Origin of the sequence: Terribium retamae, from assembly GCF_022347545.1 — a bacterium.
Taxonomy (GTDB): Bacteria; Pseudomonadota; Alphaproteobacteria; order Rhizobiales; family Rhizobiaceae; genus Mesorhizobium; species Mesorhizobium retamae.
In genome coordinates, this window is the sequence record NZ_JAKREW010000039.1 from 1 (window position 1) to 41,467 (window position 41,467).

Consider the following 41,467-nt stretch of genomic DNA (forward strand, 5'->3'; position numbering starts at 1 on the left):
GCGCCCACCCCGGGGCGCTGTGCGGGGCCCACGTGCGCATCACGGCCCCCTAACGGCGGGGCGAGCTGCCCCACTTGGGGTGCTACCCCCTGGGCGCGCGCAAGCGCGACGCGCTGGCGCTGGCCACCGGAGAGCTGCGCCGGGTAACGCTTTTCCAGTCCAGAAAGCTGGACAAGATCGAGCAACTCCGAAGCGCGGCGGCGGATCTCTTCGTTCGATGGACGGGTGGCGCCGTGGCGTACCTTGAGCCCGAAGCCGATATTGTCGGCCACCGTCATATGTCGAAACAGCGCGTAATGCTGGAAGACGAAACCGACATTTCGCTCCTGGATGGTCTTGCTCGAGGCGTCCTCGTCTCCGAAGAAGATCTTGCCGGTGGTTGGCCGCTCCAGACCCGCGATCAGTCTGAGCAGAGTGGTCTTGCCGGAGCCGGACGGGCCCAAGAGCGCGATCAGCTCGCCCGAACGAATGTCGAGGGAGACATCCCGAAGCGCAGGAAACCGGTCGAATTCCTTGCGTACATTGGCAACGCGAACTTCCATTCAAATGTCCCTGTCAATGTCCGCGTGTCGCGGCGAGTTCGGCGCCGTAGCGCATCTCGAGAACGGTTTTCAAGATCAGAGTGACCAGCGCGAGGCCAGCCAGGAGCGAGGCGACGGCAAAGGCGCCGACGGCGTTGTATTCGTTGTAGAGGATCTCGACATGCAAAGGCATGGTGTTGGTCATGCCGCGGATGTGGCCGGACACGACCGACACCGCGCCGAATTCCCCCATGGCACGGGCGTTGCACAGAAGCACGCCGTAGAGCAGGCCCCATTTGATGTTGGGCAATGTGACATACCAGAAGACCTGCCAGCCATTGGCGCCAAGCGAAAGCGCGGCCTCTTCGTCGCCGGTTCCCTGTTCCTGCATCAGCGGGATCAACTCGCGCGCGACAAAGGGGAACGTGACGAAGACGGTGGCCAGTACGATGCCCGGCACTGCAAAGAGAATTTCGATGCCGTGCGACTTCAGCCATGGGCCGAGCATGGCCTGGGCTCCGAACAGGAGCACATAGACCAGACCGGAAATGACCGGCGAGACAGAGAAGGGCAGGTCGATCAAGGTGGTGAGGAATGCCTTGCCCTTGAATTCAAACTTGGCGATGGCCCAGGCTGCGGCGATGCCGAAGACGACATTGAGTGGCACGGCGATCACCGCGACCAGCAGCGTGAGGCGGATGGCCGACAGCGTGTCATGGTCGTTCAGGGAGGTGAAATAGGCGCCAACGCCTTTGGCGAAGGCCTCCTTGAAGACGATGACGAGCGGCAGAAGCAGGAAGACGCCAAGGAAAACGAAAGCGATCGTCATCAGCACGGTACGTGCGGAGCGGCTCTCGGTGACCGCCGCGGACGGGTTGTCGTGACCAGGCTCGTAAGATTTGATTTCTGGATCAGCCATAGCGCTTGCGGCTCCACGCCTGAAGCAGGTTGATGACGAGCAGCATGGCGAAGGATATAGCGAGCATCACCGCTGCGATGGCTGTCGCGGCGGCGTAGTTGAACTCCTCCAGCCGGATGACGATGAGCAGAGGGGCGATTTCCGTTACCTTGGGCAGGTTGCCGGCAATAAAGATGACCGAGCCGTATTCGCCGACACCACGTGCGAAGGCCAAAGCGAAGCCCGTAATAATCGCGGGCGCGAGGCCAGGGAAAAGCACGCGGGTGATGGTCTGGAAGCGGCTGGCGCCAAGCGTGGCAGCTGCTTCCTCGACCTCCTTGTCGATTTCCTCGATGATCGGTTCGACGGTCCGCACCACGAAGGGCAGGCTGACAAAAACCAGCGCGATGATGATGCCGAGGGGCGTGTAGGCCACCTTGATGCCAAGTGGCATCAGCAGGGAGCCCAGCCAGCCGTTCGGCGCATAGAGCGTGGTGAGTGCGATGCCGGCCACAGCCGTCGGCAGCGCGAAGGGGAGGTCGACCATGGCATCGACCACCCGTCTCCCCGGAAACTTGTAGCGCACCAGCACCCAGGCGACGATGGTACCGAAAACAACATTGACGGCAGCCGCGATCAACGCGGTGCCGAAGCTGATTTCCAGCGCTTTCAGGGTGCGGTCGGCGGTGACGATGCGCCAAAAGTCGACCCATCCGAGCGACGCGGACCGCCAGACCAGGCCGGCCAGCGGAATGAGGATGATAAGGGTGAGGTAGACAAGCGAGAAGCCGAGCGTCAATCCGAAACCCGGAATGACACTCGGCTGCTTGAACCGCCACCCCGCCTGCGCGGGTGCCGTAGTCATGTGATTGTTGGTCCGTCCCTTTTCGTTCCCTTAAAGCGGAATGCGATCGGCATTCTGCTTCTTTTTTGTCGCATGGTCCCTGCCCGAAAGGTCTGGAACTTTTTTCTTCGTCACTTTCGGCTTGGGGTCGCAGGACGTCTCGAAGAGGCTCAAGACGTCTCCGCAGACCTTACTGCGCCGGCTTGTAGACCTGGTCGAATATACCACCGTCTGCGAAATGATAAGGCTGCGCCTTTTTCCAGCCGCCGAATTGTGGATCATCGATTGTTACGAGCTTGATCTCGGGCAGCTTGGCGAGGTCCTCGGCCGGCACCAGTTCCGGCTTGGCCGGACGATAGTGGTGCTTGGCAATCAGCGTCTGCCCCTCCTTGGAATAGAGGAATTTGAGATACGCTTCGGCCACCTTGCGCGTGCCCTTGGCGTCGACATTGGCGTCGACGACAGCTACCGGCGGCTCAGCCAGGATCGAGGTCGGCGGGTAGACGATGTCGAATTTATCTGCGCCGAACTCGTCGAGCGCGAGATAGGCCTCGTTTTCCCATGCCAGCAGCACATCGCCAAGGTCCTTCTGGGCGAAGGTTACCGTCGAACCGCGGGCGCCCGTGTCGAGCACGGGAACATGCGAATAGAGGTTAGAAATGAATTCCTTGGTCTTGGTCTCGTCCCCGCCATTCTGCGCGTTGGCATAGGCCCAGGCGGCGAGATAGTTCCAGCGGGCGCCACCCGAAGTCTTCGGGTTCGGCGTGATGACCTGGACGCCGTCCTTCACGAGGTCGTTCCAGTCCTTGATGCCCTTGGGGTTGCCCTTGCGGACCAGGAAGATGATGGTGGACGTGTAGGGAGCCGAGTTGTGCTCGAACTTGGTGCGCCAGTCGGGATTGATCTTCTTCGAGTTCTCGACGATCGCATTGATGTCGCTTTCCAGCGCCAAGGTGACGACATCGGCTTCCAGCCCGTCGATGACTGCTCGTGCCTGCTTGCCCGAACCGCCGTGCGACTGCTGGACGGTCACGGTCTCGCCGCTCTCCTTTTTCCAGTAGGCAGAGAAGGCCTCGTCGAACTGCTTGTAGAGTTCGCGTGTGGGATCATAGGACACGTTGAGGATGGTCGTATCAGCGAACGCGAAACCGAGTGCACCGAACTGGACAGAACCGGCGATGAGGATGCCGAGCAGTTTCTTGAAATGAGGTTTGGTCATTTCCGCCTCCGTTGAACTGTATTCTACTCTATCGAAATTGTAGAATTTGGGTGCGGCGAAAGTTGCCTTTTTCGGGCCTCCGGAGAAAAGTTCCAGCGATTTGGCGGTCATGCAAGAAAATTCTACCTCACCGGAGAAGGTGGCTGATCACAAATGGAGTCACGGCCCAGAATCTGAATGACGCCGGTCATTTGGGGCCAGCGAGAGCCTATTCGACAAAGACCTTGACGCTGGTGGCACGGCCGGCAGCGTCAATAACAGTCAAGATCGAATAGCCGGCTCCATCGGGTAGCCAGGTGGCGGTGCGGCGGCGGTCGACTCCGGCCAGCGGCTTGCCGTTGGCGAGCCAGCGGAATGGTGCTCGACCGCCCTGCAGCTTCAGCACCAGCGGTGTGACCTCGGAGCCGGATGCGCCGAGATCAACACGGGCGCCATCGGGAGGGAATACGATACGCGGCGCTGGCTCGGCGGCAGCAATACCGGCTTGCGTCTCCGTGCCTGTTCCGAAGCGGATGAGTGTGATCGGCAAGTCCTCGCGCCGTGGCCGCAGCACGCCTGCAGGCTGACTGGGCAAGGCGACGGCGGCAAGGCCGGAACGCACAAACCCCTCGAACAGGATGGGTGCCGCCGAGACATAGCCGGACAGGCCGGGCACTGCGCTGGCGTCGGCACGACCGACCCAGACGCCCAGCACATAACGACCGTCGAAGCCGATGGCCCATGCATCGCGATAACCATAGGAGGTACCGGTCTTGTAGGCGATGCCGCGTTGCGGCGCACCTTCGGGCGGTCTCACACCGGCCAGGATATCGGTGATCTGCCAGTTGGCCCGCTCGTCAAGAATGGTGGTGGCACTGCCGGTCACAGGCACGGCCTCGGTACCGTCGCGCAGGGGATGCACCTTTCCGCCATTGGCAAGGCCTGTATACAACTGAACCAGATCGCGAAGGCTCGCGCCGACACCGCCAAGACCGATGGCGAGACCGGGCGGCTGGTTCAGCGGCAGTACCGGCGAGACGCCGGCCTGACGAAACCGAGCGGTCAGACGCGCCGGGCCGACTGCGTCAAGGATACGGATCGCAGGTACGTTCAACGAAAGCTGGAGGGCTTGGCGGATAGAAACGTCGCCCTGGTAACCCATGTCGAAGTTCTTCGGCCGGTAGCCCGAGAAATCGGCCGGGCTGTCCTCGATCATCGTTTCCTGCGCGACCATGCCTTGCTCGAAAGCCAATCCATAGATGAAGGGTTTCAAGGTGGAGCCTGGCGAGCGCAGGGTGCGGGTCATATCGATCCAGCCGGCACGGCTGGAATCGAAGAAGGATGCCGAGCCGACACTGCCCAAGATGTCGCCCGTGCGGGAATCGGCCATGACCATGGCGACTGACAATTTTGGCCCGAGCCGCTCGGCTGCTTCGCGCGCAACGGTCTCCAATCCCTCCTGTACACTCTTGCGTAAGGTGAGTTTGAGCGGTGCACCGGGCTCTGCCCTGCGCAGCAGCGTGTTGGCGGTATGCGCAGCGAAGGCGGGCAGGGGTCGCCGCAACCCCGCGACATCGTCCAGTGCTGCGCGACGCGCCTCACGTTCGCCGATCCGACCGGCTGTGACCATGCGATCGAGCACGCGGTCGCGCGCAGCCTGGGCAATCGCGGGGTTTTTGTCAGGCCGGCGACGCTCCGGCAATTGCGGCAAGGCGACCAGCAGGGCTGCTTCCGAAACCGTGAGACGGCGCGGTTCCTTACCGAAATAGGCGAGCGATGCGGCGCGGACACCTTCGATGTTGCCCCCATAAGGCGCAAGGGTCAGATATTGCTCCAGGATCTGACGTTTGGTCAGCCGCCGCTCGATCTGCAGCGCACGCAGCATCTGTTTCAGCTTGGAACCGACGGAACGGCTTTCGCGTGGTTCGAGCAGACGCGCCAACTGCATGGAAAGGGTGGAGCCACCGGAGACGATGCGGCGGTTGCTGGCAAATTGCGTCGCCGCACGTCCGAGCGCCAGCGGATCTATACCTTCATGGTCCCAAAAGCGCTTATCCTCATAGGCGACCAGCATGTCGACGAAATTCTTGTCGACCTGGTCAAGGCTCACCGGCAAACGCCAGTAGCCGTCCTTGGTTGCGAAGGCGCGCAACAACGCGCCGTCGCGGTCGAGGACTTCAGCCGATACCGCCAGCGAGTCCGGCAATGGCGGCGGAAAGGCGCGGTCGAGCCCCCACAGTCCACCGGCCGCGATCGCAGCAAAGCCGACCGCGGTGCCAGCGAATATCGCGAAGCGCCGCAGCCTCTTTCGAGCGGGGCGAGGGGAGACAGTGTCGATCATGACCGCCTCGTGGCGCCGGCCTTAGGGCGCCTTCACCTCCATCATGCCGGTGGCGGTACGCGCCGAATATTGCGGCCGGTACATGTCCTCGACGCTGGCTGCGGGGTGGGCATAGACCCCGGGCGTCACAGCTCTCACCACATAGGCCAGGGTCTTGGTGCGGTCTCCGTCTTCGGTCGCGGGGTCGAACGCGGCAACGAAACGGTCGTTCCGGAATTCGAGATGCGCGGCATTGGTCTGCGCCAGCCAGGAGAAATTGGAAAGCTGGGCCGAAGACACGAGACCGGGGTTGTCGATTTCGAAACCGGCCGGCAGCAGGTCGGTGATCAGCACGCGCTGCGGCCAGTCGTTCAGTTCCGTGACTTTCAGGACGACGACATAGCGCTCGTTCTGCTTGGCTTCGCTAACATTCGCCTCATTGCCGTCGAGCGTGTAGTAGGTGCGCTCGATGGTAAAGCCGTCGCCGCCAGCCGGCAGCGGCTGCGCAGGCGCGGCAACTGTGGTGACGACCGCCTGCAGGCCGTTCTTGCCGGCATTGGCGACAGTCAATGGGCTGTCCAGCAAAGCCTCTCCCGTCATTTCGGTCGAATAGGCACCGCTATGCGGTTGGCCGTTGATGGAGAGCTTGATGGTGTCGTTGCCGTTCTTCAGCGCACGAGCGGCCAGCAGCATCCAGGCATTGTCCTGGGTGCTCGTCCACCGCTGCGCGGCGCGCTGCCTCTCCACCTGCTTGACCAGTTCCGGCAGTACCGATGGTGCCGGCTTGGATTCGGCGGCGAGCGCCAGCATCGCCGCGGCGTCGCGGACCGCCGAGCCATAATCGGAGCGGTACCAGTCATAGTTCTTGGTGTTCCTTGCCAATGTCAGTGCTGCCTGGAACGTTGTTTCCGAACGCTGCGCGTCTCCATAGAGCGCCAGAGCTGCGGCCAGTTGCGCTACCGCCATCGGGCTGGAAAAGGCCTCCAGCTTGGTGTCGGCATAATAACGCAGGTCACCGACCGACGCCTTCTTGTTGCGAGCCAGAACGTAAAGCGCGTAGGCGATCTGAGAGCCGCGGTCCTGAACATCCTGATCGTAGCCGAGCGAGTTCTGCAGGTTAGCCAGCGCCTGCGAGATCGCTTGTGCGGGAACGTCGTACTTCGCTTCGCGTGCCCTCGTCAGGAAGTCGGTGACATAAGAATCCAGCCAAAGGTCGCCAGAGCCTGGACCCCACAGGCCGAAGCTGCCGCCGGAAGCCTGATAGCTCAGCACCCTGTAGATCGCTTCCTGCACCCGATCGTGCAGGCCGGGATCGTCAGGGATGCCGTAGCCCTTCGACATCTCGCTCATATAAAGCAGCGGCAAAGCGCGGCTGGTGGTCTGTTCGGCGCATCCATAAGGATAGCGGTCGAGCGACAGGATCAAAGACGGTACGTCGAGCGCAGCCGACTGCGAGACGCCGACGCTGACCGAGGAACCCTGCAATGTGCTCGCCGCCAGGAGTTCGCTGTCCACGCGCAGCGAAGCCCCGTTCTTCAGATCCACGATAAGACGGACCGGAACCGGAAGCTGGGCAGGACGAACCGGAAGGAACAAAGTCTGTTCCGCCGACGGTCCGCCGTCCCTGGCGAGCTTCACGGTGATGGTGGCATCGCTCGGCGACACCCCGATCAGGGGCACACTCAGCGTCTGTCGCTTGCCTTCAGCCAAAGTGAGCTTGGCCGGTACGGCCTCGCTGCCGATGGTGATGTCGCCGGTGGTTTCGATGGCAAGCGCATAGTCGCCGGCCGGCGCATCGGTGTTGGCGAAATCAAGCCGCATGGTCGCAGCGTCGCCGGGTGCCAGGAACCGCGGCAAGCCAGCGGTGATGACGATCGGATCGCGCACGATCACGTCGCTCACAGCATGGCCGACGGCTTCCTTGGTCCATGCCACGGCCATGACGCGCGCGGTGCCATTGAATTGCGGCAAGTCGAAATCGACGGTCGCCTTGCCTTCGGCATCCAGCTTGACGATGCCGGAGAAGAAGGCGACCAGCTTTTCGGTCGGGGGGCTGCCCTGGCTCTGCATGGCGTTGCCATCGCCGCCGGTGCGCAGCTTGCCGGTGGTGCCAAGCGATCCGTCGATGAGGCGACCGTACAGGTCGCGCAACTCAAGCCCCATCATGCGCTGGCCGAAGAACCAGTTTTCCGGATCCGGCGCCCTGTAGTTAGTGAGGTTGAGAATGCCGACATCGACGGCGGCCACCGTGACATACGCATCGCTGCCGGGTGCGACCCCGGTCACCGAAACAGGCACGGACAGGGTCTGTCGAGGCTCCATCTTGGAGGGCGGGCTAAGTGCTACGCCAAGCTTCCTGGCGCCCGGATCGATCTTCAGCCATTTCACACCAATGGCGCGCGCTGGCATGCGGCTTTGTTCCGCGTCACCCGGCCGGTAGAGGGTGGCCGTGACATAGGCGCCGGCGCCCCAGTCGTCGGTGACCGGGATGTCCACGGTGCCACCGTCCCGGGGAATGCTCACATTGAAGGTCTTCAGCAGGCGATCGGCGCCGATCGTCACGAGCAGCTCACCGGCATAGTGCGGCGACACTTTCAGCTTGGCAGTGTCGCCAACGGCATAATCGTCCTTGTCCAGGGCGATCTCGAGCCCGTCCGGTGTCTCGGTAGAGGTCGCGCTGACATACCAGCCGCCATCGAACTCGTAGGACGATGCGGGTCCGTCCGGATCGGCCGTTTCGACCTCCAGCCGGTAGCGTCCCCAATCGACCGGCAACGAAACGGATGCTTCGCCGTCGGCTGCGATATCGACCTTGCCATTGGCAACAGCCTTGGTGAGGTTTACCGCCTCATAGGCCCATGAGCCGCCATTGCGATACCATTGATAATTGCGCTCGACCTTGACCAGCGACCACTGCGCCCCGGCAAGGGCCTTGCGATTGCCGTCGCGATCCACCGCGATCAGGCTGAATTTGGCGGTGCCGCCCTGCGGCACCTCATCATTCTCGAAATCCGGTCGGATACCGATCAGGTCGCCTTGCGAGCGCACCGCGAGGTTGAGCGAACGCTCGACGGCGCGGCCACCGGTCTCACGCATGCGCACCGTCACCTTGGCGTTCACAAGTTTAGTGGTGGCCGGCAACTGGTCGATCGCGACCGGAAAGGTCGCCTTGCCATCGTCGCCCACCACCGGCAGGTCGGCCAGCGGTGTCACGGTCGGCTGTGCCGCCTGTTCGTCGGCGAGGCCGAAGGCAAAGCCCTTGAAGCGATCCCATTCGCGCGTCACCGATAGGGTCGTCTCGCCCTCGAGGGCCAGGCCGGCTGCCGGCGCGCCATAGAGGAAGCGGCCATCGACAGTGACGTTGGCGGTTTCGCCCTGACCGATCTCGGACTTGTCTGCGGTTAAGTCGAACTCGATACGATCGGGCACGAAGTCCTCGACCAGGAACATATGCGTGGCCACCGCAGCCTGCTTGGGATCGGTGTGGATCGACACCGTCCAGGTGCCGCGCATGGCATTGGGTTCCAGCGCCAGGTCGACGGCATGGCCGCCGGCCGAGGTGCCATCGCTGACTATGCGGCGCGCCTCGACGCCATCGGGACGCGTGAAGATAAAGGTCAAAGGCAGGTTCTCAACCGCCTTCGAGGCATCGTCGCGGGCGAGTGCCTGCACGTGCACGTCTTCGCCGACGCGGTAGATGCCGCGTTCGGTCCATGCATAGACGTCGAGCGCGCCCGGTGCCGCGCGACCGGCCACGCCACGGTCCGATAGATCGAAACCGGCCTTGGCCATGTCGAGGAACACGAAGTCCTGATCGCCTTGCTTTGCCATCAGCACCGCCGGCACCATACCGCCTTCGCCACGGGTGAGGCCCGGATTGAAGACGGCGCGGCCTTCGCCGTCCGTCGTGGCAGTGCCGAGGATTTCGTTGTTGCGGGCGAGCAAAGTAAGCTCCGCGCCCTGGATCGGCTTGGCGCTGCCCAGCGAGCGGGCGAAGACGTTGAGGCCGTCTTGGCCGGTGTAGGTCGAAAGGCCGATGTCGGAGACGACAAACCATTGCGTGGCACGCGAGTTGTATTCGTCGCTCTTGTCGTCCACCGGCTGCGCGGTGAGGATATAGACGCCGGGTTTGCGCTGCGGCAGCGCCTCATCAACCGGGAAGGACGTGGTCACTTCCTTGTTCAGGTCGCCGGTGATCTCCATGCGGCCTTCCCAGATCGGCTGACCCATCTGGTCCTTGATGTTGGAGAGGTCGTAGCCGTCGAGCTGTCGCAGGAACTGGTAGCCTGAGAGAAGCTGGGCCAGCGAGCGGTCGCCGACACGGAAGAGCTTCATTTCGGCGGCGTTCATGTTGACGGTGACGACCGGGATGCCGCGGCGCACGCCGGACGGCAGTACGAAACTGTCGCCGGTGAAGCGGGCGGACGGCGCGCGATCCTGCACATAGATCGACAGGGTCACGGGAGCTGCCGTCACTTCACCGATGGCGGCGGGAATGCCGGCGCGGAAGACGACATCATAATGCTGGCCGTGTTCGAGCCCTTCGGCGCAGATCTGCTTGTCCTTCGCCTCGACGGCCTTGGGCGCTTGCCCGCCGATGGTGACGAACTGCGCGTAATCGACGCCGGTCTTGACCAGTTCCTCGGAGAATTGCGCGCAGATGCGAGGGCTGGAAGTGTCGGCGTCGACGGTGTGTTCGACGACACGGAAACCCTTGCGGGCCTTCAGGTCTTCATATTCGGAACGCACCGCCGCTGAATTTTCGAGCGCAAGGCTAGCCTCATAGGCCTGCAATGCCGGGCGATATTGATCGCGGCGATCGAGCCCGCCAGCGAGCAGCGCCAGTGCTTCGGCGCGGGCACCCGCCGTGCGCGACAGCTTGTAGCCGAGATAGGCTGCCGAGGTGGCGTTGGATTGCAGCGTCGATTGATTGTCGCTGGAGACCTCCAGTGTTGCCAGGATCTCGCGCGCGAGTTTCGGCCACAGCGCTGCATCGTCCGGCATTACCGAAACCGCGGCTTCGTATTTCTGCATAGCGGTGCGATGATCGCCCGAGAGCGCCGACTGCTCGGCTTCCTGCTCTAAAGTGGTCAGGCCATCCGTGGGTTTGGTGTAACCCGGGCCGGTCAGGAAGTTGCGGTATTGCTGGGCTTGGTCGGCCATCCAGGCCGGAAAATAGCCGAGTTCCGCCGGGGCCCCGATGTCTGGAGCGGTGTCGATGGTGACAACCTTGCCGCCGACAGCACCGGCAAAGGGTTTCAGCGTGTTGAAGTCGGACTTGAGGAAGCACCATTTCGCCTTGATGTTGTAGGTGAAGGCGCGGCAGGCCGAATCGCCGAGGCAGGTCGTCTTGCACTGATCGAGGGTGATGTTCTGCTCGGAACGCAGGTCGAATCCGAAATAATCGGAATTATCCGTTGTCACGATGCGCTTTGTATCCGCCGCTAGCGCGGCGCCAAAAGAAGCAAACAGAAAAAAGAAAAGAATCGGCAGAAAACGAGCCCCGCGCAATGCCATCACACCCTCCTGGCACCTGATCGTCCCCGGCATGTTCAAGCTTCGGCAAGGCTTGTCAACGCTCCCAGCGGCGTGCAAACCGCTGGTTGCAGACATCTTTTTGCCGGCCACTCGCCGGGACATCCTATCTAGGGCACAGATCACACAATTTTGCGACTGCACAAAAGGTGTGTATTCCAAGCCCGTTACAATTCGGACAATTGAACTGTGGCCGCATTGTGAGTTTACGAGGACTTCACACGTTCATTCCAATTTTAGCATTTGGGCGCATTGGGAGGACAGAGTCTGGATTCGAGGGCAGGTTGAGTTGATGCCTGTTGTGGTGAGGCGTTGTTGGCAGGAGGGCACGTCGTGGCGTGCGCTTTCGCGCGCCCTGCTTTTGGCCACGATCGGCGCCTCCGCTATCATGATCGAGGGGCGAAGCGCCTCGGCTTTCGAATTGTTCGGAATCAAGCTCTGGGGTTCCGAAGAGGAAACGGACGAGGCGATCACCGACCCCTTGCGCTACACGGTGACAATCGAGGCGCCGGACGCTGACGACGATCTGAAGGAAAAACTGGAGAATGTCTCCAGCCTGAAGAATGACGAGGAACGCCCGGTTTCCGGCTCGCTCGGGCTGATGACCAAGGCGCGCGGTGACCGCGAGCAGCTGGTCGCTGCGCTTTACGAGGATGCCCACTATGAAGGCGTCGTCGATATCGCCATTGCCGGCCAGTCACTGGACGATCTGCCGCCAGATGCCGAGTTCAAGGGGCCGCGGCCTATCCCAGTGACGATCACCGTGAGGCCCGGCCAGAAGTTCACGCTCGGCGACATCCGTTTGAAGGGCGATGCCGCAGGCATGGCGAGCGCGGATTTTGGGCTGATCTCCGGTGGTGACGCGAGTTCCGGTGCCGTGCTGAAAGCCGAAGCGCGGCTTGTCAAGGCATTGAAAGATGAAGGCAGGCCACTTGCCAAGGTCACCGACCGCGAGGTCGTGGCCGACCACGACAATGGGCGGCTCGACGTGACGCTGACCGTCGAAGCCGGTCCGGTCGCGGGCATCGGCCAGACGACCGTCGAAGGCACCGAGGCGGTGGATCGCGAATTCACCGAATATATGACGGGGCTGAAGCGCGGCGAGCGCTATTCGCCAAAGCAGATCGAGGATGCTCGCGATCGTCTGCTCGGCCTTGAAGTCTTCAACAGTGTCTCGTTGAAGGAAGGCGACAAGCTCGATGCCGACGGCAATATCCCGATCGACGTCGAGGTGAGCGAACGCAAGCCGCGTTATCTGGGCGTCGGCGGTACCTTCTCCAACACCGATGGGCTCGGCCTGGAAGGCTATTGGGGCCACCGCAACCTGTTTGGCCGTGCAGAGAAACTGCGCATCGAGGGGGCGATCAGCGGCATCGGCGCCAACGCCCTGGGCGAATTGAACTACAATGCCGGTATCATGTTCGAGAAGCCGGGCGTGGTCGGGCCTGCCTCGAAGTTCTTCGCCAATCTGAAAACGGTCTACGAACACCCCGATGCCTATGACCGCTTCTCGACCAAGGGCGGCGTGGGACTATCCTATGAGCTCGACAAGCGGCAGACGGTGTCGGCTGAGGTCTCGCTCGATTATTCGAAGATCACCGACAGTTTCGGCAAGCATGACTACCTGATTGCCAGCGTGCCGCTGCAATACGTCTTTGACAATCGCGACAACAAACTGAACCCGAAGAGCGGTTTCAGGCTGCTTGCCTATGCCGAACCGAGCTATGACCTCCTGAACGGCGCCACGTTCGTGAAGCTGCGCGGCGAAGGCAGTGCCTATCAGGCCATCGACAGCGGTGGCCGTTTCGTGCTTGCCGGCCGCGCTGCAATCGGTTCGATTGTCGGTGCAGGCCTGCAGGACGTTCCGGCCGACCGGCGTTTCTACGCAGGCGGCGGTGGTTCGGTGCGTGGTTATGCCTATCAGGGCATTGGTCCGAAGGACATAAACGGCCAGCCAATCGGCGGTTTGTCTTATTTCGAAACCTCGGCCGAAATGCGCATCGGCATCACCGACACAATCGGCATTGTACCGTTTGTCGACGCCGGTACTGTTTCCACCAAGCAGTTCCCCGATTTCTCCAACGTGAAGGTCGGCGCCGGTGTCGGTCTGCGCTACATCACGCCGTTCGGACCGCTGCGCATCGACGGCGCGATACCATTGAACAGGGAACCGGGCGACCCTCGCTTCGGCATCTATGCCGGCATCGGCCAGGCGTTCTGACGGCATGGCGAAATTGTTCAAACGGGTATTGCGGATCTTCCTCTACGTGGCGGCGGTGGTCATCGCGGCAGCGCTAGGCGCCTTGATCGTGTTCACCACGACCGAGCGCGGCCGTGACAATCTCGCAGGCCTGATCTCGTCGATGGCCTCTTCACCTGAGAGCAAGGTGACGGTCGCCGGCATTGACGGCATCTGGTCGGGTGCGCTCAGGGTCGATCACGTTGTGCTGGAGGACAGCAAGGGTCCATGGCTGGTGCTGCGTCAGGTGGCGGTGGACTGGTCGCCGCTTGCATTGCTCACAAAGACATTCAGCGCAGACCGCGTCGCGGTCGGACGCATCGAGGCGGCACGGCTTCCGGTTTCCGAGGGCGAGCCGAAGCGCGATACCGAAGGTGGCGGTGGCCTGCCGGTGTCGCTCGACATCAAGGCGATCGATCTGCCCGACATCGCGCTTGGCGAAGCGCTGGCCGGCGCAGGAGTTGCGCAATTGGCTGCCAAAGGTTCTCTCAAGGCCGATGCTTCGCCGCTTGCGGTGGCGACCAAGTTCAATGTCGCGCGCAACGATGGCAAGCAAGGCACTGTGGATGCGACCGTCGATTTCGCACCGGCCGACAACAAACTGGATCTCGACGTGAGGGCGTCGGAACCTGCAGGCGGTATTCTCGCCAATCTGCTGCAGCTGCCAGGTGATCCGGCGGTCGACATCGCCCTTGCCGGAAAAGGTTCGCTGGCAGACTGGAACGGTACCGGCAGCTTCAGTGTCGACGGCCAGGTGGTCACGCAACTGACTGGCCGCAATCAGCAGACTGAAAAGGGCAATCGCATCCAGGCGAAAGGTGAAGGCGATTTCGCCCGTTTCCTGCCTGAACGCTTCAAGCCGCTGCTCGCCGGCCAGACGGATTTTGCCTTCACCGGCACCGCCACCAAGACCGGCGGCGTAGAGATCGAGCAAGCGCAGATCAACAGCAACGCCGTGCGCGGCACGGCCGCCGGCCACATCGATCCCAAGGGTGCCACAGACTTTTCGCTGCAGTTCAACTCGGTTGGCCCCACGCTGCCGCTGGCGCTCGGCAGCAAGGAAAGCCCGATCGACATCGAGATGAAATCTGCCTCACTGCGTGCCTTCGGCGAGGGCAGTGCGCCGATGGTCGACATCGGTGCCTCGCTGGCCAAGGTCACGACGACGGTTACCAAATTCGAGAATATCGACCTGACGATCCACTCCGACAATTTCGACGTTGCCAACCGTATCGGGCCGATGACCGGCTCGCTGACCGTCGACAAGATCGGGCTGGACAATCCGACCATCGCTCCGCTCATCGCCGGCAAGATAAAGGCGGAAGTCGCCGGCAGCCTCGCTAAAGAAACCATCAACGTCGACAAGGGCTCGATCCGCTCGGATACGCTTATTGGCGATTTCAATGGCAAGATGGCCCTGGTCGACGGGTCGATCGAACTGAACGTCAAGGCGGACGCAGCCTCATCGGCATTGCCCGCCGCTGCGCGACCGGTACTTGGCGAACGCGCCGTCCTGTCGGCCGCGATCCGGCGCGACGCCAAGGGCACGGTAACGGCCGATTCCATCACATTGGAGTCCGGCGCCGTTTCCGCCAACGGCAGCGCCAGCCTCCACCAAGGCCAGATCGTTGCCGAGCTCAAGGGTGCGCTCGCCGACCTGTCGCTGCTGTCCAAGGAGGCCAAGGGCTCGATCGGCCTTTCGGTTACGGCCAAAGGTGTCATGGTCGCCCCTGATGTTTCGGTGTCGCTCAGTGGGGACAAGCTCGAGCTCGCAGGGCGTGAGATCACCGGATTGGGCCTTGCCGCAAATGGTCGGGCAGATGTCGCCAACCCCGCCGCCGACGTCGCATTGTCCGCCACGGTTGCTGGACAACCGCTTCAAGGCAAGGCGGTGTTGAAGACCGACAACGGTCAGCGTCGCGTCGACGCGCTGAAACTCTCTCTGGGCAATAACGGCATAGCCGGCGATCTCATTCTCGATGAGGCTTTCCTGCCGGAAGGGACGGTGACGATCGACCTGCCCGATATCGCACCGCTGGCGGCATTGGCGCTGGAAAAGGCGGAAGGCGATGTGCGCGGCACCATCCGTTTCGCCAAACGTGACGGCGTGCCCGAAATGGCGTTGCAGGCCAAGGCCGGCATCAAGCGCGGCGATCTGGTTGCCAGGAATGTTGCCATCGATGCGCTGATCGCCAATTACGCGGCTGCCCCTGCCGTCTCCGGCACCGTGCGGGCCGACGCGGTTACCTCCGGCACAACGACCGTTACCGGCATCGCCATCGATCTGAAACGTGACGGCGAATGGACCGGCTTTTCCGGCGGCGCGACGGTCAAGGATATTCCAGCCAAGGCGGTTGGCCGCGTGAAATCGACAGGCGGCGTGACCACGCTGGAACTCGCTTCCGGCCAGGCGGTGATCCGTGGCCTCAAGGCGGTGATCCCGGAACCTTCGACCATTACCGTTGCCAATGGCACGACGACGATCCGCAAACTGGTGGTGGGTGTCGACAGCGGCCGCGCCACAATCACGGGCACTGCAGGCAAGGCTCTCGACATCGACGTCGCTTTGGCCAATCTGCCTGTGGCGGCGGCCAACTCGTTCTCGCCGGGGCTTGGAGCCGGCGGCACCGTGTCCGGCTCGGCCAAGGTCACAGGCACCAGTTCCGCGCCTTCTGTCACCTACAACATTAAGGCCAGCGGGCTTGGGGTCGCAGCGACACGCGATGCCGGCATAGGTGCAATCAACGTCGCTTCGGGCGGCACTTTCGCGGCCAACAAACTCACCTTCAACGCCGATATCGGTGGTGGAGCCGGGCTGGCTCTAAAGGGTGGTGGCACCGTGACGACCGCCGGTACGCCCAATCTGTCGGTGGATATCGCCGGCAACGTGCCCTTCGAACTGCTGGCGCGCAAGCTTGCGGAGCAGGGGATGTCGCTGACTGGCGGTGCAAATGTCTCGGTGCAGGTGCGCGGTCCGGCCAACAAACCTGTGATCGCCGGTTCGGTACGTTCATCGGGAGCCCGCGTTCTCGACGCCAAAACTGGACTAGGCATCAAGGACATCACTCTCGATATCGGCATGGCCAATGGGGTGGCGACGATCAACCGGCTAACCGGCACGCTGTCGACCCGCGGCACGCTGTCGGCTGGCGGCACGGTTGGCATCGATGCAGCCCGAGGCTTTCCCGCTGACCTCTCGATCAAGCTGGTCGACGGCCGCTACACTGACGGCCGCATCGTGACGGCTAACCTTGGCGGTGACCTCACCATCAAGGGGCCGCTGGCCACCGCACCGGCAGTCTCGGGCACCATCAATCTTGGCAAGGTCGTCGTCACCGTGCCGGAACGGTTGCCGACGTCGCTGTCGACTTTGAACATAAAACGTAAGGATGCGCCGGCGGCGGTGAGGGCGCAGGACAAGGCGCTGCGCCCCTCCGGCGCGAGCAGCGGCAGCGGAAAGGGAAGCGGCGGGTTGACGCTCGACATCACCGTCAATGCCCCCAACCAGATCTTCGTGATGGGACGCGGTCTCGATGCCGAACTCGGCGGCAACCTGCGCCTGACGGGTCCTGCCTCTGCGCCCCAAGCGGTGGGCGAATTCACGCTGCAGCGCGGGCGTCTTTCCATCCTCGGCAAGCGGCTGACCTTCACCGAAGGCACACTGACCTTCTCAGGCTCGCTGGTGCCGTATCTCAACATGGTGGCTGAATCGACCGCGGGCGATGCGACCGTAACGATCACCGTCTCGGGAGAGGCGACCAATCCGAAGTTCTCATTCTCCTCGGTGCCGGCGCTGCCGGAGGATGAGGTGCTGGCACGGCTGATCTTCGGCCGATCCATGTCGAACCTTTCGCCGCTGCAGATCGCTCAGCTTGCGGAGGCGGCAGCTCAGTTGAGCGGCGTAGGCGGCTCCACTTCACTTCTGGAGAAGCTGCGCGGCAAGCTGGGCGTCGACGATCTCGACATCACCACCGACGATCAGGGCGGAACGGCCGTGTCGGCCGGCAAATATCTGAACGATCGCACCTATCTTAACATCCAGAAGGGCGAGAAACCGGGCTCCGGCAGGGCGCGCATCGATTTCAACGTGGGTAAGGGCGTCAAGCTGCGCGGCGAAGCTTCGGATGATGGCGAAGCCAAGGGCGGCATCTTCTACGAGAAAGAGTACTAGCGCGGTCCCGGCGCGACGCGTCAGGGTGGACCGACGATGCGGTTGAACTGGCGCTGCCACAGCATTGCCAATTGTATCATCACAGAAATGCACGCGGTTTATGCCGAACCGGTGGGCGTTCGTTTTTTGCCTTCGATAGCAAATTTCCGCCAAGATTGTCGCTATCGCGCCAGTTGCTCCCTTTTCAAAGTTGCACTCTTGCAATGAGTTCTCACACTGACCGTTCTTTGACAATGGCGGTCAGGTGCGGAATGTTAAAAGGCGAAAAGCCAATAATGGGAGCTAGTCATGACAATTTATGAAAGCAATGGCGATCGCGTTCCGGATCATATCCTGGCGATGGCCGAACAGGCCAAGGCCGGTGGCATCGACCGTCGCGAGTTCCTGGCTATGGCCAGCATCTTTGGTGCCTCTACAGCCATGGCTTATGGCTTGCTGGGCATCGCGGCACCGACGCCTGCCCAAGCCCAGGAAACGCCGAAGAAGGGCGGTGTCCTTAAGGTGGCGATGAACATCAAGGACCCGAAGGATCCGCGCACCGCTGACTGGTCGGAGATCTCCAATGCCGAGCGCCAGGCGCTCGAGCCGCTGGTGAAATACACCAAGGAATACACGTTCGAGCCGTATCTCCTGGAGAAATGGGAGATCAACGACGACGCCACGGAATATACGCTCCATGTTCGCCCGGGCGTCGAATGGAACAATGGCGACAAGTTCACCGCCGATGACGTGATCTACAATCTGACCCGCTGGGCCGACAAGGCTGCGGAAGGCAACTCTATGCCGGGTCGTCTCGGCAGCCTCGTCGACGAGAAGACCAAGAAGCTGCGCGAAGGCGCGGTCGAAAAGGTCGACGACATGACGATCAAGCTGAAGCTGACCAGCCCGGATATCGCCATCATCGCCAACATGACCGATTATCCCGCGCTCATCGTACACAAGACGTTCGACGAGAAGGGCGCCAATTTCAAGAATTGCCCGATCGGCACCGGACCGTTCGAGCTCGTCTCCTACGACGTCGGCCAGAAGGTGGTCTACAAGCGCCGTGAAACCGGCAAGTGGTGGGGTGGCGAGGCGCTGCTCGATGGTGTCGAATTCATCGACTACGGCACCGATCCGGCGGCTACGGTTGCTGCTTTCGAGTCCGGCGAAGTGCATACCAACCACGAAACGACCGCCGATTACATCAAGATCATCGCCGATGTCGGCGCGCCGGCTTCGGAAGTGGTAACCGCCGCGACGGTGGTTTCCCGTTTCAACGTCAAGGCGAAGCCCTATGACAATCAGAAGGTGCGTCAGGCGATGTGCCTTGCGGTCGACAATGCGATAGTTCTGCAGTTGGGCTACGGCAATGCCGGCACGCCTGGCGAAAACCATCACGTCGCGCCGATCCATCCGGAATATGTGGAACTGCCGAAGGTCAAGCGGGACATTGCCAAGGCCAAGCAGATGCTGGAGGAGGCCGGCGCTCTCGATTTCGAGCATGAGCTGATCAGCAACGACGAGGACTATCACAAGAACACCACCGACGCGATTGCTGCGCAGTTGCGCGAGGCTGGCATCAAGGTGAAGCGCACCGTCCTGCCGAGCTCGACCTTCTGGAACGACTGGACGAAATATCCATTCTCGGAAACCAACTGGAACATGCGTCCGCTTGGCATCCAGGTGATTGCCATCGCCTATCGTACCGGCGAAGCCTGGAACGAAACGGCCTATGCCAATCCGGATTTCGACAAGAAGGTCAATGAGGCCCTCTCGATCGCCGATGCCGAGAAGCGCAAGACGGTGATGAAGGATATTGAGCAGACGTTGCAGGATTCCGGCATCATCATCCAGCCTTACTGGCGCAAGCTCTACATCAACATCAAGCCCGAGGTGAAGAACCACTCGATGCACCCCACCTACGAGCACGACTTCGGCAAGGTCTGGCTCGAGCAGGCCTGATAGATCGGTCGACGGGCATGGGAGAGGTCTCCCATGCCCGTGGCATCGCCGGCGCGGCGCCCCTTGTCGCGGCGGCCTTAAATCACAAAAGATTTTTGACTCAGGGTTGATCGTTTCTGACCCCAACCCGGCCGGCAGGGGGACGCAATGCTCTCATTTATAGCCAGACGTATCGGCACGATTCTTCTGACCATGTTGTGCCTGACGCTGGTCGTTTTCTTCTTGGTGAATCTCGAACCGAATTTGAAAAAGCTGGCGATCAGCCAGACCGAGATGCACACGCCGCCAGAGCAGCTGGAAAGCTGGTTGGTCAATCATGGCTACCGGCAGAATTTCTTCGTTCGTTATGGGCATTGGCTGGGCGTCCTCAAGATGGAGCCCATCGTCGATCCGGCGACCGGCAAGGCTTCCCAGCGTTTCTCGTTCTGCAACGATCCTGCGGAGCCGGCTTATTCCGGGGTGCTGCAAGGCAATTTCGGCTGCTCGACCAAGTTCAAGACAACCGTTGCGGCCAAACTGTTTCCGGCACTGCGCGCAACAGGTATCCTGATGTTCTGGGTGCTTGTGGTGATGGTGCCGGTGTCGCTGCTCATAGGCATCCTTGCCGGCATGCGAGAGGGGTCACGCACGGACCGAGTTTTGTCGGTCGCGTCCATCGCCACGACGGCGACGCCTGAATATGTCTCGGGCGTCATCTTTACCGTCATTTTCGCGTCTTGGCTCGGCTGGTTGAACGGTTCTGCGGCGTCAGCGGCGCAAGGCATCACGTTTTATAATTTCACACTGCCGGTGATCACGCTTGCGATCTACGGCATCGGTTACATCGCGCGCATGACGCGCGCGTCGATGGTCGAGGTGATGACGCAGCAATACATCCGCACAGCCCGACTGAAGGGGTTGTCCTTCTCCAACGTGGTCGTCAAGCACGCGCTGCGCAACGCACTGATTGCACCTTTCACCGTCATCATGCTGCAGTTTCCGTGGCTGCTGACCGGCGTCGTCATCGTCGAGACGATGTTCCGCTACCAGGGCTTCGGCTACACGCTCGTGGAGGCCGCCGGCAACAATGATATCGACCTTCTGCTAGGCTGTTCGCTGGTCTCGGTGTTCATCGTGCTGATCACCCAGCTGATCTCGGATGTCGGCTATGCATACCTCAACCCGCGCATCCGTGTGCAGTAGGGAGGCCGAGCGATGCAGATCGAATATATCGGAGCCTTCAACATCGTCATCGGCGTGCTGGTGCGGTTCTGGCCGGTCTGGCTGGCGCTGGCCATCGTGCTGGGCGCCAGCTTCGCCTATAAGAAGAGACTTGGTCTCTATGGTCAGCTCTTCGACAGCAGCGTCGGCATAGCAGGCGTCGTCATCTGCCTTTTCTGGCTATTCACCGCGATCTTCGCCTCGACCGTCGCTCCGTTCGATCCACTGGCCCAGATACCGGTGATGAAGGACGCGCTGCCCGGAGCGATCGAACCCGCTTCCAAGGGCGTGTTCCTGTTCGGTGGCGACAAGCTCGCGCGCGACATATTCTCGCGCATGGTCTATGGCAGCCAGATCGTGCTGATCATCGCACCCGCAGCCACCGGTTTTGCGCTCATGGTCGGCATTACCCTCGGCCTGCCGGCCGGTTACTACGGCGGTAAGATCGATACCGTGCTGTCGTTCCTGGCCAACCTCGTTCTGGCCTTCCCGGTGATCCTGCTGTTCTACCTGCTGGTCACCCCGGGTATCATGGATACGCCGATCCCTTATGCGATGGCGGGATTGTTCTTCCTGTTCCCGATCATCTTCTTCTGCGCGCTGTTCTGGACCCGCTACAAGAACAGGCCTGATCGCCTTTACCTGCTGCTTGGGCTGACACTGGTGATCGGCGGCTGGATTTATGCCGGCCTGGTGTTCGATGCGGATCCGCTCCGGATCGTGCATATCGACCCGAACCAGCTCAATATCTTCGTGGCAGTGGTGTTCGCCTCCTCGCCGGGCGTATTCCGTATCGTTCGCGGCCTGACCATGGACATCAAGACCCGCGACTACGTGGCGGCAGCCCAGACACGAGGCGAGACGCCTTGGTACATCATGCTGTGGGAAATCCTTCCCAACGCGCGCGGACCACTGATCGTCGATGCCTGCCTGCGCATCGGCTACACGACCATCCTGCTTGGTACGTTGGGTTATTTCGGTCTCGGTCTCGCACCGGAAAGCCCGGACTGGGGAACGGCGATCAAGGACGCCAGCCGCTTGCTGCGTTCGTTCATCCACCCCGCGCTTCCGCCGACGATCGCACTGATGTCGTTCGTGCTGGGATTGAACCTGCTCGCCGACTCTCTGCGTGAACAATCAATGAAGGACTAGTGGAGGGCGACGCCATGAACGAAGCCGTAAAAGCCACGAACACTGCCAACGCCCAGCCGATCATCGAGATCGAAAACCTGTCGATCTCGTTCTTCACCCGCAAGGGTGAGATACCAGCTGTGATGGATTTCTCCTGCACGGTGATGCCGGGTGAGGCGATGGGTATCGTCGGGGAGAGCGGTTGCGGCAAGTCGACCGTTTCGCTCGGGATCATGCGCGACCTGTCCAATGTCGGCAAGATCGTCGGCGGACGCATCAAGTTCCAGGGCAAGGACATGGGCGAGATGTCCGAGGAGGAGCTTCGTTCCATCCGCGGCAACAAGATCGCCATGATCTACCAGGAACCTATGGCCTCGCTGAACCCGGCCATGAAGATCGGCCAGCAGTTGATGGAAGTGCCTCTTATCCACGACAAAGTGTCGAAGGAAGAGGCCTACCAGCGTTCGCTGGAGATGGTGAGGGCGGTCAAGTTGCCTGATCCGGAACGCATGATGCGTTCCTATCCGCACCAGCTTTCCGGCGGCCAGCAGCAGCGCATCGTCATTGCCATGGCGCTTCTGTCGAAGCCGGCGCTGCTGTTGCTCGACGAGCCGACAACCGCGCTGGACGTGACGGTGGAAGCCGGCATCGTCGAACTGGTGAAGGGACTTGGACAGAAGTTCGGCACCTCGATGATCTTCGTGTCGCACAATCTGGGGCTGATCCTGGAGACCTGCGACAAGATCACCGTGATGTATTCGGGCGAAGCGGTCGAAACCGGCAAGATCGAGGACGTGTTCGACCGCATGCGGCATCCCTATACGCAGGGGTTGTTCCGCTCGATCCCTTTGCCGGGAGCTGACAAGAACGAGAGGCCGCTCATCGCCATACCCGGCCAACTGCCATTGCCGCATGAGCGTCCGAAGGGCTGCAATTTCGGGCCGCGCTGCCACCACTTCGTGGACGGCGTGTGCAACGCCGCTGAAATCCCGATGATCGACGTCGAAGGCCACGAAGGGCATTTCTCGCGCTGTGTACGCTTCGATGAGATCGACTGGACGGCTCTGCCGCCAGGCGCAAAGAAATCCGCCGAGCCCGTCAAGCCGGGCGCGCCGGTGCTCAAGATCGACGACCTGAAGAAATATTACCATGTCGGCGCCGGCGGCGTATTTGGCGGTGGCGAGGGGCGCACGGTCAAGGCCAACGAGACGATAAGCTTCGAGGCGCGCGAAAGCGAAACGGTCGCCATCGTCGGCGAAAGTGGTTGCGGGAAGTCGACGCTGGCCAAGGTTCTGCTCGGGCTGGAGACCGCGAGCTCCGGCAAGGTGACGCTTGGCAACAGTGAAATCCAGTCTACCGGCATCGAGAAGCGTGACGTCGACACGGTCTCCGCCATTCAGATGGTATTCCAGAATCCGTTCGATACGCTGAATCCCAGCCATACCGTTGGTTCGCAGATCATCCGTACGCTGGAGAAATTCAAGGTCGGCAAGACGGTCGCCGACCGCAAGCAGCGCATGCTGGAACTGCTCGATCTCGTGAAGCTGCCGAGAGCTTTTGCCGAGCGCAAGCCGCGGCAGCTTTCCGGCGGTCAGAAACAGCGCATCGGCGTGGCGCGAGCCTTTGCCGGGTCGGCCAAGGTGGTTGTGGCGGACGAGCCCGTGTCCGCCCTCGACGTGTCGGTTCAGGCCGCTGTCACCGAGCTGCTGATGGATATCCAGCGCAAGAACAAGACGACGATGCTGTTCATCAGCCACGATCTGTCGGTCGTGCGCTACATCGCAGACCGCGTCGTCGTTATGTATCTTGGCCACATCGTGGAGCAAGGCACGACGGATCAGATCTTCTCGCCGCCCTATCATCCCTATACGGAGGCATTGCTGTCGGCGATCCCGATCGCCGACACCTCTGTGGTGAAGAAGCACATCGTTCTGGAAGGCGACATTCCCTCGGCAATGAACCCGCCGACCGGATGTCCATTCCAGACACGCTGCCGTTACAAACATCTGGTGCCGGAAGGCCGCTGCGAGAAAGAACTGCCACCATTGAAGGACCTTGGCGATGGGCACAGGTCACTTTGCTGGCTGTCGGACGAGGTCCTGTCGACCATGGAGCCGGTGATACGCTTCGATAAGGAGCATGTGGCGCTCGAAGGCTTGCCAGACGATGCGGTAGAGGTTGTCGACGCGACCGTGGTGAGCGACGAAATCCAGCCCGTCCGCAAGACCGCCGCTGCTCGCAAATCCACAAGGACGGCGAAGAAGACAGAAACGGTTGCACTCCTGGCGGAGCCGGCCGTCGCGAAGAGGCCTGTCGCCACGAAGGCCTCCGCTAAGGGTGCGATGGAGACGCCGAAAAAAGCCAGCCCTGCAAAGGGCTCCAGGACGAAGGCTGCGGCCGCCAAGCCGGCCAAAGCCGTCAGGGAGAGGAAGGTGGCTTCGGCACCGGTGGAGCCACCGGCACCGGTGGAGCCGATCGATCCTGCCGATGTTGGCCGGCCGGCCCGCATGGCGCGGCCCGCCCAGCCCGACGACCTCAAGCTGATCGTGGGCATCGGACCTCAGATCGAGATCGCCCTCAACGATTTCGGCATCTACCGTCATGCACAGATCGCAGGCTGGTCAGAAACCGAGCGCGAGTGGGTGGACAAGCGCCTGATGCTGCTGGGCCGTACAGAACGCGACGAGTGGGTCAAGCAGGCCAGGGCTCTCGCCGATGGCGGCGAAGAGGAATATGTGCGGGTGTTCGGCAGAAAGCCAAGATAGTCGCTTCAAATAGCGACTATCTGGCCCAGAGCATTTTGTAGCCAAGTGGAATCACTTGGCTTTGCAAAAAAGCGGCGAAGCAAAACCTTAGTGCGTTTCCGCGTTTCCGCAAAAAACGGAAACGCTCTAGCGACAGCTCTGCAGTTGGCTGCGGTAACGGTCGGCCATGGCGGCGGTGTCGCGAGCATAGCGCTGGATGCCGCTGTTGCCGCGCCAGTCGCCGCGCTTGAAGCCACCCCATCCGAGATAATAGGCGAGGTAGAGATTGTAGGTATCGTCACGCGCCACGCCGTAGGTGTCGACCGTTTTGGTGTGATACCAGCCGACGAAGTCCACCGCGTCGGCAAAATTGGTGCGGCTTGCGGTGAAGTTGCCGCTTTCCCGCCGGTACTGGCTCCAGGTACCGTCGAGGGCCTGCGAATAACCGTAGGCGCTCGAAACCCGAGTCCACGGAATGAAGCCGAGCAGTTTTGTGCGCGGCGGGCGCGCGTTGCTTTTGAAGCCGGATTCCTTGCGCACGGTCGCCATCAGCACATGCATCGGAATGCCATACTTCCGCTGCGTGCGTTCAGCCGCAGAACGCCAGTCGTTGAACCAGCCATCGCGCTGGTCGAAGACGGCGCACACGTCGTTGATACGGTTTGGTGCCGTTGCGCAGGCGCCAAGCACCAGCACGACGCCCATCGCTAAAACTCGACTAAAACTGTACGCACGCATGGCGAGAGCATTAGTGGCAAATCATAAAAGGAGTCTTGCGGCGCTTCTTAACCTGTTTGGCGGATGCAAGGCGGTTGTAGATATTCCGACCTTTCATGTCGCTTTCGCGTTATCAGCGAGGCTTATGTGACGCTGAAGATAAAATCTCGTCCGGAAATGACGTATTTTTGATAGTAGGGCGAGCCGAATGACGCTCTGATGCGGTTATGACCGCCCTTCGCGCCAGACGCAGCGCTGAACGCGTCCATTCCAAAGCCGGGGCACGGATCCCGCAATTGCCCTCGCGCCGGGTGGAGAATCCTTATCCGCCGATGGCGCTCCTCTCTTCCGATCAAGTTGAAGCCATTCATCAGGCTTCGTTGCATATTCTCGAAAATCTCGGCATCGAGATGATGAACAGCCGCGCGCTGGCGCTGTTTGAAAGCGCTGGCGCGGATGTCGATCACACGACCATGACGGTGCGCCTCGACCGAGGGCTGATCGCTGAGGCTCTCAAAACAGCGCCTTCGTCCTATACGCTTACGTCCCGCAACCCGGCACGCCGACTGACGTTCGGCGGCAACATCATTAATTTCACGCTGGTTGCCGGACCGCCCAATGTGCACGATTTCGAACGCGGTCGTCGCGCCGGCAATCTCCGTGACTACCGGGAACTGGTCAGTCTCGCGCAGCACTTCAACTGCATCCACATGCTCGGCAACCAGGTCTGCGCACCGATCGAACTGCCGGCCAATACGCGCCATCTCGACACCTACTTTGCCAATCTGACGCTGGCCGACAAACCGTTCCATGTTTCGGCCATCGGCCGGGGCAGGGCGCTGGACGGCATCACCATGATGGCGATCGCCCGCGGGCTTTCGCTGGACGAGATTGCCAGCGATCCAGGCGTTGGCACCATTATCTCGGTCAACTCACCGCGGCGCTTCGACGAGATGATGGCGGAGGGATTGATGACCATGGCCGAGTTCGGCCAATCCGTCTGCATAACCCCGTTCACCCTGATGGGTGCGATGAGCCCGGTAACACTGGCTGGAGCACTTGCCCAGCAGAACGCCGAAGCCTTGTTCGGAATCGCACTCGCACAATTGGTGCGTCCAGGTTGCCCGGTGGTGTATGGTGCTTTCACGTCCAATGTCGATATGCGCTCGGGCGCTCCGGCTTTCGGCACACCGGAAAACACCAAGGCCAACATCGCCTCGGGACAATTGGCGCGGCGATACAATCTGCCTTATCGCACCACGCCGGGATCGGCTTCCAACGCTGCCGACGCACAAGGCGCCTATGAGACGCTGATGGCATTGTGGGGCGCCGTGCTTGGCCATGGCAACCTCGTCTACCATGCGGCCGGCTGGCAGGAGGGCGGGCTGACCGCCTCGTACGAGAAGTTCATCATCGACGTCGAAATGATCCAGCACATGATGGAATTCCTGCGTCCGATCGTCGTCGACGATGGGGAACTGGCGCTGGATGCGCTGGCAGGCGTCCCGACCGGCGGGCATTTCTTCGGCGAGCCGCATACGCTCGAGCGCTACGCTACGGCATTCTACCAGCCGCTGCTGTCCAACTGGCAGAACTATGAGGCCTGGACCGAAGCCGGCGCACTCGATGCGACACAACGCGCAACCAGCCTCTGGAAAAAGGCGCTGGCGGAATATGTGCAGCCGCCGATGGATGCCGACCGACGCGAAGCGCTCGAAGCCTATGCAGCAAAGCGCAAGGATGAGATCGGAGCCGGAGAGCCATGATCGCGCGCAGCTTACGAAAATGATTCAACTGCTTCAGCCCGAGAATCCCGAAACCCATCCAACCTGTTGAATTGTCAGGAAGAGCAATGAAGTCGCATGCAAGGGTCGTGGTCATCGGGGGTGGCGTCGTCGGCTGTTCGGTGTTGTTTCATCTGGCGCGCGCCGGTTGGACCGATGCCGTGCTTATCGAACGCGACGAACTGACGTCCGGTTCGACCTGGCATGCGGCTGGCGGCATGCACACGATCAATGGCGACCCGAACGTTGCCAAGCTGCAGAAATATACGATCAGCCTCTATAAGGAGATCGAGGAACTTTCCGGCCAGGCGACCGGCGTGCATCTGACTGGCGGCGTTTTCCTCGCGGCCACCGAGGCGCGCATGGACTGGTTGCGCAACATGGTGGCGAAGGGGCGTTATCTCGGCATCGAGCTTGAAGAGATTTCGCCTCGGGAAGCGGCTGAATTGATGCCGTTGATTGATCCCGGTCAGTTCGTCGGCGCCATCCACAACAAGGAAGATGGTCACCTGGATCCCTCCGGTGTCACCCACGCCTATGCCAAGGCGGCGCGCAAGCTGGGTGCGGAGATCGAACGTTTCACCAAGGTCGAGGATATCGTGTGCCGGCCGGACGGCATGTGGCGTGTCATCACCAACAAGGGAGAGGTGGTGGCCGAACATGTTGTCAATGCCGGTGGCCTGTGGGCACGCGAGGTCGGCCGGATGGTCGGGCTCGAACTGCCGGTGCTCGCCATGGAGCATATGTATCTCATTACCGAGGACATGCCCGAGGTGGCAGCCTGGAACAAGAAAACCAGCACTGAGATCATGCATGCGGTTGACTTCGATGGTGAGCTCTACCTGCGCCAGGAGCGCGGCGGCATGCTGATGGGAACCTATGAGAAGGCCGGCAAGCCGTGGTCGGAACAGGCCACGCCTTGGGATTTCGGCCACGAATTGCTGGAGCCCGATATCGATCGCATTGCGCCGTCGCTTGAAGTCGGCTTCCGGCATTTCCCGGCGTTCCAGAACACCGGCATCAAACAGATCATCAATGGTCCGTTCACCTTCGCCCCGGACGGCAATCCGCTCGTCGGACCGGTGCGCGGGCTACCGGGTTTCTGGGTCGCCTGCGGGGTCATGGCTGGTTTCAGCCAAGGGGGCGGCGTTGGATTGGCGCTGTCGAACTGGATGATGAATGGCGATCCTGGCGCCGACATCTTTGCCATGGATGTCGCGCGCTATGGCGACTGGGCTTCGATGGCCTACACCAACACGAAGGTGCGCGAGAATTATTCGCGCCGTTTCTCCATCCGGTTCCCCAACGAGGAATTGCCGGCAGGGCGCAGACTGAAGACGACGCCGATCTATGATTGCCTCGCGCAACGCGGCGCTCAATTCGGCTCCGCCTATGGGCTGGAGGTTCCACTCTGGTACGCGCCGGAGGGCGTGCGTGACGAATTTTCCTGGCGGCGGTCGACAGATTTCGAGCATGTCACTGCCGAGGTGAAGACGGCGCGCGAACGCGTTGGTCTTTCCGAGATCTCCTCCTTTGCCAAATACAAGGTAACGGGGACTGGGGCAGGGGCGTGGCTCGACAGGCTGCTCGCCTGCAAATTGCCAGCGGCAGGTCGCATGACCCTTGCACCGATGCTGAAGGAAGACGGCAGGCTGATCGGCGATTTTTCTCTCGCCAATCTTGGCGCGGGTCATAATGGCAAAGCCGAATGGTTCATCGCTGGATCGGGCGTAGCCGAACAATACCACATGCGCTGGTTCGAGCGGCATTTGCCCGCCGATGGGTCGGTGAAGATAGAGGCCCTCGGATTGAGCCGTGTGGGTTTGTCCATCGCGGGGCCACGCGCGCGGGATGTCCTGGCCAAGGTCACCCATGCCGATGTGTCGCCTTCGGCGTTTAAGTTCATGGACATCGGGCGGATCGATATCGGTATGGCGTCGTGTCTGGTCGGTCGGGTGAGTTACACCGGCGACCTCGGTTACGAAATCTGGATGGCCCCAGAGTATCAGCGCCATGTCTTCGAGATCCTGTTGGCGGCCGGCGAGGAGTTCGGGATCGGCCTGTTCGGTTCGCGAGCGCTCAATGCGCTGCGCCTGGAAAAGAACTACGGCTCGTGGGCGCGCGAATACCGGCCGATCTATGGACCACTGGAAGCCGGGCTTGACCGTTTCGTTGCTTATGCGAAACCTGCAGAATTCATCGGCAAGAAGGCGGCCGTGGCCGAGCGTGCCTCCGGCGGTAAATTGAGGCTGCGCAGTTTCGTGGTCGAGGCCGTGGATGCCGATGTGATCGGTGACGAGCCGATCTGGCATAATGGCGCGGTGCGCGGATGGGTGACATCCGGCGGTTATGCCCACCATTCCGGCGTGTCCGTGGCGATGGGATATGTGCCGAAGGAGATCGCGGACGAAAGCGACGGCTTCGAGATCGAATTTCTCGGCCGTCGCCATGCGGCCCGCATGCAGTCTGTTCCTCTGTTCGATGGAAATCAGGAAAGACTGCGCGGATAAGGTTGCGCCAGCGGGAGGCGCATATGCCTCTCGCCGGCGTTGCTGCTCAGCGTATCGGAGCGAGGAGCGCGAAATAGGCGCCTTGCGGATCGGTGCATTGCACGATCCACTGGCCGTTGGGTACTTCCATCGGTCCCATGACGATCTTGCCGCCATTGTCGACCACGCGCTTGGCGGCGTCATCGATGGCCGCAACATTGAAATAAAACAGCCAGACAGGATTCGGGATCTGTTCCGGCTTGTTCATCATGCCGCCGCTGACCACGCCATCGACCGAAAAAAGCTGGTAGATGCCCATCAGCCCCATGTCGAAGGGCTGGTCCTTCACCCAACCGAACTGACCGGAATAGAAGTCGAAAGCTTGCTGCCAATCGGTCGTGTAGAGTTCATGCCAGCCGACATGACCGGGAGTGTTCAACGGGACTGGTGGCTGATCGGGACCATTCGGCTCCAGGAACATGAAAGCCGCGCCCTGCGGATCGGCGACGACGGCGAAACGACCGACGCCTGGAACCTCGTAGACGGGGCGGTCCACAACGCCACCGGCCTTCTGCAAGGCATCGACTGAGCCATTGATATCCTTGGTGGGAAAATAACCCATCCAAGCGGCCGGAACACCCATCTTGGCAGCTTCGTCCGGGAGGGTCGTCAACCCTCCGACACCGCGGTCGCCGGCATTGACGACGACATAGCGTGGCGAGGCAGCTGCATTTTCGAATGGTTCAGCGCGCCAACCGACAACAGCCGTATAGAAGGCCTCCGCAGCATCGAGGTCGGTTGTCGTCAATTCATACCAGAAGAACGATTTTTCGGAATTCGACATGTGCTCCTCCTTGTTCCGCCGTCGCACCGGCGCGCTGGACCGTCTCATAGGACGAAGCAGTAGGCGTGATTCCGACAGCGGTCTCTATTTTGCGGCAAAGCCGTGGGACCACGTCCTTGTGACAGGGTTGAGTGCAATAGAGATCGAAACCAGCAGCAAGATCGATGGTCGAGCTTCTGCAAGTTGTCAGCTTTCTTCTTGTCGCCGTTGCAATGGCGCTGTCGCTGGCCCATGCCTTGGAGTTCCCCGGCAAGCTTCGCTTGTCCGAGAAGCAATATCTCGCAATCCAGCAGATCTATTATCCGGGTTTCACGATCGGCGGTGCGGCGGAGCCGTTAGGCGTCCTTTTCCTCCTCGCACTCCTGTTCTTTACGCCGGCAGGCATATCGTTCTGGCTAACAGCTGCGGCAATGATCACCCTGGCGGCTGCGCACGCCGCCTACTGGCTCATGACGCATCCGGTGAACAATTTCTGGCTCAAGGGAACAAAGCTGTCGACGGCGGGCAGCAGCTTCTTTGATGTGGATCCACTGGCGCAACGGTCAAAAGAACCATCCGATTGGCAAACGCTACGCGACCGTTGGGAATGGTCGCACGTTGTCCGGGCGCTGCTTTCGTTTGCCAGTTTGACATTGCTGGCGACTGCTATCGTGCTGAGCTGATTGAATATTTTTGAGTGGCCAGTAAATATGACAGTAAAACTCATATTATCGTTGCGGCTCAAAGGTTTATCCGAAATTTGACCGATTGATAAAAAAATAAAACGTGCTAGCCTTTCTCCAAAACCACAACAATGGGGAACCGGAATGACGACTGGTCATTTCAAGGAAGGCATCGCCGCAGGCCGGCTGTCGCCCGAGGTCTATGCAGACAATTTTGGCGACCTGCATCCGCCGCTCGATCATCACGAGGCGCTGGTCGAATCCGATCGCTGCTATTTCTGCTACGATGCGCCTTGTATGCAGGCCTGTCCGACATCGATCGACATTCCGATGTTCATCCGGCAGATATCGACCGGCAATGCGCTTGGCTCGGCCAAGACCATCTTCGATCAGAACATTCTGGGTGGGATGTGTGCCCGTGTCTGCCCTACAGAGACGCTTTGCGAGGAAGCGTGTGTGCGTGAAACTGCAGAGGGCAAGCCGGTGCAGATTGGCCGGCTGCAGCGCTACGCCACCGATGTGGCGATGGCGGAGGGCAAGCAGTTCTACACTCGCGCCAAATCGACGGGCAAGAAAGTCGCCATCGTCGGTGCCGGCCCTGCCGGACTCGCCGCTGCGCATCGGCTCGCGCGTCACGGTCATGATGTAACCGTGCTGGAGGCAAAGCCGAAATCAGGCGGCCTGAACGAATACGGTATCGCTGCTTACAAGAGCGTCGACAATTTCGCCCAGGCCGAGGTCGATTACGTGACCGCGATCGGCGGCATCACGATCGAGAACGGCAAGGCGCTGGGTCGCGACTATCAGCTTTCCGAACTGACCAGTACATATGATGCCGTGTTTCTCGGCATGGGGCTGAGCGGCGTCAACGCGCTGCGCGCCGAGGGTGAAGAAGCGAACGGTGTCGCAAATGCCGTCGACTTCATTGCCGAGCTGAGGCAGGCGAGTGATCTCGGCAATCTGCCGGTCGGTCGCCGCGTCGTCGTCATCGGCGGCGGCATGACCGCCGTGGACGCGGCTGTGCAGTCGAAGCTGCTCGGCGCGGAGGAGGTGACGATCTGCTACCGTCGCGGCAAGGAAGACATGAATGCCTCGGAGTTCGAGCAGGATCTTGCGGCCGCGAATGGGGTCACCATCCGCCACTGGCTGCAACCGAAGAAAGTCATTGCTGACGGCGGCAAGGCGATCGCTATCGAGCTCGAATACACGACCATGAAGGAAGGTAAGCTTGTTGGCACCGGCGAAACGCTGCGGCTGGCAGCCGACCAGATCTTCAAAGCGATCGGCCAATCCTTTGTGCCTGCCGCGCTGAATGGCAGTGGCCAGGCCATCGCGCTAGAGAACGGCCGCATCAAGGTCGATGGCGAAGGCCGCACCTCGCTGGCCAAGGTCTGGGCCGGTGGCGACTGCGTCGTCGACAGCCGTGAGGACCTCACGGTCTCGGCGGTGGCCGCAGGGCGCGACGCTGCCGAAAGCATCCATCGGACCTTGATGGGCTGATGATGGAACGGCTGTTTTCCCACGGGGCGAATTCCTTGGGCCTGTGGGGAGACGGCGACGAGATCGAGATGATCGAGGCCGTTGAACGGGCCTTCGCCATCAGGTTCGAAAATGCGGAAGCGGAGCAACTCGTTACAATGGGGCAGCTGTTTGATCTGGTGAAATCGAAGATCGGCAATCAAGGCGCCGAGGCGATCACCGATGACGCGCTTTGGAGCGAACTCGTCAAGCATGCTCGCGACGCCGGTGCGGATCCGCGCCGTGCAGTCGATCGCAACACAACATTCTTTTCCCGAAACGCGGAGTAAGAAGCCATGGCGGACATCCGCAACAACTTTGTCGGCATCAAGTCACCCAATCCGTTCTGGCTTGCGTCCGCGCCGCCAACGGACAAGGCCTACAATGTCGAGCGTGCCTTCAAGGCAGGCTGGGGCGGCGTGGTCTGGAAGACATTGGGCGAGGAAGGCCCGCCGGTGGTCAACGTGAACGGACCTCGTTACGGCGCGATCTGGGGCGCCGACCGCCGGCTGCTCGGCCTCAACAACATCGAGCTGATCACCGATCGCGACCTGCAGACCAACCTGCGCGAAATGAAACAGGTCAAGAAGAACTGGCCGGATCGTGCGCTGATCGCCTCGATCATGGTGCCCTGTGTCGAGGACAGCTGGAAGGCGATCCTGCCGCTTGTGGAAGAAACCGAAGCGGACGGCATCGAACTCAATTTCGGCTGCCCGCATGGCATGAGCGAGCGCGGCATGGGCGCCGCCGTCGGCCAGGTGCCGGAATACATCGAGATGGTGGTGCGCTGGTGCAAGCAGTATACGCGCATGCCGGTGATCACCAAGCTGACGCCCAACATCACCGACATCCGCAAGCCGGCGCGGGCGGCCAGGTCCGGTGGCACCGATGCGGTATCGCTCATCAACACCATCAACTCGATCACCTCGGTCAATCTCGACAGCTTCTCGCCGGAGCCTTCGATCGACGGCAAAGGCAGCCATGGCGGCTATTGCGGTCCGGCGGTGAAACCGATCGCGCTCAACATGGTGGCCGAGATTGCCCGTGATCCGGAAACGCACGGCCTGCCGATCTCCGGCATTGGCGGCATCACCACCTGGCGCGACGCGGCCGAGTTCCTAGCCCTGGGTGCCGGCAACGTGCAGGTCTGCACGGCGGCCATGACCTACGGCTTCAAGATCGTTCAGGAAATGATCGCCGGCCTGGAAAACTGGATGGATGAGAAGGGCCACCGGTCGCTCGATGACATCATCGGGCGTGCGACACCCAATGTCAGCGACTGGCAATATCTCAACCTCAACTATGTCGCCAAGGCGCATATCGATCAGGATGCCTGCATCAAATGCGGCCGCTGCCACATTGCCTGCGAAGACACCTCGCATCAGGCGATCACCTCGATGGTCGACGGCGTTCGCCATTTCGAGGTGATGGAGGACGAGTGCGTTGGCTGCAATCTGTGCGTCAATGTCTGCCCGGTCGATGGCTGCATCACCATGGTGCCGCTGGCCGCCGGCACGCTCGACCAGCGCACCGGCAAGACGGTCGAGCCCGTCTATGCCAACTGGACGACGCATCCCAACAATCCGATGGCCAAGGTTGCTGCCGAATAGGTTCTGACGGACGATGAAAGGCGGTGCAGCCGTGCACCGCCTTTCTTCAAATCCCTATTGACGATAAAATGTATCCAAGATAAAAATTATCGATGATTAAGGAGCAATCATGAAGCTGAGTGAAGGCGTCGAAGCGGCAATCCATTCCGCTGCCATGCTTGCCGCAGTAGAAGGTGAGGCGACCATGCCCGCCTCCGCTCTGGCGGAAGCATTCGGCCTGTCATCCAGCTATCTGCTGAAACATTTGCAGGCATTGACGGCTGCACGCATCCTTGAGTCCGTGCCGGGACCGACTGGTGGATATCGCCTGGCTCGTGCACCGGAGAGGATCTCGCTGCTCGACATCGTGCTGGCGGTCGAAGGCCCGCGTCCGGCTTTTCGGTGTGGCGAGATCCGCCGCAACGGACCTGCCAAGATCGATGCGTCTGCCTATGTGGAGCCTTGCGGCATCAATGCCGCCATGCTGCGTGCCGAGCGCGCCTACCGCGCAGCGCTCGCTGCCGAGAAGCTCTCCGACATCATCACCGAATTCATGGCCGATGCCGACCCCCGGGTCGTTCGGGCCAGTTGTGCCTTCGCAGCCCATCATGCGCGGCCGCAGAAACCCAATTCCCAGAATAACCGGTAACCCCAGGAAAAGGACCGATCATGCAACCCAGGTTAGATTTCTTCGCCGAGGCGCCACAGCTGATGAAATATGTCGTCAGCTTGAATAGGGCGGTGGAAGAAAGCGGGCTCGACAAGGGACTTCTGCACCTCATCAAGCTGCGCGCTTCGCAGATCAACGGCTGTTCCTATTGCGTGGAAATGCACAGCCGCGAGGCGCGTGACGATGGCGAGACCGAGCAGCGTCTCTACCTCGTTGTCGCCTGGAAGGAGTCTCCGCTCTTCACCGAACGCGAGCGGATGGCTTTCAAATGGGTTGAGACGGTAACCAGGATCGCCGACGCCGGTGTGCCGGATGAGCTCTACCAGGAAGGACTCAAGCATTTTTCCAAGGAAGAGCTGGTGAAGCTGACGGTCGCGGTTTCCATGATCAACACCTGGAACCGGCTGTGCGTGACGTTCCACGCCATTCACCCGGTGCCGACCGCCAAGGCCGCTTGATGTCGAAATCGTAGATTGAGCAGGGCGCATTGGTGGCGCCCTGTTTTCTTTTGGGGATCAAGATGATGTTTGTCGATTTTCATGAAGAGATTCTGTTTGTCGGTCGCCTTTTGCTGGGAGGCGCCTTCATTTTCGCCGGGCTGCGAAACATCCAGAACCGCTCATTCGTGGCGCAACTGATGAGTACGCGCGGCGTGCCGCAAGCACCAACCGTGCTTTGGCTTGGCATTGTGGTGCAGGGTATCGCTGGTGCTCTGCTGATCGCTGGTATTTGCACCGCGGCTTCAGCGGCACTGTTGCTGCTGTTCCTGATCGTAGCCACGCCGATGTTCCACAATTTCTGGGACTATCAGCCGGGGCCGGACCGTGTCGCGAAGATCAACGGCTTTGTCGGCAATGTCGCGCTGGCCGGTGCCATCCTGACGCTGATTGCGAATTCGCTGCAGGCTTGACCGCAGGCCGGGAGAGCTTCAAGGCTCAGCACAGAACGCAGTACCGCTTCGAATGCCCGGGGGATGGATGGCATGGAAACCTTGATGCTGATCGGACGCTGCATCTTCGGCGCGTTCTTCCTGATCGCAGGCATCCGCAACTTGGCCCATTTCAACGAACGCAAGTCTGGCGGCACCAATTACGGATGGCTGCTGCCGGCGCCCATCATGGCCGCCGGTTTCGCGGTTCAGCTGCTCGGCGGATTGCTGCTCATCTTCGGTTTCTGGGTTGTTCCGGTGGCGCTGGCACTGATCGTTTTTCTGGTCCTGGCAACCGCGCTCTACCATAATCTGTTTCTGTTCCGAGGGAAGGAGCGAGACCCGCACCTTTACCTCACCCTCGTCAACATCACGCTTGCCGGCGGTCTTCTGCTGGTCATTGCCGACGCAGGCTGATGCTTACAACCTGCTCTCTGGCGGCAGGCTCTTGTCTTTCCTGCAAGTGGCGAGCGGAAGCGTCTTGCCACCAAATATGCTCTTCACCTTCTTGGTCGCCGGGTCGGTAAGGAGCTTCACACAGGCGCAGCCATAGCCATAGTTGCCGTTGGAATTGACATATTGGGTCGGATCGAAATCCGGCAGCTTGTCCATGCCAGCGGCCCCGGCACCTTCGGCATTGCCTTGCGTGGCGAATACCCACATTGCGTCCTTGTCGACCAGCCACCAGTTGCCGGGTGTCGGGTTGACCAGCCAACCGCAACGATTTTCGGCCGACGCGGCCATTGGCTTCGCGCCGGAGGCAGATGACGCAAATGCACCGGCACAGCGCTTGTAGAGAACCGACTTACCCATGCCGAACCCCTCCGGATTGTAGAACATCTGGTCCTTGTCGTCGGCATACTCGAAATTATCGACATTGCCTTCCTGTCGGTAGTGGATCACGCCATAACCGCGCGGACTCTCCTTCTGTGCGAAGATGACGGCCTGGGCTTTCTGCCCTTTGTATTGAAGCGTGCCGGCGGTGAAGGTGACGGTGCGGCCGCTGCATTTGCCGGCTTCGGCCCAGACGCCCTGTGCGGCAATCGGAACCGTCGTGTCGGCGGCGCGAGCCGGCCAGGAAGAGACAATGGCCAGGCTGGCGAAAAGCAGTGTCAGGCGCATCATTTTGCTCCCCATGGACGATCGCTAATTCTGCATGCGTGCAGACTGCGCTCAAGACAACAGGCCCACTTCTCAGGCAAGATGAAAACGGTCGATAACCTGATCCGCTTCCTCTGTCGGGATCTCGCCGATGTCGATGACGATGCCGGTCTCGTCCGGTTGCAGGGGCTCCAATGTCGCGAGCTGCGAATCGAGCAGGCTCGGCGGCATGAAATGGCCTTTGCGGGCCTTCATGCGTTCCATGAGGAGTTCACGCGAACCGGAAAGATGGGCGAAGGCCACGACACCTTTCTCGCTCTCGCCGCGCAGGATGTCGCGATAGGAACGCTTGAGCGACGAGCAGGTGACGAGCGCAGGATGCCCGGACTGAATGCGTCCGTCGATCCAGCGCGATATGGCTTCAAGCCAGGGACGGCGGTCGTTGTCGTCGAGCGGGATGCCGTGGCTCATCTTCTCCACATTGGCCTTCGGATGCAACTCATCGCCCTCCAGCAGGTCCCAATGCAGGCGTTCTGCCACAAGGCCGGCAATCGTCGACTTGCCGCAGCCCGAAACTCCCATGACAATGACGACGAGCGGTTTCACAGGAAAGCTCCGAGGATAAGGACGCCGATGAGACCGCAGACTGAGATGATGCACTCCATCATCGTCCAGGTCTTCAACGTCTGGCTGATGTCCATGTTGAGATAGCCTTTGACCAGCCAGAAGCCGGCATCGTTGAGGTGCGAAAGGAACAGCGAGCCGGAGCCGATGGCAAGAACCATCAGCGCGCCTTGCGCCGGAGGCAGGCCAGCCGCCACTGGCGCAAGGATGCCGGCGGCGGTTACCGTCGCAACGGTTGCCGAACCGGTGGCAATGCGTACGAGCACAGCGACGAACCAGGCCAGGAACATCACCGGCAAGCCGCTGTCGGTGATGGCGTTGGCAATGACCGCGCCGATGCCGGTATCGACCAAAACCTGCTTGAAGCCACCGCCGGCGCCAACCACGAGCAGGATGCCGGCGATCGGCCCGAGTGAGCTTTCGAGACTATGAGCCACGGCTGCCTTGGGCATCCTGAACATCAAGGCGCCGGCGATCACGGCTATGCCGAGTGCGATCAGCGGCTCGCCCAGAACATGCAAGGCGGATGGAAGCAAGGCCTTCGAGCCGGGCGCGATGACCTCCGATATCGCGCGGGCGAGCATGAGGACAACCGGAAGCAGTATTGCCGTGACTGCCGTGGCAAAGCTCGGTTGCGTGGATGTCTCATAGCGGCCGTCGCCGGCCTGCCCGAACAGCTCCGGCGTCGGCACATTGACCCAGCGGTCGGCGAGGGTGGCGAAGATGGGGCCGCTGATGATGACAGTGGGGATGGCTATGAGGACACCGAGCCCGAGTGTCAGACCAAGGTTGGCGCCCAGCGTGCTGACCGCGACAAGCGGGCCAGGGTGCGGCGGCACAAGGCCGTGCATGGCGGAAAGGCCTGCGAGTGTCGGAATCGCGATCTTGACGATCGACTGGCCTGACCGCTGGCTGACCAGCAGGATCACCGGCATCAACAGCACGAGCCCGATCTCAAAGAACATCGGCAGACCGATGATCGCGCCGACCAATCCCATCGTCCAAGGCAATATTTCGGGTCTGGATCGTCCCACCAGCGTGTCGACGATGCGGTCGGCACCGCCGGAATCAGCCAGCAGCTTGCCGAACATCGCCCCGAGCCCCATCAGCAGGCCGACACCGGCCATGGTGGTGCCGAAGCCCTTGGTGAAGGACGCGACGGAGGCGGCCGCTCCAAGGTTGGCGGCCAGGCCAACACCGAGCGCGCCGATGGACAAGGACAGGAAGGGGTGGAGCTTCAACCAACTTATCAAGAGGACGATCGCGGCGATGCCGGCTAGCGCGGCAATGATCAGTTGGGCATCGCCGGCGGTGGCAGCTTGTTCCATGCAGTGTCCTCTGTGCCCCCGAATGCATTACTTCGCGCGATTGCGCGGGACGTCAACGCCGCCCCCTCAAAAGTTTCGGTTCCGCAAGGGAAGCGCGCAGTTCGTGGATGATAGGGCTTTCAGTCCGCGCTGGCCTTCGGCTTCAAGCCGTCCAGGAAAAGCTGCTCCAGAAAGCGCGCGGCATCTTCGAAGCGACCGTCGCCACCAAGGTCAGGGCCAAGCACGGCGCGCACCTGCACGTCGAAATCGGCATAATGTTGCGTCGTGGCCCAGATCGAGAAGATCAGATGCCGGGGATCCGTGCGAACGATCTTGCCGGCGCGCATCCAGCCCTTGATGATGGCGACCTTCTCCTCGACGAGACTTTTCAGCTCGCCTTCCAGCAAAGGCATTATGCGTGGTGCGCCCTGCAGGATCTCGTTGGCGAACAGCCGACTCTCGCGCGGATAGTCTCGCGCCATTTCCAGCTTGCGACGGATGTAACTGCGCAGTTCCGTCAGCGGATCGCCGACATCGTCGAGTTCGCGCAGCGGTGCCAGCCATGTGTCGAGCAGGCGCTGGATCAGCGTCTCGTGGATTTCCTCCTTGCGGCGAAAATAATAGAGCAGGTTTGGCTTCGACATGCCTGCGGCCTCAGCGATCTGGTCGATCGTCGAGCCGCGGAAGCCGTGCGTGGAAAAGACTTCGAGTGCCGCTTCCAGGATCAGCTCCCGCTTCTCCTGCTGTATACGGGTACGGCGCGGGGCGGGGGCGTTCATGGTCTGGGAAGCCCTTTGCAAGACAAGGCATTCAAGGCATTCTGGACCAATTGTCTGGACCAGTTTTTGCTGAGCTGTGGAGCGCGCTTCGAATGCGGCATTTCCGCTAGTAATCCCTTGACCGTCACCATGGCGGTGCTAACGTTTGTCCATCCGGTCAAAAATTTGCGTAGCATGAAAACGCGCCGAAGACCAAGCGTTGGCCGCACCGAAACGAAGCAGTGAAAGGAAAGCTTGGTCATGTCCAATCGGCTCAAGGTAACGCCGAACGATCTCAGTGCATTCTGGATGCCCTTTACGGCAAACCGGCAGTTCAAGCAGGCGCCCCGTATGTTGGTCAGCGCCAAGGATATGCACTACACGGCCTCGGATGGCCGCAAGATCCTGGACGGCACCGCCGGTCTCTGGTGCGTCAATGCGGGCCACTGCCGCCCGAAGATCACCGAGGCGATCCAGCAGCAGGCGGCGGAGCTCGATTACGCACCGGCATTCCAGATGGGGCACCCGATCGTGTTCGAGCTGGCGAACCGGCTGGTCGATATTGCGCCCAAGGGAATGGATCATGTCTTCTTCACCAATTCCGGCTCGGAATCGGTCGACACCGCGCTTAAGATGGCGATCGCCTACCATCGCGCCAAGGGCAATGGCTCGCGCTTCCGCCTGATCGGCCGCGAGCGCGGCTACCATGGCGTCAATTTCGGTGGCATCTCCGTCGGCGGCATCGTCAACAATCGCAAGATGTTCGGCACGCTGCTGACCGGCGTCGATCACCTGCCGCACACCCACCTGCCGGAAAAGAACTCCTTCACCAAGGGAGTGCCGGAGCACGGCGCGGAACTCGCCGACGAACTGGAGCGTATCGTCACCCTGCATGATGCCTCGACCATCGCTGCCGTCATCGTCGAGCCGGTCGCCGGTTCCACCGGTGTCATCCTGCCGCCGAAGGGCTATCTGCAGCGCCTGCGCGAAATCTGCACGAAGCACGGCATCCTGCTGATTTTCGATGAGGTCATCACCGGTTTCGGCCGCCTCGGTGCGCCGTTTGCCGCCGACTATTTCGGCGTGACGCCCGATATCATCACCACCGCCAAGGGTGTGTCCAACGGTGTGATCCCAATGGGCGCTGTGTTCGTGACCAAGGAGATCCACGACACGTTCATGAACGGTCCCGACCACATGATCGAGTTCTTCCACGGTTACACCTATTCGGGCAATCCGATCGCCTGCGCAGCGGCACTCGGCACGCTGGACACCTACAAAGAAGAGGGCCTGCTGACCCGCGGTGAGGAACTGGCGCCTTATTGGGAGGATGCGCTGCATTCGCTCAAGGGTGAACCGAATGTCATCGATATCCGCAATATCGGCCTGATCGGCGCCATCGAACTCGCGCCGATTGCCGGGCAGCCGACCAAGCGTGCCTTTTCGGCCTTCGTGAAGGCCTTCGAACGCGGCGCGCTGATCCGTACCACCGGCGACATCATCGCGCTGTCGCCACCGCTCATCATCACCAAGGGCCAGATCAACGAATTGATCGACCATGTGCGCGAGGTTTTGAGGGCTATCGATTAGGCGCAAGCCAAACGTTGCGGGGGGGGGGGGGGGCCCCCCCCCCCCCCCCGGGGGGTGTGGGGGGGGGGCCAAAAATGGGCCCCCCCCCGGCATAATTGCCAACAAAAACCACACGCAGGTGGTTTGGTGTTTGGGGGTGGG

28 protein-coding genes and 1 pseudogene are annotated in these 41,467 nt (G+C 61.1%); 17 read left to right on the forward strand and 12 right to left on the reverse strand.

The features are described from left to right. The 6 genes from L4923_RS25055 to L4923_RS25080 form a co-directional block, all read right to left on the reverse strand. Positions 1 to 542 (reverse strand): ATP-binding cassette domain-containing protein (locus L4923_RS25055; RefSeq protein ID WP_239369831.1); only part of this gene is annotated, 542 nt, incomplete at its 3' end. Positions 543 to 555: 13 nt separating this feature from the next. Beyond that, positions 556 to 1,440 carry a sulfate ABC transporter permease subunit CysW gene (gene cysW, locus L4923_RS25060; RefSeq protein WP_239369832.1) on the reverse strand — a complete coding sequence of 295 codons (885 nt, stop codon included), beginning with the start codon at positions 1,438 to 1,440 and terminating at the stop codon, positions 556 to 558. Beyond that, complete coding sequence (cysT, locus tag L4923_RS25065) at positions 1,433 to 2,284, reverse strand: sulfate ABC transporter permease subunit CysT (protein ID WP_239369833.1); 852 nt, start codon at positions 2,282 to 2,284, stop codon at positions 1,433 to 1,435. The genes cysW and cysT overlap by 8 nt, the downstream gene beginning before the upstream one ends. A 169-nt stretch (positions 2,285 to 2,453) precedes the next feature. Next, the gene (locus L4923_RS25070; RefSeq protein WP_239369834.1) at positions 2,454 to 3,482 is read right to left on the reverse strand and encodes a sulfate ABC transporter substrate-binding protein; all 1,029 of its coding nucleotides are present in this window, start codon (positions 3,480 to 3,482) and stop codon (positions 2,454 to 2,456) included. 208 nt (positions 3,483 to 3,690) lie between these two features. Then, on the reverse strand, positions 3,691 to 5,802 hold the full coding sequence (gene pbpC / locus L4923_RS25075) for a penicillin-binding protein 1C (protein ID WP_239369835.1): 2,112 nt from the start codon (positions 5,800 to 5,802) through the stop codon (positions 3,691 to 3,693). Between the two features lie 21 nt (positions 5,803 to 5,823). Further along, positions 5,824 to 11,298 (reverse strand): alpha-2-macroglobulin family protein, encoded by a 5,475-nt coding sequence (locus L4923_RS25080; RefSeq protein WP_239369836.1) that lies wholly within the window; start codon positions 11,296 to 11,298, stop codon positions 5,824 to 5,826. 310 nt (positions 11,299 to 11,608) lie between these two features. Between L4923_RS25080 and L4923_RS25085 the strand changes: the two genes are divergently transcribed. The 6 genes and pseudogenes from L4923_RS25085 to L4923_RS25110 form a co-directional block, all read left to right on the forward strand. Next, positions 11,609 to 13,537, forward strand: a complete 1,929-nt coding sequence (locus tag L4923_RS25085) for an autotransporter assembly complex protein TamA (RefSeq protein WP_239369837.1) — start codon at positions 11,609 to 11,611, stop codon at positions 13,535 to 13,537. A 4-nt stretch (positions 13,538 to 13,541) separates the two neighbouring features. Then, positions 13,542 to 17,726, forward strand: coding sequence for a translocation/assembly module TamB domain-containing protein (locus L4923_RS25090; protein ID WP_239369838.1), 4,185 nt, complete (start codon positions 13,542 to 13,544; stop codon positions 17,724 to 17,726). A gap of 288 nt (positions 17,727 to 18,014) precedes the next feature. Continuing rightward, entirely contained in the window at positions 18,015 to 19,670 is a 1,656-nt protein-coding gene (locus L4923_RS25095; protein WP_239369839.1) for an ABC transporter substrate-binding protein, read from the forward strand. A gap of 147 nt (positions 19,671 to 19,817) precedes the next feature. Beyond that, positions 19,818 to 20,852: an ABC transporter permease gene (locus L4923_RS25100; protein WP_239369840.1), complete on the forward strand. Its 1,035-nt coding sequence runs from the start codon at positions 19,818 to 19,820 to the stop codon at positions 20,850 to 20,852. A 12-nt stretch (positions 20,853 to 20,864) separates the two neighbouring features. Then, positions 20,865 to 22,022, forward strand: a complete 1,158-nt coding sequence (locus L4923_RS25105; RefSeq protein ID WP_239369841.1) for an ABC transporter permease — start codon at positions 20,865 to 20,867, stop codon at positions 22,020 to 22,022. 14 nt (positions 22,023 to 22,036) lie between these two features. Continuing rightward, positions 22,037 to 24,172 (forward strand): annotated as a pseudogene (locus tag L4923_RS25110) (dipeptide ABC transporter ATP-binding protein); the annotation flags it as partial. Between the two features lie 720 nt (positions 24,173 to 24,892). Here the strand turns inward: L4923_RS25110 and L4923_RS25115 are convergent. Further along, positions 24,893 to 25,483 (reverse strand): transglycosylase SLT domain-containing protein, encoded by a 591-nt coding sequence (locus L4923_RS25115; RefSeq protein WP_239369842.1) that lies wholly within the window; start codon positions 25,481 to 25,483, stop codon positions 24,893 to 24,895. Between the two features lie 206 nt (positions 25,484 to 25,689). Here L4923_RS25115 and L4923_RS25120 point away from each other — a divergent pair, with 206 nt between their 5' ends. Together L4923_RS25120 and L4923_RS25125 are read left to right on the forward strand one after the other, a co-directional pair. Further along, positions 25,690 to 27,228 carry a trimethylamine methyltransferase family protein gene (locus L4923_RS25120; protein WP_239369843.1) on the forward strand — a complete coding sequence of 513 codons (1,539 nt, stop codon included), beginning with the start codon at positions 25,690 to 25,692 and terminating at the stop codon, positions 27,226 to 27,228. Positions 27,229 to 27,314: 86 nt separating this feature from the next. Next, positions 27,315 to 29,756 (forward strand): GcvT family protein, encoded by a 2,442-nt coding sequence (locus tag L4923_RS25125; RefSeq protein WP_239369844.1) that lies wholly within the window; start codon positions 27,315 to 27,317, stop codon positions 29,754 to 29,756. Positions 29,757 to 29,802: 46 nt separating this feature from the next. Here the strand turns inward: L4923_RS25125 and L4923_RS25130 are convergent, their stop codons facing one another. Then, positions 29,803 to 30,579 carry a VOC family protein gene (locus tag L4923_RS25130; RefSeq protein ID WP_239369845.1) on the reverse strand — a complete coding sequence of 259 codons (777 nt, stop codon included), beginning with the start codon at positions 30,577 to 30,579 and terminating at the stop codon, positions 29,803 to 29,805. Between the two features lie 164 nt (positions 30,580 to 30,743). Here L4923_RS25130 and L4923_RS25135 point away from each other — a divergent pair, with 164 nt between their 5' ends. From L4923_RS25135 to L4923_RS25170, 8 genes are all read left to right on the forward strand, one after another. Beyond that, the gene (locus L4923_RS25135; protein WP_239369846.1) at positions 30,744 to 31,241 is read left to right on the forward strand and encodes an anthrone oxygenase family protein; all 498 of its coding nucleotides are present in this window, start codon (positions 30,744 to 30,746) and stop codon (positions 31,239 to 31,241) included. Positions 31,242 to 31,385: 144 nt separating this feature from the next. Next, positions 31,386 to 32,741, forward strand: coding sequence for an NAD(P)-dependent oxidoreductase (locus tag L4923_RS25140; protein ID WP_239369847.1), 1,356 nt, complete (start codon positions 31,386 to 31,388; stop codon positions 32,739 to 32,741). Beyond that, positions 32,741 to 33,049, forward strand: a complete 309-nt coding sequence (locus L4923_RS25145) for a hypothetical protein (protein ID WP_239369848.1) — start codon at positions 32,741 to 32,743, stop codon at positions 33,047 to 33,049. The genes L4923_RS25140 and L4923_RS25145 overlap by 1 nt, the downstream gene beginning before the upstream one ends. Before the next feature lie 6 nt (positions 33,050 to 33,055). Next, positions 33,056 to 34,369, forward strand: a complete 1,314-nt coding sequence (gene preA / locus L4923_RS25150; protein WP_239369849.1) for an NAD-dependent dihydropyrimidine dehydrogenase subunit PreA — start codon at positions 33,056 to 33,058, stop codon at positions 34,367 to 34,369. 109 nt (positions 34,370 to 34,478) lie between these two features. Beyond that, complete coding sequence (locus L4923_RS25155; RefSeq protein WP_239369850.1) at positions 34,479 to 34,997, forward strand: RrF2 family transcriptional regulator; 519 nt, start codon at positions 34,479 to 34,481, stop codon at positions 34,995 to 34,997. Between the two features lie 20 nt (positions 34,998 to 35,017). Then, entirely contained in the window at positions 35,018 to 35,476 is a 459-nt protein-coding gene (locus L4923_RS25160) for a carboxymuconolactone decarboxylase family protein (RefSeq protein ID WP_239369851.1), read from the forward strand. Positions 35,477 to 35,541: 65 nt separating this feature from the next. Next, positions 35,542 to 35,928, forward strand: coding sequence for a DoxX family protein (locus L4923_RS25165; protein ID WP_239369852.1), 387 nt, complete (start codon positions 35,542 to 35,544; stop codon positions 35,926 to 35,928). A 72-nt stretch (positions 35,929 to 36,000) separates the two neighbouring features. Continuing rightward, on the forward strand, positions 36,001 to 36,363 hold the full coding sequence (locus L4923_RS25170; protein ID WP_239369853.1) for a DoxX family membrane protein: 363 nt from the start codon (positions 36,001 to 36,003) through the stop codon (positions 36,361 to 36,363). 3 nt (positions 36,364 to 36,366) lie between these two features. Here the strand turns inward: L4923_RS25170 and L4923_RS25175 are convergent, their stop codons facing one another. The 4 genes from L4923_RS25175 to L4923_RS25190 all read right to left on the reverse strand — a co-directional run bounded on the left by L4923_RS25175 (position 36,367) and on the right by L4923_RS25190 (position 39,757). After that, entirely contained in the window at positions 36,367 to 37,071 is a 705-nt protein-coding gene (locus L4923_RS25175) for a DUF4087 domain-containing protein (RefSeq protein ID WP_239369854.1), read from the reverse strand. 69 nt (positions 37,072 to 37,140) lie between these two features. Beyond that, positions 37,141 to 37,653: a gluconokinase gene (locus tag L4923_RS25180; RefSeq protein ID WP_239369855.1), complete on the reverse strand. Its 513-nt coding sequence runs from the start codon at positions 37,651 to 37,653 to the stop codon at positions 37,141 to 37,143. Further along, complete coding sequence (locus L4923_RS25185) at positions 37,650 to 38,999, reverse strand: GntP family permease (RefSeq protein WP_239369856.1); 1,350 nt, start codon at positions 38,997 to 38,999, stop codon at positions 37,650 to 37,652. The genes L4923_RS25180 and L4923_RS25185 overlap by 4 nt, the downstream gene beginning before the upstream one ends. Positions 39,000 to 39,118: 119 nt before the next feature. Next, on the reverse strand, positions 39,119 to 39,757 hold the full coding sequence (locus L4923_RS25190; RefSeq protein WP_239369857.1) for a TetR family transcriptional regulator C-terminal domain-containing protein: 639 nt from the start codon (positions 39,755 to 39,757) through the stop codon (positions 39,119 to 39,121). Between the two features lie 240 nt (positions 39,758 to 39,997). On the opposite strand from L4923_RS25190, the gene aptA reads away from it, so the two are divergent. Next, positions 39,998 to 41,326, forward strand: coding sequence for an omega-aminotransferase AptA (gene aptA / locus L4923_RS25195; RefSeq protein WP_239369858.1), 1,329 nt, complete (start codon positions 39,998 to 40,000; stop codon positions 41,324 to 41,326). Positions 41,327 to 41,467: the final 141 nt, after the last annotated feature.

Coding starts and splice junctions, on each gene's coding strand:
- L4923_RS25085 (WP_239369837.1), top strand. CDS start 11,609: ATGCCTGTTGTGGTGAGGCGTTGTTGGCAGGAGGGCACGTCGTGGCGT.
- cysT (WP_239369833.1), bottom strand. CDS start 2,284: ATGACTACGGCACCCGCGCAGGCGGGGTGGCGGTTCAAGCAGCCGAGT.
- L4923_RS25170 (WP_239369853.1), top strand. CDS start 36,001: ATGGAAACCTTGATGCTGATCGGACGCTGCATCTTCGGCGCGTTCTTC.
- L4923_RS25080 (WP_239369836.1), bottom strand. CDS start 11,298: ATGGCATTGCGCGGGGCTCGTTTTCTGCCGATTCTTTTCTTTTTTCTG.
- L4923_RS25165 (WP_239369852.1), top strand. CDS start 35,542: ATGTTTGTCGATTTTCATGAAGAGATTCTGTTTGTCGGTCGCCTTTTG.
- L4923_RS25160 (WP_239369851.1), top strand. CDS start 35,018: ATGCAACCCAGGTTAGATTTCTTCGCCGAGGCGCCACAGCTGATGAAA.
- L4923_RS25175 (WP_239369854.1), bottom strand. CDS start 37,071: ATGATGCGCCTGACACTGCTTTTCGCCAGCCTGGCCATTGTCTCTTCC.
- L4923_RS25090 (WP_239369838.1), top strand. CDS start 13,542: ATGGCGAAATTGTTCAAACGGGTATTGCGGATCTTCCTCTACGTGGCG.
- L4923_RS25190 (WP_239369857.1), bottom strand. CDS start 39,757: ATGAACGCCCCCGCCCCGCGCCGTACCCGTATACAGCAGGAGAAGCGG.
- pbpC (WP_239369835.1), bottom strand. CDS start 5,802: ATGATCGACACTGTCTCCCCTCGCCCCGCTCGAAAGAGGCTGCGGCGC.
- L4923_RS25145 (WP_239369848.1), top strand. CDS start 32,741: ATGATGGAACGGCTGTTTTCCCACGGGGCGAATTCCTTGGGCCTGTGG.
- L4923_RS25155 (WP_239369850.1), top strand. CDS start 34,479: ATGAAGCTGAGTGAAGGCGTCGAAGCGGCAATCCATTCCGCTGCCATG.
- L4923_RS25185 (WP_239369856.1), bottom strand. CDS start 38,999: ATGGAACAAGCTGCCACCGCCGGCGATGCCCAACTGATCATTGCCGCG.
- cysW (WP_239369832.1), bottom strand. CDS start 1,440: ATGGCTGATCCAGAAATCAAATCTTACGAGCCTGGTCACGACAACCCG.
- aptA (WP_239369858.1), top strand. CDS start 39,998: ATGTCCAATCGGCTCAAGGTAACGCCGAACGATCTCAGTGCATTCTGG.
- L4923_RS25135 (WP_239369846.1), top strand. CDS start 30,744: ATGGTCGAGCTTCTGCAAGTTGTCAGCTTTCTTCTTGTCGCCGTTGCA.
- L4923_RS25140 (WP_239369847.1), top strand. CDS start 31,386: ATGACGACTGGTCATTTCAAGGAAGGCATCGCCGCAGGCCGGCTGTCG.
- L4923_RS25115 (WP_239369842.1), bottom strand. CDS start 25,483: ATGCGTGCGTACAGTTTTAGTCGAGTTTTAGCGATGGGCGTCGTGCTG.
- L4923_RS25105 (WP_239369841.1), top strand. CDS start 20,865: ATGCAGATCGAATATATCGGAGCCTTCAACATCGTCATCGGCGTGCTG.
- L4923_RS25125 (WP_239369844.1), top strand. CDS start 27,315: ATGAAGTCGCATGCAAGGGTCGTGGTCATCGGGGGTGGCGTCGTCGGC.
- L4923_RS25130 (WP_239369845.1), bottom strand. CDS start 30,579: ATGTCGAATTCCGAAAAATCGTTCTTCTGGTATGAATTGACGACAACC.
- L4923_RS25070 (WP_239369834.1), bottom strand. CDS start 3,482: ATGACCAAACCTCATTTCAAGAAACTGCTCGGCATCCTCATCGCCGGT.
- L4923_RS25100 (WP_239369840.1), top strand. CDS start 19,818: ATGCTCTCATTTATAGCCAGACGTATCGGCACGATTCTTCTGACCATG.
- L4923_RS25095 (WP_239369839.1), top strand. CDS start 18,015: ATGACAATTTATGAAAGCAATGGCGATCGCGTTCCGGATCATATCCTG.
- preA (WP_239369849.1), top strand. CDS start 33,056: ATGGCGGACATCCGCAACAACTTTGTCGGCATCAAGTCACCCAATCCG.
- L4923_RS25120 (WP_239369843.1), top strand. CDS start 25,690: ATGACCGCCCTTCGCGCCAGACGCAGCGCTGAACGCGTCCATTCCAAA.